This is a genomic window from Francisella-like endosymbiont (genome assembly GCF_003069505.1).
GTDB lineage: Bacteria > Pseudomonadota > Gammaproteobacteria > Francisellales > Francisellaceae > Francisella.
Map to the genome: position 1 here is coordinate 634,386 of NZ_QAPC01000001.1, position 57,671 is coordinate 692,056.

Here is a 57,671-nt window from a genome sequence, read left to right on the forward strand (position 1 = left end):
AAAAGATTGATTATAGTTTTGACACTATCAGTGATATGAAAATAGCTCAAGGCGTTTGGAATCTATATGGTACGAGGGAGATTTATATGGCTGAGAAAGTTGTCCTAGCTACAGATTCTTTAGCAAAATCTTTAAATATCCATAATTTTGAGATTACCAAAGAAATACCTCTTTCCAAGGCTTTAGCATCTTCTAAACTAAAAAATGAGCTTCTCAAAGATGATAATGTTATAGTTTTTGGTTCATCTCATTCAGCAATGATAATTATTAGAAACTTACTTGAACTTGGAATTGAGGATGTCGCAAATTTCTATCGTCAGCCTTTAAGATATACCATGAATATGGGGATTGGATCTTTTATGATAATTCTGGTTTAAAGTGTAAGACAGCTAAATGGGTTAGAGAGAATATTTCTCAAAATCTTGATAGCCGAGTTAAAAGATACCTATCAAGAGATGAAGAGATAAATAAACATCTACACAAGTATAGCAAGTTATCTATGTAGTAGGTTTTGAGCAACTAATGCCTAGTGTTGAGGATATTGATGTGAGAATATATGATCCTACTACTGGGATTATCGCCATGGGGCTTTTTGGCGCAAGTATAGCTTTTCCACGTAGGGTTACTGATTCTAATGGTAATGTTGAGCTAAATGTTGGCTTATTTAAATTTATGAAATATATTAGACATTTTTTACCATTATGGAAGTATGATATCTAACTTATCTTAGTAATCTCTGCGAGTTTATTATTACAATTAGGGTAGTATCCATATCAGCAGCTATCACCATCCATAAAGTAGCTAAATCAAGCATAGCTAAAGATATAAAAATAGCTTTTATGGCTATAGCAAAGCTTAATATTTTGTTTTATTATCATTAATGTTTTCTTTGAATGTTTGATAAGCCAAGCAAGCTTTGAGATGTCATCTGTCATCAAAGCAATAGCTTTAAGTGTAGCTGGTATTTCTATAAATTCACCACCTTTTATCAAAATACCATTTATAGCAGGTTTTGCTAATCTTGAAACTATCGAAATCGGTGTTGATATTACCAATGCGCAAGGGTAAACTATGACAAGTATAACTAATACTTGATATATCCATTTAAGCCAAGCTTGCCCTAGCGATAAAGGTGGTAAGATGGCTATTAGTAAAGCTAACACTATCATTGTAGCTGTATAAATTCGTGCAAACTTATCGACCCATTTTTCAGCTTTAGAGCATTTTGCTTGTGCATGTTCAATAGCTTGGATTATTTTTGCAACTGATGAATTATAGCAGTTTTTGTTGTTCTTATTTTAATTAGTAGAGCTACCGTTTATACTTCCTTGAAAAACCTTATCATTGATTGTTTTCTCCACTAGAATTGGTTCACCAGTGATAGGTGCTTGCTTGATATAACCACTACCTTTGATAATAACTCCATCTAAAGCAATCCTTTGGTCTGGCTTTATCAGAACCCTTTTATTTAAATTTATTTCTGCTATAGGTTTTTCTTCAAATTGTTTATTGTGGCAGCAGTAAACTAAAGCTTTATCTGGAGTTAGTTCATAAGTTTGGTGATTGCTGAATGAGCATTATTAACACTCCATGACTCAAGTAAAAGTGAAAAGGCAAATGAAAAGCTCACTACAGCAGCCTCAAAGAGCTGACCAATAATTATTGCACCAACTTATAGCAATTAGCATGAATAGGTTCATATTGGCCATAAATCTCTTAAATGAGACTAAAGCTTTAGGTACAATAAACCAGCTACCAAATACTATAGCTAGTAAATAAGATATTTGTGATATGAAAGGAGTTAGCTGCGTAGAGCTAAGCAACAAAAGCATCTATAAAACCATTAGCTAAACCATGATAAATATAACCAAAAACAATAAAGATACCACTAATTAACGTTTTAATTAATCTTGAATATTTATTGTAAAAATTAGTATCGTGATTTTTTGAAATATATTCATCTTATGTGTTTTTGATCAGACTGAATAGTCTCGTCATCTGCAAGGATATCTAAAAGCCAGTTTAATTGTTGGTTGTAGGCAGAATTAAAATAGAAATAGTGAAATCTACCTTGTTTACGTTTGTAAATAAAACCATCACGCCTAAGTATATCTAGATGTTTTGATAGAGTTGAGTTAGCAAGTTTAAAAATATGTGCTAAATGACAAAGGCATAACTGATGTTCATAAACAACCACTAGAATTCTAATCCTAGTTTAATCTCCCAAAGCTTTTTGCAAGTCGACAATATTGACTAATTTCTTTTTTTGTAAATGGTGTTAAAATCTCTCAAATTTAATATTAGTGATAGCTTTGTATGTTTAAAAAAATGTTATTGTGGTAATTTTTGTTTTATCTATAAACTTGAGTTATGGCTATCAAAAATATGCAAATAAGACTTATATAGATAATGTTGTAAAAATATTTGGTTTAGCAAGTGATAGCAATTTGAAAATATTAGATATAAAAGGTTATCAGCAATCTACCAGATTACACTTGTGGACTATCTGCTGTTATGAGTCTACTTAACTATTATGGGGCTATTAAAGACTTACAAATGAATCATCAAACTGAGTTAAGATAGCCAAATAAATGGGCATTAATGATGATTATGGTACTACGCAACAAATTGCTAGGTGGCTTGATAAACATAGTTTTGAAGTAAAACACGCTACAGGTGGTGATATTAAGTTAATTTTATCAAAGTATAGATAAAGGGATACCTGTACTAGCAGATTGGATTGATTGGGGGCGGGCATTGGACTTTGGTATATAGTTACCAAAAACTAGGTAAGACTGATGATGATAAGGATATGCTATTTATGATTGATCCAGCAGCACATTTTAATAATGTTAAGAGTGTTTATGGCCTAAGTGCTATTAATCCAGATCGATTCCAGTATATGTGGCAAGACTCTAAAGGAGTAAAAGGCATATATATCATCGCATACCCTAAAATGTCTAGCTTTGTTGCTGGTGAATAACTCCTAAATTTTTTGAAATATCTTGCAATTTATTCAGATTTTACAATCATTCTTAGACTCACAATTTAGTATCTATATATATTTTTTCAGCATTGTTACAAGTATTATTTATTGTACAATCAAAACCATTTTTCAATAAATAGATTTTACCGTTAGAATCTCGATAAATTTGGAAATTATTATAGCTGTCATTTTGTTGTCAATTATTACTATTTTCTTTTTTTATCATTGTTACTGTTATTTTTATTAGCTTCATGTTTAACTAAGACTAATGATGATATGAGGTAACATAATTATAGCTAAAAGTATTTTTGTAAATTTACACATATCAAACTTTTACTTTATTAAATTGTTTAACATCAAAATCATTTATATAAATGTTTTTATTTGTAAAAATAAACAAAACCCCATATTTGGCAATAATTTTCTCTATTTTCAACAGTATGTAATTGGTTTAATACTCTTGCACCTAATGTATATAAATACTGTTAATCTATATCATTAATTATAGGAATGATATAGACCTGATGTTAGTTTTTATGATTAATGGAACTGAATCTGGAATGCTATTTAATATTCCAATAATTTTTAGTTTTTGCCTATTTCTCTCTGTTTCAATATAGTAAAGCATATTTGATTTGAAGATTAATACATATTAGTATTTAAATTAGAATCTAGATCAAGACTTACAATATAAGTGTTTTCTTTTAATTTAAAGAGCTAGAGTTTATTTTGCTTTTTTTACAGTATATATGCTTGGTTTCCTACTCTTGATGCTATTATCTTTATAGTTGATTGAGTATATGCTGAGAGATTCTTTTGTATTAAACAAAAAACTTTCTCTTTTCCCCTTATATAAGATTATTAGTTAAGGATTAATATCTTTAGCAGAATTATACTAAGATACTTGTTAAATATCTTTAAAAGAACGGTTGACTTTTAATATTGTTGCTCAAATCTATAATAGCTTGTGAACTATTGTTTACTAAGTTTGTGAGAGATGTTTTTAAAACAACTATTTTTTTGTCGTATACAGCTATTAGCAATATCCAGTGACCATTTTCTGAATTCCAGCCAAGTTTTAAGGTATATTCTTTATCTAATTTCATAGAAGAAATATTCACTATTTCAGTATTTTCTCCAAATGAAATCCTAAATGATTTATCAACATAGCCTATACATACTCTTTGAGAGTCAGTTATTCTGTCAGTAATTACTTAGATGATAGCTTTTTTGTATAGAGTCCATTCTACCTGTACTAATGTAGGGAACATTTATCGGTATAAGATTATCTTGGTAATAAGCTATCATGAAATGCTTAGGTAGTTTGGTTTAGTACTAAATTACTAGTTTGTTTGACAGTATCTTTATACAGAACTTTGTGAGATATATATAGTGGCTCTGCATGATAGAGCTCGATGTTTGTGTTATTTAAGTAAAAAGATAGAGATTTTTTTATAATTGTGTTTATAGATTTATAATCACGAAATATTTTTTCACCTAAATGATTGAGACCTATTTGAAGTTCTGTTTCAGAACTTAATTGAGATTTACGATCAATAACTAACTGGTTGATTCGATCAATATTGTCTTTTGAAATAAGTTTTTTATAGATGTTAAATTTTTTGTAACGTATGAGATAGCTGATGCAATAACTAAAACAGCAAAACCGAATACTAGTGTTAATGGCAGGGCAGAGCCTTTTACCTTAGGTTTTAATCTCACAGTTCATCCCTTATTTCAGTAAAACAATCTTACTAAAACCTTTGTCATTATATAGTAAAAGAGAACTTCAGTGCATATGTACCCAGTGTGCCAACATCTGTATCACCAGAAATATTATGCCAAATAATTTGGTTATTTTCTATTGTTGTATAGCTAACTTTTAGATTTTCAATTCCACTAACCAGTTCATAATTTTGTCCCATCGAAGAACTATGTTTTATATACAAAAATAATGAATAAATAGTGTTAACGTAATTGTCTACTCTACCGCTACCTCCTATATAAAATAAAAATATTTCAAATTTGCAGACATAATCATCAACGATATATTGACCAGTAGCAGGCTGAGATAATGTTATATCATTCGACTTATCGACATTTGAAACTTTGATTAAATCAATTTGACCACTATTACATAATGCTAAGTAGTCAGCAGCATTAATACCATTAGTAGAGTCAAGATAAAGAGTTGAGTTTGCTAAATTAGTCGATGATGTTTCAGCTTTTATCACAATATAATCAGTATTATTTTGATAACAGGTGACAAAACAGCTAGTACCTAAGTCAATCTTTAGATAGTTTGAAATATTTGGAGATATATTGCCAATCCTTATATTATATGAATCTGTAAGAAATTTATGTTCAGATAAATCATCTCCAGTATTTATTGATATATGTTTGAGTATTTGTATCATATGCACACGATAATCCAGAGTTTACAATACATATCATAGATAGCTTGTTTAATAGTCATCTCTTTAATATAAGTATTTACTCTTTGAGCCGAATCGCTAAAAAAGTTTTAACATTTAAAAAATTGCAATTGCAATAGAAGATGCTATAAGACTTATAGTATTGTTACAAGAAGCTCAACAACACTTAGACCACGGCTATATTTATTGGTGGTATAAAGTAATATTTTGTCTATCATTGTGGTGTATTTAATTTTGTTGGAAAGTAATTTTATCACTAGTGGTTTTTATTTAAAATTGGTGTTAGTCTTGATTAGTTGTGGTCTCTTTTGAAATAGATATATCAAAATCAGTATTGCTTGCTTCAAATCTAATTAAATCTGGGTTTCCATCAACATTACTTTGAAAAAAGCCATACTTCCAGAGGAAGTTGTATCAAACTCCCAAGTATTAAATATTCCTCGATTCTCTGATCTAAAACATCTATAAGTTCAACTTTTTGGTATGCAAGAGTGTTATTAAATAATAGAGGAGAAAATTAAAAGTGAAAAAGCAGTTAATAATAAATAAAATTATAGAGATAGATATGATTGCTTCAATCAGAGATATTCCTTGTAGACACTTATGTTTCTTTATTTGCATACTGAGTTTTGGCTTATAAATTTGAGTCAAATAGTAACATATTTTCTAAGTATATTAGAAAAAATTATGAAGATAAAATTATACCGGTTCTGGAAAAGATTGAGCAGTGAAGCTATTTATCTGATTTAATTTATAACCGTACGATACTGAAATAATGCTAAAAATTGTCATTGCTACTAATATAATTTTTTTTCATTTTGATCTTCTTAACAATGTTTAATAATAATCGCTATAAGTATTGTTTCATTTAAGTTAGCTGAAGTTAAATATATTAATTTTATTTATACGATAAGAAAAAGTTATAAAATAGAAGTGTTTACACTTTAGCAACTATAGAATATATTAGAAGTAAAAGAGTTGACGAATTTAATATATGCAAAATAGTATACTTGTTTTAGGAGCAGGGGCTTGGGGTACAGCATTAGCATTACAGCTTGCTTATAGAGGACATAACGTAAGAATTAACTCATGGAAAGCTGAGCATAACGAGCAAATGCTAAAGGATAATAATAATCATAAATATCTACCAAGTATAGAGAAATTTCCTGCTAGGTTAAAAGCTATTCAAGATTGGCAAGCTAGTATTAGTAAATTTGATAATATATTAATTGCGACTCCAAGCTCTGGTTTTAAGGACACTATTTTAGAGTTAAAAGAGTACATCTTACCACAGCAATATATTATTAGTGCGACAAAAGGTTTTTGCCATGATAGTTGTGCGTTATTAAGTGAAATAGCTGAATATATATTACCAAATACAAAGTTTGCTTTATTAACAGGACCAAGCTTTGCTAAAGAGTTGGCTAATCAGCTCCCAACAGCTGTATTAGTAGCCTCAAAAGATATTAATTATGCGTGCTATGTTCAAGAGCTTTTTAGTAATGAGAATTTTAGATGCTACACAACTACTGATATCATCGGTGCTCAAGTTGGTAGCGCTGTCAAAAATGTCTTAGCAATTACAGCTGGGATTGCTGCAGGTATGAAATTTGGTGTTAATGCTCATGCTGCACTAATTACTCGTGGTCTTGTTGAAATAAAAAAATTAGGACTTAAATTAGGCGCAAACTCAGAAACTTTTATTGGGCTTAGTTGTTTAGGAGATTTATTGTTGACATGTTCGGACAATCAGTCGCGTAATCGTAGGTTTGGACTTTATTTAGGTCAGGGTATGACTATACAGCAAGCGTTAAAAGAGGTAAATAATGTTGTTGAGGGTTATTTTACTGCAAAAGCAGTTTATAACCTTGCTAAAAAACACAATGTTGAGATGCCTTTAGTATTTGCTACTTACAGAGTTTTGTATCAAGCTGCTTATCCTAGAGATATCGTCAAAGAGCTTATGACTCGCCAGCTAAAAAATGAAAATTAATTAACCACCTATACTTGTTTTGGTACATAATTTTTAAGGTTGTTTTGTTGTATTTTGACTTTGGTATTAAAAGCATAATCACCGGCCTTTACAAGCGGTTGAACTAAAGTAGAGTTTTGCCATAATGAATTATCTTTGATAGTATCAAAAGAGTTTAGTGTTGAGCAAACTATAGCAAATATGAAACTAAAGCGCACTAGAGCAATAAAAAAAGCAAATAAGGTATTTGAGAGACTTTCTTTTTCCTTATTATTGCGCAGAAACATTTTCATAGTACCAAAAATTATAAAGTAAGCACACAATAGAACCAAAATAAATGATACTAAATAAGCTGTGCCTGGATCTTCAATTATTGAGCTGGTATATACTTGCTGGATTTTTTGCGCTAAAATTCCAGCCATAATAACAGTAAACACTATAAGTATTAATAATACAATATTTTTAAATAGTCCCTTAATAGCAGCAAATAGGCTTAATATTAAGATGACTATTATTAACAAAATATCTAAAAAATTAAGACTTGCTAAAAATTCCATTTTGTTACCCTGTGATTATATCTTTTATTTGGTTTAAATTGGTTATACCAATAATTTCAATATCTTCAGTTTTAAATGATTTTAAAACATTTGCCTGTGGCACAATAATTTTCTTGAAACCATGCTTTTTGGCTTCATTTATTCTCTCAACACTATACAGGATAGGGCGAATCTCACCAGATAGACCAACTTCTCCCATTATAAGCATGTCATGAGGAATTTCTATTTCTTTGATACTAGAGTATATAATTAATATTAGTGCTAAGTCGATACTAGTTTCATTAATCTTTATACCACCAACTACATTTAGAAAGACATCTTGATCATATAAATCAATATGCATATAGCGTTGTATAATAGCTAATACCATCGCTAAGCGATTACTATCGATACCGACACATAACCTACGTGGTGGTTGATTGATATTTTTATCCACTACAAGTGACTGTGTAGTTCAACTAACAATGGTCTAGTTCCTTCCCACACCGAAACTATCACACTGCCAATCAGATTAGTGCGACCATTATTTAGAAATATTGCAGATGGGTTTTTTACCTCTTTCATACCTTTGTCAGTCATTGCAAACACACCAATCTCATTGACAGCACCGAATCTGTTTTTAAGTGCACGCATCATCCTATATCTACCATTATCCTGCGACTCTATAAATATCAACGCATCGACAATATGCTCTAGCACTCTAGGTCCTGCAACTTCACCTGATTTTGTTACATGACCTACTAAAAATACAGCTATCTCATATTGTTTGGCAATTTGTGTGATATAAGCACTTGATTCTCTTACTTGAGAAACACCACCAACTATTGACTGAATCTCTGGATTATATATTGTTTGGATTGAATCTATTACTACAATTTCTGGTTTATACTCTACCATATATCTAGCTATTTGTTCGATATTAGTTTCACACATTACCAGTAGGTTATCTTTGGCAAGATTTAGTCTCTCAGCGCGAAGTGCTATCTGCTCGAGAGACTCTTCACCACTGATATATAGAACTTTTTTTTGCAAAGATAAAAAAGACATTATTTGCAGTAGTATCGAAGACTTGCCTATACCAGGATCACCACCAACCAAGGTTACTGAACCTTTGACAATCCCACCACCTAACACTTTATCAAATTCACCAATATGTGTAGATACTCGAGAATGTTTTTTACCTTTAATAGCTGATAATGAAGTTGCTTTAGAAATACTCCCAGCAAATCCAGCACGAGAGTTTGGTGTTTTTTTAGGATCTGATTTAAGCTTTTCTATAAAAGTATTCCATTGGTTACAATTATGGCATTGACCTTGCCAGCGTGGAGATGTGACGCCACATTCTTGACATATGAAGACTGTTTTTTGTTTAGTCATAATTTATTTACTTTGGTTTATATCCTAATAAATACTTTGAAAGTACTCTTTCGGTTTCTGGAGCATTAGGGCCGATAAATTGTACAATATGACGGTACTTGTCATTATTTTGTTCAATTGATAAAGTAATACTTTGAGGAAATACCGAGATAACTCTTGCTTCACATCCTACTTGTTCTTTAAGCTCAGTTAAAGTTATAGATATTCTGATAATATCATGTAAATAGAGTGTTTTTGAGCTATCAACTTCCATACCTCCATTTTTGATTAACTTAACATAATGGTTATAGAGCTGTTCACGCTGATCAAAAGAGTACTCAAGCTCAAGTTTTATCTCTTCTTCACTATAGTCAACACTGATATTACCTTCAACAATATCACTAGCTTCGTAATCAACAGAATGGTCATATGGCGATGATTTTTGTTTAGTTTTATCATCCTCACTAATCAAAGTTGGATCTATATTTAATCCTTCACTCTGATCAAGATCAATTTCAATTACGTTGATATTATTCTTGAGATTGTCTATCATCTGTGTCATTATCTATGTGGTAATGTGTGATAAGGAGCATCTTCTAGATCATTCTCAAAATCATCTTTAGCTAGGATGTCATTGTTTAAATCATTCAAGCGTTGTTGAGATTTTTGGGTTTTCTCAGCTAGCATCCCTCCACGAAGATTTCTTTTGTTTGAACTTTGAGGTTTTTGACTCTGTGGAGTTGCTTTTTTTAGCAGATCTAATCTACTCATCTAATACTCCTTTTTGATTGTGATCGTAATATTCTATGGCTAAGATATATAATACTTGAAAGTAAGATAAGTATAAATATTGATAAGTGTTTATTATGTGATATCCAAACGTTGATATTACTATTATCAACAAATTTTAGAATAGTATTACCAAATAGATAGCCTAATGAAATATATATTGTTGACCAGATAAGACTGCTAAGACTGTCTAGACAGATAAACTTAATTTTACTTACTTTACTAAGTCCAACCACAAGTAGAGTTATAGTGCGTAATCCATATAAAAATCTAATACTGAGAATTACTAAAGATTCGTATTTATCTAAAATTTTTAGTGATTTTTGGGCTTTATAGTGCCATGATGCTTTTTTCTCAAAAACTTTCCTCCCCATGAATTTAGAGAATATAAATAAACCGTTATCATGTAAAATCGCAGCAAAGGTTGCAGCTATAACCGCTAGAGTATAGCTAAATAATGCTGCTGCAGTTGCGATGCCTACCATAATCAAGAATATTTCACCTTCGATAAATACCCCTAACATGATAGCTAGATATCCCCAGTCAATTAGTAAGGTCGAAAATTCATTTTCACTCATACTTAATCCCTATAAGATCGCGTAATTAGTAATTCATTTACTAAAACTAATGCCAGCATTGCTTCAGCTATTGGCACGCCTCTAATACCAACGCAGGGGTCATGTCTACCTTTAGCGATAATATTGATATCATTACCTTGTATATCAATACTTTTGCCTGGTTGTAGAATACTTGATGTTGGTTTAAATGCTAATTTAGCGATTATATCTTGGCCTGTTGATATACCACCTAATATCCCACCGGCATGATTTGACAAGAAACCTTGCTCTTGAGTAATTTCATCACGATGTTGGCTACCTTTTTGTGCAACACAGTTAAAGCCATCACCAATGCTAACTGCTTTGACAGCATTTATACTCATCATCGCATAAGCAATACTTGCATCAAGTCGATCAAAAACTGGCCTACCTAACCCTGCTTCTAAACCAGTTGCTACTACAGTGACTCCAGCACCAATAGAATCACCTTGTTTGCGAATGCCATTAATTAAATTTTCACAAGCTGTAACAGCATTTTTGTCTGCAATAAAAAAAGGATTCTGATTTATAAAATCCTTATCAATAAAATCTATTTTAAGACTGCCTATTTGTGAGCAAAACCCGTAGATTTCGATGCCATGATGCTTAAGTATTTTTTTGGCAATTGCACCAGCTGCAACACGCATTGCTGTTTCTCTTGCCGATGATCTACCACCGCCACGATAGTCACGAATACCATATTTTTTGAAGTAGGTATAATCAGCATGCCCAGGGCGAAATTTATCCTTGATTTCACTATAGTCTTTTGATTTTGGGTCTTGATTTTTTATTATTAAACCGATAGGTGTGCCGATAGTTTTACCTTCAAAGACACCAGATATTATCTTAACCTCATCAGGCTCCTTACGCTGAGTGGTGAATTTTGAATGACCTGGTTTGCGTCTATCTAGCTCTATTTGAATATCTGCCTCGCAAAGAGGTATATTACTAGGACAGCCATCAATAATAGCTGCAAGTGAGTAGCCATGGCTCTCGCCACAAGTGATTATGGTGAAAATTTTACCAAAAGTATTTCCTGACATTATTGATAATAATTAAGTAGTTTGCTTCTTTATAGTAACATACTAAGCAATTTTTTGCTATCTGCTGTTGATTTTGTTACAAATAATTAATTTTATATTAAATAATAAAACCTTATTAATGCACAAACATATAACTGTTAAGACTAAGAGATATCTATTTTACCTATAGTAAAATTTTTGAATTACTAAGACTGTTATAATAGGAGACATTATAAGTGCATTTATCTTGAAGATTAAATCCCATGAAAGTAAAAAGCTACTCGTTATGTAAAAACATGTTCCAATGAATGCAATTAATATAAATCCTAAACTAAAACCGTCGAATCTTTTTTGTTTATAGTTTTTAAAGATTTGCGGAACCCAGTAGAGGGTATTAACTACAAAACCAATATAGTCAGCGAACTGATAAACTATATGATAGTTTGAGCCCATTGCTAGCATAGCTATAGCAAATAAGATATAAAACTGATATTTAATACTTCAGGCATTTTTTTGTAAAAGATAGATATTTGTAACTGCTGTATACAAACTCCAAGTAAGTAGATAATAGCAACGACAGCATATTGCCAATCATAGCCAAAGCCGATAGTTTCAACAATATTAGATAAAACTGTAATAAAAATACCGAACTGTGTCAAAATACTAATATTTGACAAGGCTTGTTTATTTTTGAAGTTATGTATAATTTGTGGAACAAACTGAACAGAGTAAAGCACAAAAGAAACATTAAGTACTATTTGTCCAAAAAGTTGAGTATTAATAGTTTAGCTCCAGCTTTGATAAGTTAATTTAATGATACCATGTATTAGTTTTTTGACAACTATTGTCAATTTTTGGCTGAATTTTTCTCACCGAATAAGTATAGATACTCGCCATAGCCATCTTTTTTCATATTTTCTTTAGGGATAAATTTAAGAGCTGTAGAATTCATACAGTATCTCTTACCAGTAGGTTGAGGTCCATCATCGAAAACATGACCTAAATATGAATTGGCGTATCTTGAGAGAACTTTTGTTCGAGTCATAAACCAGCTATTATCAGTTTTTGTTTTTATAAATGAATTATCAATAGGTTTAGTAAAGCTTGGCCAACCTGTTCCAGCATCATATTTATCAGTAGAACTAAAAAGTGGTTCTCCAGAAACAACATCGACATAGATACCTTGTCTATAGTTATCCCAATATTTATTATTGAATGCTCTTTCAGTTCCGCCTTTTTGGGTTACATAACATTGGAGTCTAGTTAGTTTATCTAATGCTTGTGTTTTATCAAAATTTTGCCAGTTTTGATTATCGGCTAATCCGATAGTCGGAATAAATAAAGCTATGAGTATAAGTTTTTTCATAAGATTATAATCTTCAAAACTGAATTATTAATATTTTAGCATGATAGGTTTGATTTACAGATAATAGTTAGCGCTTAATTGCGTTTTAAGTATAGATAATATTTTTAAATATTTGTATGATTAAATTGTATATGAACTAAATTTTTGGAGGTGTAAAATGACTAATTTTTATAAGTTATGTGGTCTAAATATGCTTACATTTATCTTAGCAGACTGTACAATTTTGTCAGCAAATAAATCTTATAATGGCGCTCATGATGGTAAGCTAATTGTACATATGAGAGATGTCAATACTAATAAAGAAGTTGGTACAATTACAATATCACCATATATTCATGATGATAAGCAAGAGGGAATGTTGATTACACCACATTTATATAATTTACCTGCTAGTACTACTCATGGTATGCATATTCATATCAATCCTAGTTGTAAAAATAATGGCATGGCAGCAGGTGGGCATTGGGATCCAGATAATACTCAAAAACACCTTGGCCCATATAATGATAATGGTCATAAGGGAGATTTACCTGTATTAGTTGTCAATACAGATGGTACAGCAACTGAGCCTGTCGTAGCACCAAGATTAGATTCTCTAGAGGAACTAGTTGGTCATAGCTTTATGATTCATATAGGAGGAGATAATTACTCCGATAAGCCACAATCTTTAGGTGGTGGTGGTGCTAGAACGTGGTGTGGAGTTATAGCAGACTAAACTATGAATTATTAGCACGCTTAGGTTTTTTCTTATTGATACTCTTTATAGTATCATTGTGGGAGCTACTTGCGCCAGTGCGTAAGCTAAAAATTTCTAAGCTAACTCGTTTGGTTAATAACTTACTTCTTGTTATTTTAAATAAGCTGTTATAGAGATTGTTATTTCCTACGGCTGCTGTTGGTGTGGCATTACTTTGTCGACACTATAATCTTGGCTTACTAAATATTATAGCTATACCAATGTAGTTAAAAGTGGTGATAGCTTTTTTAGCTTTGAATTTTATAATATACTTTCAGCGTGTATTATCTCACTACTTACCATTGTTATGGCGATTTCATAAGGTGCATCATCTTGATTTGGACTATGATATGATTACTGGATTGTGCTTTCACCATGTAGAAATATTATTATCAATGTTGATAAAATTTGATGCTATTTGTTTTATTCGAGCACCAGCATTAGCAGTGATCATTTTTAAGATTATCCTAAATGGTACTTCTTATATTTAATAATGTTAATATTAGCTTGTCGTCTTGGTTTGATAGAGTTTTAAGACTAATGATAGTTACTCCTGATACGCATAGAGTTCATCATTCAACTATTCCAAAATAGACAAATTCTAATTTTGGTTTTAATTTGATATGGTGGGATAAGCTTATGAGAACTTATCTGGCACAGCCTAAGAAAAGTCATATTCAGATGGATACCGGCTTAATTGAGTATACAAACTCTAAACAGACGCAGAACTTTATCAATATACTTAAAATACCTTTTTCAAGGAAATAGAACCCTCAACTAACTTAGCGTTTTTCTTTTTAGATATGAAAAAATATATACAACAAGGTATAATCATTGCGGGAGCACCAAAATAGAAAGCACCTTTTAGCTCATCATTAAACAATGTTAATACTAAGCATAAAACTTGTATCCATATACCGAATAATGAAATATAAGGAAATAGAGGTGTTTTAAATAGCATCTTGCTAGTAGCATTTTGTTGTATAAGCTGTTTTCTGAAGTTATATTGCGACCAGCATATACAAATCCAACAAATTGTTGCCGTAAATCCTGACATTGCTAGTAGGTTAGTAAAAGCAGCAGAAGCCGATAATTTAAAAGAAAGTATCAAGAATGTCCATACAGCTAGTATACTTATATAAACTGCATAGTGTGGTATAGATGCTGAATTTAGCTTTCTAAATATGCTCGGAGCCATTCTTGCTCTAGACAAGCTATATAATGAGCGAACAGCTGCATAAAAACCACTGTTAGCACAAGAAAACGCAGCTACAAGAACCACAAATGCAAATACTGCGGCAAATTTATCTAAATGATAATATTGCAGTGCTGTGGCAAACACAGAATCACTTAAGTTCATCTGTTGCCATGGAAAGATTGTCTCGAGTAGAAAAACTGGTATTACATACAGGCCAACTATTCTTATTGCGACATACTTGGCGATTCTTGGCATTTGTTTATCAGCGTTATCAGATTCACTTACGGCTAATCCGATAATTTCTGAACCTTGGAAATTTACTAGTAGTATCACCATAGTTGTTATTAATATAAGTTTGCCTTTAGGGAAAAAACTACCTTCTCCAACTATATAAGTGCCTTCTAGTGCGCTACCGGTATTATTTTGGATGATGTCAAAAAATATCAGTATCGCAACTATACTAAATAAGCCAAGTGCTATAATTTTTACTAGTGCCATCCAAAACTCAATCTCGCCAAAAAATTTCACTTTAGTAAGATTTATGATAGTTATAAATAAACCAAACAAAGTAGCCCACATATATGTAGGTACTGCAGGTAAAAATGTATGCATGATTATTCCGCCAGCAATACATTCTGAAGGGATATAAATTATCCAGTTAAGCCAATACGACCAGCCCATGCCACATGCTATATATGGTGATACATATTTAGCAGTATAGTAAATAAATGATCCAGAATTTGGGGAATTGGCTGTTAGCTCGGCTAAGCACAAAGTCACCGCATATACTATAATACCAGCTAGAATATAAGCTAAAATAGCAGCTGGTCCAACTTCCGCTAAGACATAACCTGTACCTAAAAAGAAACAAGAGCCAATGATACCGCCTAAAGCTATTAGCTCTATATGGCGAGGTTTTAGAGTTTTAGCAAGTGCCATAATTTACTCCAAAGCAGCTAAGGTAAGCGAATTATAATCTTGGTTTTAGCTTTGTCAACAAAAAATGCACTTTTTGCCTACTTGAATTTATCAAATATTTATTTGATAATGATATTTAAATCGAATTACACTAACTAAGAAAGGTTGAAATGTCTGAAATAAATCAACTAGGCAAAGTCTATGAGCGCCCATGGGGAACTTATCAAACAATTAATTTTACTGACAAAAGTCAAACAAAAATAATTACTGTAAAACCAAAAGGGCAGCTTTCATTACAAAAGCATTTCAAGAGAGCAGAGCACTGGGTAGTTGTAACTGGTAGGCCAACTATTACAGTAGATGATAATGTACGTGAATATAATGTTGGTGAGCATATATTTATACCTAAAGAGGCTGTACATAGGCTTGTGAATTTCACAGATAATGATATTCAGATTATAGAAGTGCAAGTTGGTGATTATCTTGGTGAAGATGATATTGTGCGTTTAGAAGATATTTATAACCATAATTAATCCTTTCAAGCCGTATAAAAAAATATTCATTGTGTATTCTAACCATCTACAATATTTTTAGTAGAAGTTTTTTCAAAGTATTTAAGGAAATCTTATGACGCTAAAATCCAAAGCTATTATAGCTTATAAAGCAGCTGAGCCGCTTTCTGTAGAGATTGTCAATGTAGCATTACCTAAAGATAATGAAGTCTTAGTTTAGATCAAAGCAACTGGAATCTACCATACTGATACATATACATTATCAGGTAGAGATCCCAAAGGGCTTTTTTATGCTATATTAGATCATGAAGGTGCTGGTGAGGTAGTAGTAGTTGGCAAAAATGTCACCTCTGTAAAACCGGGTGATCGTGTCATAGCATTATATACACCTAAGTGTAGAGAGTGTGAGTATTGACTTAACCATAAATAATCTATGCCAAGCAATTAGACAAACTTAAGGTAGAGGAGTTATGCCAGATGGTAGCTCAAGATGGCAGAGAGATTTATCATTATATAGGTTGCTAGACATTTTCAAACTATACAGTATTACTAGAGATTGCAGTTGCTAAAATTCGTAAAGATGCGCCTTTAGATAAAGTTTGCTATATTAGCTGTGGGGTGTTACTGGTATTGGTGCTATAGTTAAGACAGCTAATGTTGAAGCGGGCTCAAGTGTAGTTGTGTTGGGCTTAGGAGGTATTAGCCTAAATGTAATCCAAGGTGCTAAACTTGTTGGTGCGGGACAAATAGTTGGAGTAGATATCAACAATGATAAAAAGGGATTAGCAGAAAAGTACGGTATGACAGGCTTTGTTAATCCTAATGAAATTGATGAAGACTTAGTCCAACATCTTATCCGCTTGATTGGAGGTGGTGCTGATTATAGCTTTGAGTGTATTGGTAATACAAAAGTAATGCGTCAAGCTCTAGAATGTGCTCATAAAGGTTGGGGATTTAGTGTGATTATTGGAGTTACAGGTGCTGTCGAAGAGATATCTACTCGGCCATTTCAGCTTGTGACAGAGAGGTCGTACATGGAAAGGTTCAGCATTCGGTGGTTATGCGTGGCAGGACAGATGTACCGATGATTGTTAATTGGTATATGGATGGTAAGATTGATATTGATAATCTTATTACAGCAAATATCAAGATTGATGATATTAATAAAGGTTTAGCCGAAATGCACAACAATTATTAGAACTGTTGTTAATTTTTAAATTCTTTTAAGATAACATTAAAAAATGTATAAGAAAGAAATATGAAAAGAGTAATTATTTACTGTTATAAGCTTTGATAGCTTTATCTAAAAGATCTAGAGCTCTTTTTAGTGATTTTTCTTCTAAGATATAAGCGATTCTTATTTCATCTTTACCAAGACCTTTAGTCGCATAAAAGTCAGCAGCAGGAGAAATCATCACAGTTTCGCGATTATCTTCAAAATCTGTTAATAACCATAGTGCAAACTTTTCAGTATCATCGATTGGTAGCTTAGCAATCACATAGAAAGCACCAGTAGGCTTTTCACAAACTACATTATCCATTTTTGAAAGAACTTCAAAGGTGATATCTCTTCTTTTTTGATATTCTTTATTTACTTCTTTTAGGTAGTCTTGTGATACTTCATAAAGAGCAGTAGAGCCAATTTGATCAAGAGTTGACACACATAGTCTAGCTTGACACAGCTTAGTAGCTTCTTTGATAAACTCTTTGTTTTTTGAGCAAAGTGAGCCAATTCTAGCACCACAAGCACTATAGCGCTTAGATACAGAGTCAACAATAATCACACGATCATCGACACCTTTAATATTACCAAAAGATGTACATATAAGCCCATCATAAGTAAACTCTCTATATACTTCATCACTGATGATAAATAGATCTTTTTCTTTAGCTACTTCTGCTAAAATTTCTAGTTCTTGTTTTGTATATACAACACCAGTAGGGTTACCAGGATTAGAGATCATGATAGCGCGTGTTTTATCAGTTACGCATGCTAGGATTTCCTCTTTTGATGGTAGATGGAAACCTTCCTCAGCTTTTGTGGTGATTGGTTTGATAGACACATCAACCGCAGCTGTAAAACCATTATAATTTGTATAGAAAGGTTCAGGTACAAGTATCTCATCACCAGCATTACAAGTAGCAATAGCAGCAAATATTAGTGCTTCAGAACCACCGTTAGTTATTAAGATTTCATTCTCGGCAAAGTCCATATCAAATCTTTTATAGTATTTTGAGATAGCTTTGATTAAGCTTGGCTCACCACTTGCTATAGAGTAGGTGATAGTCTCTTTATCGTAAGCTCTAATAGCATTCATAAATTCACTAGGAGTTTTGATATCAGGCTGACCAATATTAAGGTGATATACCTTTTTACCTTGTTTCTCTGCTTGAATAGAATACGGCACTAACTTACGTACTGGAGAGGCTTGCATTGCCTTTACTCTTCTTGATAATTTCATCTAATAAATCCTTCTATGTTTGATATTAGCCAAATACGCCACAACGGATTATAATATATTTTTTTCAGGTAAAAAATATTTAATTTATTGATATTTACTTTATTGCTATAGTTATTAACTTTTCTAATACTAAATATATCAGTTATATTAAACTTATAATCAAATATTGATATATCTTTTAATCTTAATAAGTATTTATGACTTTTGATGAGAAATTAGAGAAAAAAACTTTAAAAACAAATCTGATAGTTGCTTCTATTTATGCTTTATTTTCTATAATAGTAGTATATTTTGCTCAATCTTTGGCAGTGCTACTAGATACTAGTTACTCTGTTATATCAATATTAATTTATGCCGTATCAATATATGTTTTAAGAAAGATTAACCAACCTGCAAATAAATACTATCACTATGGTTACTATCGATTAGAGCCTATATTTATTATGCTTGAATCTTGGTCTGTATTACTTATCGCTTTTAGTGTTATTCTTATATCGATATTTAATATTTTTACTCATACAATCAAACCAAACTATGCAATAGCATTATTATCAGAAATAGTAGGCACTATTGTATGTATTTTTATGTTCTTATTTGTTAATAAAAGAGCTAAAAAAACAGGTTCAAAGATTTTGTTTTGTGATGCGTTAATGTGGCAAGCTGATGTGTTATTAGGAATTGGAGTAATTTTAAATATATCTATAGGTTTTATTTTAGAAGAATTAGGTTATATCAAGTTAGCTTTATATGTCGACCCTATAGTAGCAATCCTTATAGGTTGTTATATTATGATAAATCCAATAAAACTTACTAAAGAAGCATATTGGCATTTATTAGATGCTGCTCCAGATATTGAATTTAGAAACCAAATTAGGCAAATTGCAAAACAAGTAGCAGAAAGTTATTTTTTATTGATTGATAATATCAAAATCACTCAATCTGGACGTTTTATGTTTATAGATGTGTATTTAGACTTACCTGAACTTATAGAAACTAAAAAAATACTTATTTTTAAGTCACAATTACAGCAGCAGCTCCAAAACTCTTTTCCTCAAAATAAGTTAAAGGTCTATGTTAGTTTTTAAATATAAAATGGTCAGTTTATTACTTGTATAAGTAGACAAGAGCATATATATTAAACTAGTTGTAATATTAATCATCTATAGATCTATGCTACTACATTTATCAATCAAAAATTTTGCGATTATAAAATCTACAGAAATTGATTTTATAAAGTGGATGACAGTCTTAACTGGTGAAACTGGCGCCGGTAAGTCGATTCTACTTGATGCGCTTAGTTTTGTGCTTGGTACAAGGTTAGAAAAGACATTTCTACAAGATGATAAGGTAACAGAAGTTTTCGCTACTTTTTGCATCAAGGATAATCAAAAGGCAAAACACCTTTTAGATGAACTTTTTATTGATTATGAAAATGAGGAGTGTACCTTTTAGGCGTGTGGTTAATAAATCTAAGCAGAGTCGCTTATTTATAAACGGTAGTGTTGTTAATGCTGCAGATGTCAGAAAAGTTTCAGATAAGCTAATAAACATTTATAGTCAAAATTCCCATCAAGATTTACTTGATCCTAAATCACAGTTAAGTATACTTGATAGTTTTGCAAATAATGATGAGCTGCTAAAAAAAGTCACAAACTCATTTTACCAGCTACAAAAAATAAACTCTGAAATAGCTGAATTACAAAAGTATATAGGCACGCAAAATAGTCAGCGAGAACTACTTGAGTATAAGCTAGGTGAGCTAGTTACTCTAGAGCTAGGTGAAAATGAATTTGAGCAGTTAGCGCAATGCCAAAAGAGTTTATCAAGTGTTAATGATATTGGCTATAGTCTTAATCATATTTCAAGTTTAATGTATGATGATGAGATAAATATAATCGCAATGCTGATAGAACTTGAGAAAGAAGTAGTAAAGCTATATGAAGGATCATTTAGAAATCTCCAAGAGCTGATATCCCAAACCAAAGTGTATACCCAAGAAAGCTATGCTGAAGCACAAAACCAACTAGAATCATTAGAGCATGATCCTGAGGAGTTAGCAAAAGTATAGCAACGCATGAGCCAGATATATGATCTTGCGCGCAAGCATAAGATTGAGCCTAACTATATGTATCAGTATATCCAAGAGTTGCAGACTGAGTTAGATAGTTTTAGTCAAGATAGTACCCGACTAACGCAGCTACACGAGCAAAAGCAAAACCTACAACAGCAATATAGCGAATATGCCAACCAGCTTAGTCAAGTACGTAAACAGGTTGCTAAGGAATTCTCAAAGCAAGTTGAGAAAAATATTCGTTCACTTAATATCCCTAAAGATAGTTTTGTAGTGCAGATTTTTCCAGCTCAAGCAAAAACTTCAAAGGGTATAGATGAATGCCAATTCATGATTAACTTTAACCTTGGTGAACAACTAGCTCCTGTCAAAAAAGTAGCATCAGGTGGTGAGCTAAGTAGGATTGGTTTATCAATACAGGCAGTATCTGCAGCGAAAAGATCATATCCAACTCTAGTTTTTGATGAAGTAGATGTTGGTATTTCTGGAGCCACTGCAGAGATAGTTGGTAAGCTTCTTAAGAAATTATCTGAAAAGTTACAAGTCCTATGTATTACACATCAACCTCAAGTTGCTGCTCAAGGACAGACACATCTACATGTATCTAAGAAATATCTCAAAGATACTACAGAATCAAAGATTATAGAGCTAAATCAACAGCAGCGCATCGTAGAGATTGCTAAGATAGTAGGTGGGGTAGATATCTCAGAAAATACTCTATCGCATGCTAGAGAATTGCTAGGTCTGTAAAACAAAATTCTGTTTGTATAGGCAGGATTGGCATTCGTAAGCCTGATGGAGTAGTTTTTTGATCGATTCTGTGATCGAGTTGTAGAATGACAGATTTTTATCTATAGAGATAATTGGATTAAAATATATTTTGAGTATATTATCTTAAAGTGTGTACGTAATAAAAGAGAGGGATTAAAATGTTAACAAAACTTTTTAGAAATAGTAATAGCCAAGCTGTCAGAATACCTAAAGAAATGCAGTTTAAGGTAAAAGAAGTAGAGATAAATCATATCGGTAATTCAATAATTACAGAGCCACCAAAAAAACTGGCAACAGATCTTTGCTGGATTAGAAGATTTTAGCGATGATGTCTTTGAAGATGGTAGGGAGCAACCAAAGTTAGAATCTAAGAGAGGCTTTTAAATGAAAGTAATGCCTAGATACTAATGTATGTATACATAATTAATGAAAAACCCAAATCTTTATTAGAACATTTCCTTAAATATGAAATTGGCGATATTGGTATATCATCGATTAGTATATGCAGAATTGCTAAATGGTTCTATAAAAGTAGCAAGATCAACCAAAATTTACAGCACTTCGTAATTTCATATCAGTATTAGAAATAGCTAATTTTGATCGAAACGCAGTAATATATTATGGTTTAATAAGGTCTGAGCTTAAGAAAGGTGGTAAAATAATAGGTGCCAATGACTTAAATAGTAGCTCACGTAACATCGTTAAATGTTCCATTAGTTACAAATAATCCGAAAGAGTTTGCTAGAGTTGATCATTTGATTTTATATAAAAAATACTATTCACTTAGCGTTGCAGATGCTAATATTTCAAGAATTTGCAGTGAAATTGTATAGTTATAGTAATTATAAATCAACTGAATTATAGAAAGAAAGTCAAAAGATTCCTAATCATAGTAAAATAAAAGATGATAAATGTGATGGCCGCGATAATGACTAGCTTACCAGTCTAAGATTATCTAAATATTATGGTATTGCCAAGAATTATACTTGTCATTAATTTGACTGAAAGCGCCTGTGTTATAATCTTCAGCTTGCCTTGTTTCAATTCTTTGAGTATCTACGGAATTAATTAATACTAGATTGCAACCTGGTCCATTGCGTTATTATATTGTTCATAAGCGTTATTGTAGTCAGCATCAAAGCCTTGCTTTCATTACCATTAATCGAACTGGCAGCATTTCTTTGCTGATCTTGTAGTGCACTATATCTTGTGTTGGTACTTTTTCTATTTTGATTATAGATATTTTTTTGCTCATTGAAGAAGGCGAGCTGCTTCTTGGGTGTTGCTAATCAGTACCAGCTTGGCTAGATAGTGAAGATTGGACACTATCTATTAGGCCTTGATAATAATCAATAGTTTTCTAATTGCTCTTGGGTTGATACACCATGTGAAATAATAATAAGATTGAACATCTTTTTTATAGCCATCTAAAAGTATCAGTGTTCTGGTGACATAATTTGAATACGGCTGGGATAACCATTATCGACAAAACACTTATAATAGTTATAACTATAAGTAATTCGGTAAGTGAAAAGCTTTTTTGTATTTTACAATATCATATGCTGACATTTGATAAAAACTAATCTAATTATATAAGAAAATAGCAAATTCAATTAATGATTTTTATTATCAATTAAGTAGTTTTAATGAGGATTTTAGCTATTTTTGATAAAAAATCAGCTATAGCCAGATTGATAATATTATCTAGTCATATTATAATAAATAGAAAAGTAGGGTTTTGCGATCTGTATTCTATGACACCAGGAGTCTGTTGGTTTGTGGTTTATGCAGTAGGGCTCGAATTTATTTTGGCTCTTTAATATAGGGCAAGTTCTATATCTGCCCTATGCAATTTATATAAGAAATTTTGAATTGAATTTAGCTAATTCACTATAAAAGTGATACAACCAGCTCCAAACAGTCATTCTCAACTCGTTTGACGAATCTCAATATACTCAATACTTAGTGTGATGCTGAAATAAATTTCGCATGACTGCCTACTCTTAGGTTAGAGAGAAGACTAGAAGAAGTATAAAAATCTAAGCGCTAAAAGTACTTGCACAAATGTGTGAATTACTAGCTGTTAATGTTGATGTATTTACATTGTGAGAGCAAGTTCATTGGAAAATGTTACCACTAACTACACCACTTAGTCTTATAATATCCTTATTTTTAGTAAAATATTGTGGTGAATTTTGACTTAGGTTTATATCAATAGTAGTACCTGATGAGCTATTTATTACACTAATTCCAGTAGGTGTGTCATAAAGTTTGCTGTGATATATTTCTATTATTTTTAATGTCATCTTCTATATTAGCTTTTACATTACCAATAATATTTATAGATTCAATAATTGCGGCATGTTCTTTGTAGTTTGAGTAGGTTGGTATTGCCACCGCTGCTAAGATCGCAATTATCGCGATAACTACCATTAGCTAAACTAGTGAGAAACCTATTTGCTTTTGTCTTTGTATAGTTTTTAATAAATCTAAAAAATACACTTAAATTGGATTATGTGTAAAAAGATCAAAATAGAAATTAGGATAAGATTTTAGATATAAAAAAGCCACATAGGTAGCTAGGGTTCTACACTAAACGTTATTTTTAGTTTGTAGTACAGTTAGATGGTGCTTGAGATGAAGTAACTCCTGAGATATTACAAGCCCAAGTAATTGCGCCGCTGTCAACAGTAGGTGTTAATATCATTGATGAGCCCGATACTATATCAGAAGTAACTTGTGTTATCACTCCATCAGCTACACTTACACCTGAAGGAAGATTTTCTGCAGTTACTCCAGTTGCTGAGCCATTGTTATTTGCAATACCCTCAGCAACTTCTGCTTTAACTCCACCAAGCTGTGCCATTCTTGTACCAAGTTGAGCACGTGTAGTGTAGTTAAAGTACATTGGGATAGCTACAGCTGCTAGGATAGCGATAATCGCGATCACTACCATTAACTCAACTAGTGAGAAACCTTTTTGCATTTTCTTTTTCATAGTTTGTTTTCCTTATTTTATTAGGTTGTTTACATTGTAATAATACGATAAAGACGCTTTTACCATATGCCTTTCATTATATTCTTTAAAATATATCATGCAAGTGATTTATTTAAAATTTGACTATATTTTTATGATAATTTTATACATATAGACGTTACTGATTTGGTATATTTAGAGTTATAAAGTATAGTAAAATATTTTAAAATAAATTAATTAATAATAAAATATAGCTGTAATTAATATTATTGAACTATGATTAAAATTTACTTTTATATTTACAAGAAGAGATGATCACAACGCTGATTAGGTGTTTCTTAATAATTATATAATGATAATTTTTTGTAGGAGTATGCTTTAGGGATATTTTTAAAGACAAAGTTTAGGGAATTGATACAAAGACAACCACTAGTGATTGCCTTTAACATAAAAAACATCATTGATGACATAATCATAACCTTCGCGTATTAGCTATAACTAGAATTTGATATAGTAGTTAATCAAGCATACAAAAGTCCTGCTGAATTTATTTCAGTATTTCACGATAACTATTGATTTTATTGAGTATTTTTATTTTGATTATGCTGAATAATTGAGTTTACGGTAATTAATTATAAGTAAATTTTTATACTACTATTATGATGGATTAGCTATAGATTAGTGAAATAATATTATTTTGTTATACTAAGCTTGTAACTATCTATTAACTGGAAGCTTTTATATATGCTCAGACAAAGATTACAAGCAAATTTTCAAGGCTTCAAAGATATTTTTAGAAAACCAAAGCTACACAATGATAAATTGCCTACATATCTACAGTTAAAGTATACATTTATACCATTATTAATTTTGGTAATCTTTACGTACTATAATTTAGATACACCGGTTGAGAACTGTATCAAGTATTCTATGCCAAGTATTGTTGGTGTGATCTTTGGTAAAATTACTGATGTTGGTAAGGCAGAGTATATCTTGATAATTTGTGGCGTGATAGTGTTAGCACGTTTGTTTAGCGATAGTGAAAAATTATCTGCTAGTGCTATAACTTTGTTTAACAAGGTATCGGCCTATGCTGGCTTTATCTTGGTGACTGTAGCTATTAGTGGTATTTTGGGACAGATACTTAAGATGATAGTAGGGCGAGCACGTCCTAAATTTTTCTTGGAGTATGGCTCACATTACTTTCAACATTTTTATGCACCAGGTTATGATTTTGCAAGTATGCCATCAGGACACTCAATCACAGTTGGGGCAATGTTTATAGCATTTTTTTATATCTTCCCTAAGCTAAGGTATCTTTGGTATGTGCTAATTGTTATATTTGCTGGTAGTAGAATCATAGTTGGTTCACATTACCCTAGCGATGTAATCTTTGGGGTTGCTTTTGGTTGCTACTGTACAGCATATATATACTATTGGATGAAAAATAGAGAGATTATTTAGATTTCTAACTCAAACCTATGCTAATAGCTTATTTTATTAAAAATATTAAAGATATTTTGTAAAAAAATACTCTCAAAAATTCCTAAAGATAGCCTAAAATTTGTTATCATATTAACTATCATTTTTAGTTATACAGATAAGCTACCAAATAATGATTTTAATAGATGGTAAGTCTCTCTCAAATGACCTCAAAGAGAGATTAGCAAATAAAGTCCAAGAATATAAGCATAATACAGCAATAACTCCAAAACTTATCGCAATAATTGTTGGTAATGACCTGGCGAGTAAGACATATGTGGCCTCGAAAGAAAAAGCTTGTGCCCAAGTTGGTATAGATTCCCAAGTGATTACACTACCAGAGCATACGACAGAGTCAGAGCTTTTGGAGCTGATTAATCAGCTAAATAATGACTGTAGTGTTAATGCGATTTTAGTGCAGTTACCACTACCAGCACATATCAACAAAAACAGTGTAATATATAGTATAAAACCAGAAAAAGATGTTGATGGTTTTCATCCTACAAATGTTGGTAGACTACAGCTTAGAGATAAAAAATGCCTAGAACCTTGCACACCTAAAGGTATCATGACTATGCTAAGAGAGTATGGTATAAAAACAGAAAGGGCCTATGTGGTAGTTGTTGGTGCAAGTAATGTTGTAGGTAAACCAGTATTACAACTACTACTAAATGCTAAAGCTACTGTGACAACTTGTCATAGATTTACAACTGATCTTAAATCACATACTACAAAAGCAGATATCCTAATTGTTGCAGTTGGCAAGCCTAACTTTATCACAGCTGATATGGTCAAAGAGGGTGCTGTAGTTATCGATGTTGGTATTAACCACGTTGATGGTAAGATAGTTGGTGATGTTGATTTTGCCGCTGTCAAAGATAAGGTCACAGCGATTACTCCAGTACCTGGAGGGGTTGGGCCAATGACAATTACTGAACTTTTATATAATACTTTTCAATGTTGCAAAGAGCAAAATGAGGAATCAAACTAATGGCAGGCCTAAAATATGAAGATGCTGGTGTAAGTATCGAAGCTGTCAATCAAGCTGTAGAAAGAATGAAGGATCATGTCAAAAAGACTTTTACCCAAGATGTTTTGATAGGTTTAGGTAGTTTTGGTTCTTTATATTCACTAAAAAATATCATCAACAATTATCAAGATCCTGTACTAGTACAGTCTATAGATGGGGTTGGTACTAAGACAAAAATTGCGGTAATGTGCGGCAAGTTTGAGAATCTTGGTTATGATCTTTTCTCAGCAGCAACAAATGATATCGTTGTAATGGGCGCTAAGCCAATTACATTTCTAGATTATGTCGCGCATGATAAGCTTGACCCTGCGATTATGGAAAAACTTGTTAATGGGATGTCAAAAGCTTGTGCTGAGTGTGGTGTCTCGTTAGTAGGTGGTGAGACCGCTGAGATGCCTGGAGTATATCAAGCTGGTGAGATTGATATGGTTGGTGTTATCACGGGTATAGTTGATAGAAATAGGATTATTAATGGTGAGAATATCAAAGAGGGTGATATCATCTTTGGTCTTAGCTCATCAGGATTGCATACAAATGGTTATTCTTTTGCGCGTAAGCTATTTTTTGATGTAGCAGCTAACAAACATACTGATACCTATCCAGAGTTAGAGGGTAGAACTATTGGTGATGTGCTACTTGAGCCACATATTAACTACACTAATATTATTAATGATTTCTTGGATAATGATGTTGGTATCAAAGGTATGGCACATATCACTGGTGGTGGGTTTATTGAGAATATTCCACGCGTATTACCACAAGGATTAGGTGCTGAAATTGTCAAAGATAGTTTTGAAACGCCAGCTATTTTTAAGCTAATGCAGAGAATAGGTGATATTAGCGAGTTTGAAATGTATCGTTCATTTAATATGGGTATTGGTATAGCCATAATTGCTAGCCAAGATCAGTTTGACAAGATGCAAGATTTAGCTAAAAAGCATACTAATACAAAACTATATCAAATTGGTAAAATCACAAACTCAGGGAAGGTAGAAATTATCTAATGCTTGATAAACAAATCATTGCTAATAATATAAAAAATGTTCTCAAATCAACAAACCTTGATATTAAAAATAAATATATAGGTAAAGTAAGAGATATGTACTTTACTGATGACAAGAGTATTTTGATATCTACAGATAGGCAATCTGCTTTTGATAGACCTTTAGGTTTTATTCCATTTAAGGGACAAATTCTTGCTCAATCATCAGTGTGGTGGTTCAAAGAAACTGCGCATATTGTCAAAAACCACTTTATAACCTCTCCAGATCCAAATGTTGTCATCGCGAGAAAAGCAAAAATACTACCGATCGAGTTTGTAGTTAGAGGTTATATAACTGGTTCGACTTCGACATCTTTATGGACACATTATCAAAATGGTAGTCGTGACTATTGTGGAAATATCCTACCAGAAGGTTTAAAGAAGAATCAAAAGTTATCGCATAATATTCTAACCCCGACAACAAAAGAGCAAAATCATGATCGCCCAATTTCAGCAACGGATATAGTCAAAGAGGGTTGGTTAACTCAACAGCAGTGGGATTTTGCTTCACAAAAAGCTCTAGAACTTTTTAAGTTCGGGCAAAAAAAAGCCTTAGAACATGGTTTAATCTTGGCAGATACTAAGTATGAGTTTGGCATTGATGAGAAAACTGGGGAGATTATTTTAATCGATGAGATTCACACCCCAGATAGCTCAAGATTTTGGTTAAAAGATAGTTATGCCGAGAAGTTTGCCAAAGGTCAAGAACCTGAAAATATCGATAAGGAATTTTTTAGACTATGGTTTACAAAAAACTGTGATCCATATAATGATGAGGTTTTACCACAAGCACCACAAGAGCTAGTTGTAGAGTTATCACAAAAATATATAACTCTTTTTGAAATGATAACAGGGCAAAAGTTTGAAGTACCTAGAGATTTAGAAAATATAAATCAGCGTATTGTTAAAAATGTTACAGATTATTTGAATATGGAGAAGACAGTGAATATTCTTCTAGTAGGATCAGGAAGTAGAGAGCACGCGATAGCAGAAGCTGTAAACAAAAGCACTATTGAAAATAAGCTTTTTTGTATAAGCACAGCGATTAATCCTGGGATAGAAAAGTTAGCGCAAGGCTATCTCGATGATATTTGTAATTGTAATCAAGTGCTTGAGTATGCAAAATCACAGCATATTGATATTGCAATTATCGGTCCTGAGGCACCACTTGAAGTAGGTCTAGCAGATGTACTTAAAGCAGAGGGGATTGGTGTAGTTGGACCAACCAAAAAATTAGCGCAAATTGAAACTTCGAAAGGTTTTACTAGAGATTTGATTCGTGACTATGGTATTGGCGCTAATCCATTCTTTAAAAAGTTCTCGACAATGGATGGAGTCGAAGAGACTCTAAGAGAGTATCAAAATCAATTTGTCATAAAAGCTGATGGTTTGTGTGGTGGTAAGGGCGTACTGGTCTGGGGTGATCATTTGCATAGCCTTGATGAGGCGATTAGACATTGTCAGTCATTAGTAGATGTAGGCAAAGAGTTTGTTATCGAGGAGAAACTTATTGGTCAGGAGTTCTCGCTAATATCATTTACTGATGGTAAAAATTTTATCCATATGCCAGCAGTGCAAGATCATAAGCGTGCACATGAAGGTGACAAAGGCCCAAATACTGGCGGTATGGGTACTTATTCTGATGCTAATCACAGTTTACCTTTTTTATCTGATTCTGATATCGAAACAGCAAAACAAATCAATGAAAAAATTATCAAAGCTTTAGCCGATAAGTTTGGTGAACCATACCAAGGTATCCTCTATGGCGGCTTTATGGCAACTAAGGATGCTACTAAAGTGATTGAGTATAATGCGCGTTTTGGTGATCCTGAAGCTATGAATTTACTTAGCTTACTAGAGACAGATTTTGTTGAGATTGCTAAAGCTATTACACAAGGTACACTCGATACAGTCAAGGCTAAGTTTAAAAATCAAGCAAGCGTATGTAAGTATCTAGTACCTCTTGGTTACCCAAATCAATCAGTTAAGAACTTTAAGATAGATATTTCGCAATGCCCTGATAATGTTGAGCTTTTCTTGGGTGCTGTTGATTATAAAGATGGCAAGCTAATTGGTACAGGCTCTAGAGCTATAGCTGTACTTGGCTTAGGTGATACTATTGCTGAAGCGGAACAAAAAGCAGAAAATGCTGTCAAAAATATTTATGGTAAACTATTTCATCGTCCAGATATTGGTACCAAAGAGCTTATCAATAAGCGTATCAAACACATGAATTTGCTGCGTGGTAATAAATATCAGGAGCTTAAATAAATAATGTCTAAGCTAAATCTTGTTATATTAGGCTCTACACGTGGGACTAATATGCAAGCTATAATAGATGCGATAGCAAATAAGCAACTAAATGCTCAGATAAGCCTAGTAATCTCAAATAAACAAAATGCTTATATATTACAAAGAGCAATGCAGCATAATATCGTAACTAAGCTTATCGCAGCTAAAGGCGTATCTAGAGAGCAGTCTGATGAACTGCTTGTAAGAGAAATTAATAAGTACAATCCTGACTTGATTTTACTGATAGGTTTTATGCGTATTCTAAGCCCTGTATTTGTCAAAGCTTTTAAAGGTAAAATTTTAAATATTCATCCATCATTGTTATCAAAACATGCTGGATTAATGGATTTGGCAGTACATCAAGCGGTAATAGCTGCTGGTGATAGTGTTTCTGGGTGTACTATTCACCAAGTAACTGAAGAGGTTGATGGTGGCGATATTGTTCTACAGCTTAAGTGTGATGTTACTAAAGATGATACTGCCGAGAGCTTAAAGACTAAGGTGCAAGCTTTGGAGAATGAGGCTTGGGTTGAAGTTATTAGAAACTGGCATTTAAAAGAATGAATTTAAATGTTTATATACTATTTCGTCACTTAGTGCGTAAGTTTTGATGACATGCTTTTAAATTGTAAAAAAAGTATACAAAAATACTAGCACATGCTATCACTAAATTATCAAATATTGGTAGTTACAAAGCTCGACAAGCTCAAACAACCGTTAATTGATAATAGCTTTAATCACAAATGTGTTTTGAGTATTAATGATTAGTTGGTATTCTAGGAAAATAGAGGATAACATATTTTTTAGCCTAAGAGGAGATAAGAAATGAGTGTAGATGTGGGTGTAATAATGGGCTCTAAATCTGATTGGAGCACAATGAAAGAGTGTTGTGCTATCTTAGATAGTTTGGGCATTAGCTATGAGTGTGAAGTAGTATCTGCGCATCGAACTCCAGATAAGATGTTTACTTATGCTGAAACTGCTAAAGATAGAGGTCTTAAAGTTATAATAGCAGGAGCTGGCGGTGCCGCGCATTTACCTGGAATGGTTGCTGCAAAAACTGCCTTACCAGTATTAGGGGTACCAGTTAAATCAAGTACACTTAATGGACAAGATAGTTTATTATCAATAGTGCAGATGCCAGCAGGTATTCCAGTAGCTACTTTTGCAATTGGTATGGCAGGAGCAAAAAATGCAGCACTTTTTGCTGCTAGTATCTTGCAACATACAGATGCAAATATTGCAAAAGCGTTAGCTGAGTTTAGAGCTGAGCAAACTCAATTTGTTTTGGATAATCCTAATCCTAGGGAGCATCAATAATGAAAATAGGTATTATCGGATCTGGGCAACTTGCAAGGATGTTAAGTCTAGCAGGTACGTCTTTAGGTTTAGAGTTTCATTGCCTTGGTAAGGCAGGAGACTGTGCCGAAGAAGTAGTCAAAACTGTCACGGATATTGAGCTAACAAAGGTAAATGATGTTGTAGCTTGGGTAAAGCAGTTTGATGTGATAACTTTTGAAAATGAAAATATATCTCATGAACTTATCAAAGCGATAAATCATGAGGTAAATGTGTATCCATCAGCTAAGGCTATAGCTATTTCTCAGGATCGTTTACTTGAGAAATCTTTTATGCAGGATCATAAGATTGCTACAGCAAAGTTTATAAATATCGATAGTTTGACAATACTTGAAAGCACTATTAGTGAATATGGTCTACCAGCTATACTTAAAACACGCCGATTTGGCTATGATGGCAAAGGTCAGTTTATAATTAAATCGCAAGAGGATATCACTAAAGCATGGGATGCACTCAAGGATGCGCCAGGTGGACTTATTTATGAAGCTTTTGTTGATTTTGATTATGAAGTTTCACAAATATGTACAGCTGATCTTAAGGGTAATATTGCCTTTTATCCATTAGCTAAAAATACTCATAAACTGGGTATTATTGTTGAATCTGAAGCTCCTTTTGAAAATAGTGTACTTGCCGAAAAAGCACAACAAATTGCTAAAATTCTAGTCAAGGAATTTGCTTATGTTGGTACATTAGCGATTGAGTTTTTTGTCAAGAGTGATGAGCTAATTGTCAATGAAATAGCGCCGCGTGTGCATAATAGCGGTCACTGGAGTATTGATGGGGCAGTTACATCACAATTTGAGAATCATGTGCGTGCTATTACTGGATTGATTTTAGGTGATACAACTAGCCGTAAAACAGTTATGCTAAACTGTATTGGTGCAATGCCAGCGACAAAGGATCTAGCTGCTTTAGATAGAGTTAAAATTCATAGCTATAATAAAGCATCTCGCAAAGGGCGTAAAGTAGGTCATTTAAATCTTAATTTAAATGATGAAACTGATGAATATCAGCTACTGCAAGCTAAAAAGTTAATTGCGTTATCTGAGAATCTATAAAAGGAATTTTTAATCATGATGAATGAGAATTACCTATTAGATAATTATGAAAGACCAGTTCTTGAAACTCCTGATAAAAGTAAGAAAGTATTATTACACTCTTGTTGTGCACCTTGTGCTGGTGAAGTGATGGAAGCGATGGCTGCTTCTAGTTTAGAGGTTACAATATATTTTTATAACCCTAATATACATCCAAAAGAAGAGTATATGATCAGAAAAGAAGAAAATAAAAGATTTGCTGAGAAACTTGGTATGCCTTTTGTTGATGCTGATTATGATAAAGATAGGTGGTTTAAGCTAGCTAAAGGTATGGAGAGTGAGCCAGAAAAAGGTATTCGCTGTACAATGTGTTTTGATATGAGGTTTGTTAAAACAGCTGAATATGCTAGTAGAAATGGTTTTTCTGTAATATCTAGTACATTAGGGATCTCTAAGTGGAAAGATATGGATCAGATAAATAAATCTGGTAAAAAAGTAGCGGATCTTTTTAGTAATATGTATTATTGGGACTTTAACTGGCGTAAACAGGGAGGCTCATACAGAATGCTAGAGATCTCTAAAAAAGAACAGTTTTATCAGCAAGAATATTGTGGTTGTGCATATAGCTTGAGAGATACTAATAATTGGCGTCAACAAAATGGTAAAGAGAAAATTAAAAGAGGTGTGAAATACTACTCAAAGTAATTATATTTGATTGATTTTTTGAAATTTTTAGACTGGCAGTTTTTCAGTTTAGAGATGTTTTCAATAATGTTTGATAACTGATATATATCTGGCACTACATTTGCACCAGCATTTTAGGTTGATAATTAATATCAAAAGCATCCTTTATCCAATTAATACCATTTTCATTTATTGATTAAACCAAAACGACATTGGTAATCTTGAAATTACTGATTCTTTTATAAGAAGATATTTGCACTGTTTATAAGTTTGCTGCTTGCTATAGGTAAGCATTTCTTCAGCTTGAGCAAACTTAGTTTTGCTACGATATTTTACTTCAGCAAATACTAGTTTATCTTTATCTAAAGCAATTATATTTATTTCACCATACGGTAAAGTTTTGAGCTAGAATTTGTAGTGTTTGAGTTTGCAGAAATTTACACGCTTTTAATTCTGCTTGTTACCAATTTTGTTGTTTGCATAATTTAATTAAGTTTTGTAGTGACAGAATGTTTCTGTCTTTAAAATAAAAATTTGATCAGTTAACTGTATTGTGAGATCCTAAAATAAGTTCAGGATGGTACAAAATTATAAATTAACTAATACCATTATGTCTAAGTAGTGCTTCTTCGTTTGGTTTTCTACCCATAAATGCGACAAAGTTATCCATAGCATCACGCGATGATCCCTTAGAAATAATATTTTCTAATAAATCATTGTCAACTTTGTTGCTAAGTATTCTCTCTTGCTCAAAGCGCGAGAATACATCGGAAGATAAGATCTTTGCCCATTTATAGCTATAGTAGCCCGCAGCATAGCCACCAGCAAAATATGTGAAAAGCCATTTTGGAATCTATTGTAATTAGGTACCCGTAGTAGATTTATTTTTGCTCTGATATTATCTAGCTCTTTTTGTACTTCAGCTGCGGTTGTTAGTTTTTTATGGTGAATATTCATATCAAATATACCAAATTCAAGTTGTCTAACCATCGTCAACGCTGAATGAAAGTGCCTAGTACCTACAAGTTTATCTATCTGTTTGTTACTTAGTGTTTTACATTTCGTGATCCTGATATAAGTGTTAATCCCTCTTCACACCAGCAGAAATTCTCCATAAATTGGCTTGGTAACTCAATAACATCCCACTCTACACCATTTGTGCCAGATATGGAAGGGATAGTTACTTGTGATAATATATGATGTAAAGCATGACCAAATTCATGAAAGAGTGTAATAACATCATTGTGAGTTAGATTTGCACCATCTTTTGATGTTGGCAGGAAATTACAGTTAACATAAGCAACTGGATTTTGTTTTGAACCACTAGAGTTAATAAAGGCAGTACGAGAACCATCCATCCATGCTCCACCGCGTTTGTTATCGCGCGCAAAGAAATCACAAATTATGCTACCAATGTATACATCATTTTTATAGAAATCAAAAGTTTGTTGCTCAGCTATATATTTTGTATATTGAGTATTTTCTTTTATCTCTAAAGCATAGATGTGCTTAAGTATTTTAAATAATCTTTCTAGTACTTTTTCTAGAGGGAAGTATTCTCTTAACTCTTCTTCTGTAAAGTCGAATTTAGCTTTTTTGAGTTTTTCAGAATAGTATGCTGTATCCCAAGGTTGCAGTGCATCAATAAGTCCAGCATCTTCAGCAAATATACGCAATTCATTGAGATTTTTTTTGCTTGAGGTAGAGATTTTTCTAGAAGCTTATTTAATAGCTCTAAGATTTGCTCAGGAGTTTCAGCCATTTTTGTAAAAAGCGAATTCTCAGCATAACTGTCAAAGCCAAGTATTTCCGATTTCTCGATACGTAATTTTAGGATTTTTTCAATAATTTCATCATTGCCAAAGCTTTTATTATCAGCTTCTTTTGAAGCTTTTGTGCAATATGCTTTGTAGAATTTACGAAGTTTTCGATTATCTGCTTGTTGCATTACAGCCAAGTATGTTGGGATGTCTATACCTAAAGCATATTTTTCAGCGATATTTTTTTGCTTAGCCTTAGCTTTTGCTGATTCTATAGTATTTTCTGATAGGCCTTTAAGTTCTTTTTCATCATTAGTAGTATAGAGCCAATCCATAGTCGCATCTAGAACATTATTTTCAAATTTGGTGCTTAGTTGAGCGAGTTCTTGAGAGATTTGTTGTAATCTTTTTCTCTTATCTTGATCAAGATTCACACCTGATTGTTCAAATCCGATAATAGCTTTACGCACTGCTTGAGCTTGTTCACTAGATAAATTATCTTTTTGGATTTGTTTGTAGATAAATCCTTGTTTTGTCCTAACTTGGTATAATAATCTGTAAGCTTAGCTATAGCATATTCATAACTTTCACGCAGCTCTTTGGAATTACAAACAGCATTCATGTGTGAGATCGTTGAAAATGCTTGGCTTATTTTTTCATCATCTTCTTCTAGTTTTAGTAATGTCTGCCAACTAGGATTTTGAGTTTGTAGTGCTTTTTCAAAGTTAGTTTTTGCTTGGCTAAAGAGATAGTCTATTGCAGGCTTTACTTCATCTACTTTAAATTCAGCAAGTTTAGGTAAGTTAGAGTCTTCAATTATCGAATTCATAGTCGCCTCAAAATATTGTTTAGATATACTATTGATAAGTTATAATCTTATATATGTTAACTACATTGTTATAATCAAGGTTTTTTTGCTATGATGACTTTACAAGAAGAAAAAATACAAGCACCAGTTTTTTTTAAAGAATATATCAAAGGTAGGTTTATACTTAATATAGGTGAATATAATCATCCGTTGATTCTATCAGCTACACAAGTGCTAGCGTATCAAGATAGAATTGATGATATCCAAAGTATCAAAAAAAGTCATCTTGATATTATTTTAGCGACTAATCCCGAAATAATATTGATAGGTACCGGTGAAAAACAACTTTTACTTCCTATTGAAATAATTAATCAAATCGCAAAAGCAGGTAAAAGTGTTGATTTTATGGCTAGTGATACTGCTTGTAAGACATATAACTTACTTGTCAATGAAAATCGTAATGTTAGCTGTATAATCATTTAATAAACAGTTATTTATTTTATTGTAATTAATGTTATAATCAAGTTTGAGTATATGTGAATATGTATAAAGTAGAGGAGTGTCTATATGAAAAAAATAATCAAGCTTAGTCTTTTATCTTTGTCAATCGCAGGTTTAGCTAGTTGTTCTACTTTAGGTTTATGTCGTTCTGATGATTCAAAAGCACCAGCTAAAGATACTGCTGAACAAGCAGCTACATCAACAGCCGTAGCTAAACCAACTGCAAAAATAAATTTAAAAAAACTTGGTCAGGTTAAAATAAAAGCAACTGTATATACAACATATAACAATAACCCGCAAGGAAGTGTAAGATTACAATGGCAAGCTCCTGAAGGCTCTAAGTGTCATGATACTAGCTTCTCAATCACTAAGTATGCTGAGAAGAATGATAAGACTTGGGCAACTGTGACAGTTAAGCAAGGCAACAACTACTGTGCTGGTAAATGGACAGCTAATGTAGTTTATGATAAAGAAGTAATAGCTTCTGACTCAATAAATGTTTAATTTCTTAAAATATCTATAATTTTTCTTTTTCTCAAATAAATAACATTATAATTAGGTTCTGTGAACAAAATTTACCTAAGTTGAATAAATTCTACTAGCATGAGCTATAACCCCTAAGAAAGCACTGTAAGGCTTATCAAATTTAGAGAATACTCATCTAAAGTACTTAATTTAGAAAAGAAGTTATTAGGTAAGGCAGTATAATACTATAGTCTTTAGTATAGTTATTTCTGCAAGGTATGATTGGCATTGCCATTAATTCTTAACCACTAATACAAGCGTTATTTTACGCTCAATGACGATTGCATACCAGTTTTAAGTACGTAATATACAGCCTCACAAATGTCCTAAGCTTTTGTAAGTTACTTGTATATAAACATTTTTGAACTTATAAAAATAAGTAATATAGGTGAGCAATTAGATTTAGGAATATGGTATTTTATTTGTGCTTGATTTATTTAGCTTCTAAAATTATGTCTAACTATATTAGCCACTAATTACAAATTTTTATTCATAGAACCTAATTTTACTTAGTTATAATTTTGGCTTTTTTCTAAATAGGTTTGTTATACTTGTACGCTTAATGAAAAATATTATATTCTTAGTAGTGACATTATCTATGCTAATTGGACTTAGTTCATGTGCACCAAACACAACTAAGCAGATACAGCACTACGGCAGACACAAAATAGTTTAAATAATAAAGCATCAGAAAAACTCGCAAAGATAAATAGTCTACGTATAAAAATTGCCAAATATTGACTCGAAGCGGATCAACTACAAAAATAGTCTAATAGCTTAGCAGATGATATCGCAAATATTAATAAGGCTTATAGTAACTTTAAAGATCCTAATAGTGATAGTGCTATAGCTGTCAGTAAAGAGTTAATTCAAAGAACCCTGCAAAAGGTCAATATTAATAAAAAATAAGCCAATATAGAACATTAGCAAATGATTATCAGGCACAGATATTATGCTTTAAAAGCAATTTCACAAACACAAGCTAATCAAGCAGTAAAAAGTATTGCAGCAAATTAGTGAGTTAAAATTACAAGTTAAATAGATAAAATTATTTTTATTATTGTAATACTAATCTTCTTTACTTAAACACTCTAGCTGTTAAAATATAAGATTATCTATTGTATAGTTTCATTTTATGAAAAAGAATATTTTCACTTATTTGTTAATCATAGTTGCTCTTATTAGCTTTATGTTAGCTGGTTGTATATCAAAAAGTGAAAAGCTAAGTGAGTTAGAAAAAAATCAAAAGCAGATGCAAAAAGAGATGACTACTATTGAACAAGAAGCAAAAGAAGCTAAGCAAAGAGCAGAAAAGTATGAAAAACTTATTGATAAATATAAAAACCTTTTAGAACAGAAAGAACAAGAACTTAATCAGCTTCAAGCTACATATGTAAAACTAAATAATAAAGATGAAGCTTTGCAAGCTAAAAAAGTTATTCAAGAAAAGTTTATAAAGAGTGCTCAAGATTCGGTACATTTACAAAAAAAGATTAAAACGCTATACTAAGAAGGCAAATATCTATAAAGAGAAATCTCAGCAACTAGATGAGAAAGCAAAGCAAACTCAAGAAAGAGTTGAGAAAACAACTCAATAAATTGAAGAAATAAAAAAAGAGATTGGTGCTTAGCAAGAACAAACTCAATAAAACAAATATAATAGGGTAATACTAATGAAAAAAATTTTACTTTTTACTTTAATGACAGCAACTTTAGCAGGTTGTAGTAAATTTAATGCTTTTATTGATAAGTTTTATGATTCTGATAATTCCATAAAGGTTAATCCTGATGATAATCTTGATAATCCAGATCAAGATAGTGAAGTTGTTGCTGAAGATAAGCCAACATCTACACTAAAATTAAAATATAAAGCTGCAACACATGAAATTGATGCTAGGATAATAACAAATTGGAATGGCGCACCACAGGGAACGATATATCTAACATGGATAGCACCTAAAGATACTAGTTGTTATAGCACATCATTTCCTATTACTAAATTTAATGAAACCCAGGATTACACTGTTGATAGTCAAAGTGTTCTTAGTGATTATAAAGTCTGTGATGGTACATGGACAGCTATAGTAGTCAATAAGTCAGATAATTCAGAGCTTGCTAAGGCTTCTTTCGAAGTCAAATAATTTTTTATAAGAATTAAGTTGATATTTTTGCTAAACTATCTCAATTAAGTTTCAACCTTGTGTGATAATTAGTGAGAGATTACCTAAAAAAATATCTTACGCTGATTGTATTTTCTATTTTTTAACTCTAGTAATTTTCTTTGTTTTTTTAATGCCTTTTATGCATTATACTGTATTGAATTTAGTTAAAATATCATCAGGTGGTACTGTTTATTTTAACGATATATTAACAGCTAATATTTACTTATTTATATATAGATATTATATTTTTTATATAGCACTTTGTGTCGCTAGTGTAACTGTTTTTATACATAAAAAAATATTTTCTGAGGTGATCGAGTTATTTGGTAGTTTTAGTCGTGTGCTTAGATATGCAATAGCTTTATTCTTCATATTTGGGATTATATCATCGGCTTTTGCGATATCACCTTCTATAGCTTTAAAGGGTGTAAGTGTAACATTTTTACAATTTTTTTGTGTATTATTTATAGCTGTTTATATTAGGGATAATTCTAAAGCAGTAAGATTTTTTTATACAATTATTTTACTATCTTTAATATTCTTTGGTGGATCTTTATTTTTACAATTATCTTGAGCTAATTACTCTGTATATGGATCATATATTGCTGGTAATATTCAAAAAGTTTTATTGTATATGTATAACTGCTTAAATCCTCGCTTTTTAGATAATTATTTTAGCTGGTTTATGCCATTGCTACTTTTACCTTGGTTTATTGATTTAAGACCTATATATAAACTTAGTTCGTTTATAGCTTTGACTTTAGCATGATTTATCTTAATAAATCATGCTTTTAGAACAATATTTGCGAGTATGTGGTTATATTGCCATTGTTTTATATTTTTGCGCGAAGCTATTTTAAAATAGCATTTATAATGCTTGTTCTAACTTTAGTTTGTGGTGGTTTGCTAGAGTTATTCTATAATTATTTTATAGCTGTTGCAGATATTTCAAATGTTAAATCCTCAGCAGATCTTATAAAAGGAGGCTTTAGTGGTAGAATTCCTCTGTGGAAAGAAGTTTTTTGGGTAGGAGTTGAGCATCCTTTAACTGGAGTAGGACAGTGGAATTATCTAGCAATCACTAAACGCCCGGATGGTTATCCACATAATCTGTTATTAGAAATATGGTCACAGTGGGGTATTCCCGCATTTATATCTGCTGCTGTAGTTATTATTACATCTGTTAAAAACTTACGCAAAAAATGTTTAGAGAAATGCTTGAATCCTTATCAATGTATATTTGTGATGATGTTAACAGCTGGAATGATTGATGGGATGCTAAATGCAATGTTTAAAACATCTTTAGGCTTATTTGGTTGTGTCTTTGTGTTTGGCTTTTGTTTATCTATTTTTGTAAAGCAGCCTCGACAAGATATAGGTGTAGCAGTTACAAGCTATATAGTAGTTGGATTATCAATATTTGCTAGTATATTTTGTATTGCAATTTTACCACTTATATTTCCACCTTTGTGGATATGATGAGTTATTTTAATGTACGGGATATCGATAGAATCTAAGCTCGAAAGTATATATTTTTATTTAGTTTCAAATGGTACAGCGTAGTCACACTCGCTATTAGGGCAAGCTTTCTGTTCACCATCTTTTTTGGTTGTTTTGTGTAACAGTATTGGTGAGTGGCATTTAGGGCACTCTTCTTTTGTTGGTGGATACCAATAAGCATTTTTACACTTAGGGAATCCTGCACAAGCATAGAAAACTTTACCTTTACGAGACTTTTTCTCAACAATATGATTTTTATTACACTTAGGGCAAACCACACCAGTATCTTTAGATTTTTCAAGAGGTTCCATATGTTTGCACTCAGGGTAGTTTGAGCAACCAATAAACTTACCATAGCGACCTTGTTTGATATGCAAATCAGAGCTACACTTAGGGCATTTTCTATCCTCTACAACTATAAGCTCCTCTTTCTCAACTTCTTTATTATCACTATCTACAGGGCGAGTATATTTACAAGTCGGATAGTTTGTACAGCCAATAAATTTGCCATTTTTTCCAAGCCTAAGTGATAACTTACTACCACATTCAGGACAGTCTTCATTAAGCTCTTCTTGCACAACATCTTTACGTGATACATCTTCATAAATTTTATTAATTCTCTGAATGAAAGGGTGCCAGAAGTTATTTAGCACACTTAGATAATCATTTTTGTGATGAGCAATATCATCAAGCTCTTTTTCTAAGCCTGTAGTGTAAGAGTATTCAACGTATTTTTTGAAATATTCAGTTAGGAACTTATTTACGATACGACCTCTATCTGTAGGGATAAAACGGCGTTTTTCTACTTCAACATATTCTCTTTGTTGTAAAGTTGAGATGATTGTTGCATAGGTTGAAGGTCTACCAATACTATATTTCTCTAATGCTTTAACTAAAGATGCTTCTGTATAGCGAGGTGGTGGCTCTGTTGAGTGAGCTTTTGTAATCACATCATTTAGTGTTATTTTTTCACCTTTTCCAAATTTTGGTAGAGTTATTTCCTCATTATCATCTTTGTCATCTTCATCTTTCTCAACATTGTAGATTTTCAAAAATCCTGCATCGACAATAACTGTACCAGTAACTCTAAACTTATGTTGAGCATTTTTGGTAATTAAATCTACTAATGTACTATTTAAAGTTGCGTGCTTCATTTGGCATGCAATAGTTCGATTATAAATTAGACTGTAGAGCTTAAACTCATCAGCAGTTAAAAACTGCTTTATTGACTCTGGAGTTTTATTTGCAGCTGTGACACGGATAGCCTCATGTGCCTCTTGAGCATTATGTGATTTTTTCTCAAAAACTCGTGGTTTAGCTGGTAACATATCCTTGCCATACTTTGCTTGAATAAAGTTTCTGATATCATCAACAGCATCGTTAGAAAGGTTTGTTGAGTCTGTTCTCATGTACGAGATAAGACCAACAAATTCACCATTGCGTATATCTATACCTTCATATAACTTTTGTGCTGTAGACATTGTTCTTTTAGCAGTAAAACCAAGTTTTTTTGAAGCCTCTTGTTGTAATGTTGATGTTATAAAAGGAGGATATGGGTTTCTGCGCGTTTTTTTCTCAGTAATACCATCAACTATCAAAAAGCCATCAGCATCTTTTAAAATACAAGCTTTGGCATTATCAGCAGCTTCTGCAGTTGTAAAAGTGAATTGTTCAACTTTGTTATTGTTAAATTCAATTAGATTTGCAAATATTTGCTTTTGTTTTAAAGTATCTGCCGTTAGACTCCAATAGCCTTGTTTGACAAAGTTTTCACGCTCTATTTCACGCTCAACAATCATTCTTAGTGCTGGACTTTGTACTCTCCCTGCCGATAGACTACTTGCGATTTTACGCCATAACAATGGAGAGAGATTAAAACCAACAAGAAAATCTAGTGCTTGACGAGCTTTTTGAGCATCAACTAAATCCATAGATAACTCTTTTGGATTTGCTATAGCATTTGTCACAGCTGATTTTGTGATTTCGTTAAACGTGACACGATAAACATTTTTGTCCTTAAGTAAGCGTGCATTTTTTAATACTTCTTGTACATGCCATGATATAGCTTCACCTTCTCTATCTGGGTCAGTAGAAAGATAAATATTTTGCGCATCTTTTACCGCCTTTTTAATTGCATCTAAATATTTTTTGCTTTTTTCACTAGTTGTGAATTTAATTTTAAAATTATCATTTACATCGATAGAGGTATCTTTGGATGGTATTTCGCGTACATGTCCAAATGATGCTAATATTTCAAATTCATTACCAAGATATTTTTTTATAGTTTTTGTTTTGGCTGGAGACTCTACAATTACTAAATTTTTTGCCATTTTAAACCTTTGAGATAATTTTTTTATAAAAAGAGTATTTGTGTTAATACTCAACAGTGAATTAATAAAATATAAGAAAACAACCAGCTTATCAATAGTTAATGTACAAAAGTTGGTTTTATAGCAGACAAATATAGACTATAATTTGCTAAGTATTTTATATAATAAAATAATTTGTATATTTTAAGGTATCTAAAAAATGAAGCAAAAAAATGCAAAAGTAGTTTCTTTGCTACAGCAAAAGGGTGGCTCAGGAAAAACTACAACAGCAATTAATATCGCCTGTGGTTTAAAAGAACTTGGCTATAAAGTTGCCGTAATTGATATGGATAAGGATAAGCCTGATGCTTACATGTGGCTGGCTAAAAATAATCAACCAAGTAATTTTGTCTATAGTCTTGATGAGAAAAATGTGCGAGAAAAAGTTATTGAGTTTAAGCAAGGCTTAGATTTTATTGTAATTGATACACCACCTAATTTCCAAACTGCCGCATTAAAATCAGCATTATTATCTGATCTGGTAGTTATACCATGTTCACCTAGCGGTATGGACTTATCAGGTCTTATAGAGGCAAAAGACTTGGCTCTAATTGCTGAAAAACCTTATAAATTCTTTGCTAACAGAGTATAAATCCAATCAAATATGGCAAAAAGCTTATTGGAGTTTTTTGAACGAGATGGTAATTTCTTTGAGGCTTATGTTTCTCAAAGTATTAAGTTTATTGAAGCTGAAGCTGAAGGTGTTTATGTCGGTGACTATGCTAAGCAGAGCAAAGTTCATATACAGATTAAAAAACTTGCAAGAGAAATAGTTGAGTTCTTTGGAGAGGATAATGGCTAAAAAAGTTTCTTTAATGAACCGTAAAATTAATCAAAAGATTCATGATACTATCTCTCAAGAGAAAAAAGATATCCTCAGAGTAATGCAGTTACAAGACTTAAATGAGCAGGCAAGTAAGGTTGGTCAGCTTTTTGAGTTACCTTTGACTATCGTAAAACCAGATGCTAACCAACCACGCAAAACATTCAAAAATATTGATTCTCTAGCAGGTAGTATCAAAGAAAATGGTGTAATTCAGCCAATCATCGTTACAGCGAAAAAAGCTGACGGGATTCATTATATAATAGTTGGTGAACGAAGATATTTGGCAGCTAAGCAAGCTGGTTTGACAATGATACCATGCATAGTTAGACAAGAAGAGTCTGATGCAAATATTGTGCTGTTACAGCTTTTAGAAAATGATCAAAGAGAAAATGTTTCCCCATTTGAAGAGGCTGATGCTTTAAGAGATTTGATAGAGAATAAAAATGTCAAAAAATCTGATATAGCTAAGGTGTTAGGTAGAGATAACAGCTGGATATCTATGCGCCTAAAGATAGCTGAAGCTGATGAGAATATTCGTGAGCTGTCAAATAGAGGTATTATTCAAGATGTTAGAACTTTGTATGAGCTTAAGAAGTTTGCTGAAGAGATACCACAGGGGGCCCAAGAGTTTGTCAAAAAAGCTCTAGAGAATAAGATATCAGGTTCATATCGTAGTGCAATTACTCGTTATAGAGATAATTGGAAGCGCAAAGCTGAAATTTAGATAGTACAAAAATCGATGTCATAACTATTAAAGATATCACTAAAGATGGTAATCTTTTAAAAATAAAAGGTTCACGTTGCGGAACGAAAAGTTATACATATACTTTTGAAATAACACCAGAGTTCAAAAAATACTGTTTGATACATTAATAAATTAATAATAAAAAAATCATATGAAAATAGCAATTTTACAAACAGACCATATCCTAAAACATCGTCGTGGAATTGCCGGTGGTAATTATCTAGAAATGTTTACCAATCTTTTTTTAAGTTGTCTGTAGTGGTTGATTTTGATATTTTTGATGTAACTATACATAGGAGTATCCACAAGACTATAATATAATATGGTGGTTTTATAATAACTGAAAGTAAATCTATAGCTTTTGATAATCTTGCTTGGATTGTCAAGTTAAAAAGCAGAAATAGTTAAACTTCATGATAGTTACAAGAAGATTATAGGTATTTGTTTTGGACATCAAATTAGCTCAAGCCCTAGGTGGTAGAGTTGAACGAGGATCTAAGGGATTTGCAGTTGGTGTGCGTAATTGAGATTTTGACTAGAAAGTCATGGATGGAGCCCTTTCATAGTTATTTAAGTTTGTTGTTTTACCATCAAAATATGGTTGTTGAATTACCGCAGGGAGCTGAACTTATAAGTACGAGCTATTACTGTAAAGTTCAAATGTTTTATATAAATAATCATATTCTAGGCATACAGGCTCATACAGAAATGCTTAAGGTTCAAAACCGTGCCCTTATCAAAGAATATCAAAATGATATAAAAAATGAGTTTCATCATGCTTTAGAAAGCTTAAGGATTAGAGATAATAGTTTAATAATATCCAATTGGATGGTTAATTTTTTCGAGTAAGGATTGAAATATGCGACAAATAAATAGGCTAGTAGTTTTTGGAGATAGTCTTTTAGATAATGGTAATATCATGAAAACACTAGATATACCAGTTAAGCCATACTATGATGGCAGATTTTCAAATGGGCTAGTCTCAACAGAGATTTTAGCTCAAATGCTTGCCAAAGATCAGAAGCTATCAGAGATAAAACATAAAAATTATGCGATAGGAGGTGCTTTGACACATGGTACGAATCCATCATCATTACTAAGATATCATTCTTTTGCTGTATCTGAGCAAATTGTCAGGTTTGAAAATGAAGAAGGGAGGTTTGCTGATGATGATCTTGTCGTTATAAACGGTGGGGCGAATAACTTTATGTTTATGCTTTACAATGAAATCCCGTATATAAACCTAGTACCAAAATTTAGAGTAGCTCGAGATCTTAGTAAGATTGTCAGAAAAGCTATAAAAATGGGAGCTAAGAATATAATATTGTGGAATATCCCAGATGTTACTAAGGCACCAGCATATAAAGACTATCTATCTAACTGGGTGGGTAAATTTTTTAGATCATACATGCAAATAAATGTTAATCTACAGAATGGTTTATTAAGGAATCGTGTTGCAGAATTACAAGCAATTTTTCCAAATATAAATCTTAAGCTTTTTGATTTTTATAGCTTATTAAATGATTGTGTTGAGAACCCAGCTAAATATGGATTTGAAAATGTTACTGGTGCCTGTGTCGATAGCTATGGTGGTGCGGATTCATTAGGTAATATTCAATATGATATAGAGATAATGGGTGATCCAGAGAGGTATTTATGTTGGGACTATTGCCATCCAACAGCAAAAGCCAATAGGTTGGTTGCAAGTAAAATGTTTGATTTATGGAAACATGATATATGAGTCAAGATTTAATAGCTCAGCTTGAGTTTATTAGTGAACTTGAAAAATTAAAAAAAGTTTATCACCAAACTTGGTTGCCATGTGATAGTAATCGTCATGAAAATAGTGTTGAACATAGTTGGTAAGTTGCCCTGTCTGCTAAGATTTTGATGTAGTATGCTAATGTCAGCTTAGGTATTGCTAAAGTTACCAAGATGCTTTTGATTCTGATATAGTTGAGATGTTATAGTGGTGATACTTTTGCGTTTGCTGATAGTCAAACTCTACACTCACAGAGACAAAATGAACTTGCTGCAATTAAAAATAGCTAAAATTTTACCTAAATCTCAAGGACAACAGCTAGAGCAGCTATGGCTGGAGTTTGATAGCGTGCAGACAAATGAAGCAAAATTTATAATGCTATAGATAGGTTAGTACCAGCAATACAAAACTTTAATAATAATAATGGAGGTACATGGAAAAAAGTATAGTATTTTTAAGGATAAAATCTTAGAAAGAAGTAAACACTTAAATGAAATAGCACTAAAATCATATGATTATCTACTTGACAAGTTTGAAGAAAACTTTGTAGGCGATTTTTTTAAAATAAGCTATTAAAATAAACCAATCTTAAAACTCTATCTTAAATCATATGTTTTAAAGATAAATTAATCCTTAAATTCAGTTGCAACTATATAGAACTCTCGTGATTTTGCTCTTGAAGATTTTGGTTTAAACTGAATAACTTTATTGAAAGACTCTCTTACTAGCTTGAGATACTCATCACTACCTTGACCTTGAAAAACTTTTGCAACGAAACAGCCATTTTTATTAAGGCTCATATTGGCAAAATCCAGAGCTAACTCAAGCAGATATATCGATTTTGCTTGATCTGAAGTTTTATTACCACTTAGATTTGGTGCCATATCAGAGATAACACAATCAATTTTTTGATTATTGACAAGAATATTGAGTTTTTGATAAGTTTCATAACTAGAAAAGTCGCCTTGAATAAATTCTACTCCAGCTATTGGAGCCATCTCTAATAGATCTAGAGCAATAAGCTTACCATTTTTACCTATGTATTTTATAACTTGCTCAGACCAGCCACCTGGAGCTGTACCAAGATCGACGACAAACATGTTTGGTTTAAATAATTGATACTTATTTTGTATTTCAATGATTTTGAAACTTGCTCTACTACGGTAACCAAGCTTATTTGCTTGGATGACATAGTAGTCTGAAGTATGCTCATGTAACCATCTTTTAGTACTAGAACCTTTTGACATTTATTTAGCTAATTATTTTTTTGTATATTGTATGAATATTTTTATAATAAATAAAGATTTGTAGTGTTGTTAAATTTGTATATTTGAAAAGCTTATAAAATAGCTACTTTGTAGTTATACTTACAGTATTGAATATTTTAGGTTATTAGGTCTAAATATGCCCAAGAAAATTTTACCCCTTTGTTTGGTGAGTTTGGTAATGGCTTCATGTACTATAAAAAGTGATTTAGAGGATAATATTACCCATTATGAGAAACTAACAAGATATAGTATGGTTAAACAAGTTGATTTTAGTAAGCATACAAATGATATTGATGGAGCAAGATTCTTAGTAGCAAATTATCCAGATCAAATTATTCGTCTTGATGGTGTTGATTTTGATAATAGATATAATAAGTTAGTAAGCTATTTAAAAACTAATGGCTATACAATTATGGTAAATGAAAAATTACCTTTGACAGCTACAATTATTACTGAGGTTAATAAGCCTCTTCCTAATGTAAAATATATTGGTATTATTATGGAACAGGATTCAAAAATTGGTCAAACAATCTACAATATATCTTATGGCGGCAATGAATTCAAAGCGCGCCAATTATATACTGACTATAAAAAGTCATTATGATTTCTTATTTAGTAAACAAAGATACCATTATCAAGAGTATAACTCCACATGTAATAGCTGAGTCAGCTATATTAAAAGATGGCCAGTGATAGTTGTTGATATGAAAATCTAAGAAATCAATTACATAGCCTTGAAAAGCACGATTGTAAAAGTTGCCTAGGGCACCACCTAGAATAAGTGTAAAAGAAAATAGATTAAGTTTCTCAGTAGCTGGTTGCTTGACAATTAGGTAAATAAGAACAATTGCTGCAAACAGTGAAATGATTGAAAACATTATCATCTGCCATGATGTTTGATCATTACTTAGAAGACTAAACACTGCACCATGATTGTATAACAACGTAAGATTAAAAAAACTAGTTATTTTTACAGATTTAGCAAACTCTAGATATGTATTTGCTAAATACTTAGTATATAAGTCAGATAAAATAATCAAAATTGCTAAGATAAAATATTTCAATTTTGGTTTAAGCAAATTCACGTGACTCTCCAGTTGCTGTAGTTATATTTTCGACACAACGAATACAGATATCTTTGTACTGTTGATTCCCTCCAACTGTTGAGCTGCGATGCCAGCATCTTTCACACTTAGGTTCTTTAATTTTAGTTATTTCAATAAATAAGCCAGGAATATTAGCAGCAATTGACTTACATGACTTTTCTTCAATTACTTTTAGGTTTGCTTTTGAAGATATTAGTAAGAATCTAAGTTCATTACCAAGTTTTTCTAGTAGCTTATAATTATCCTTATCAGCATAAATTGTAATTTCAGCTTCTAGAGAGGCTTTGACAACATCTTCATTTCTTTTAATCTCAAGTACTCTATTTACTTCAGAGCGTATTTCTTGGATTTTTGCCCAGTATTCTAGATCTAGTTCAGCATCTGTGTCAAAAGATTTAAGTTCTGTATACCACTCACAAAGCTGGATTGGCAGGTCAGTAGTCTTTGGTGCAGCTTCCCAGATTTCATCAGCAGTGAATGAAAGTATAGGTGCCATCCATCTTACAAGAGCATGGACAATATGATAAATAGCTGTTTGGGCAGACTTGCGTGGATGTCCATCAGTTTTTGCAGTATACTGTCTATCTTTGATGATATCTAGGTAAAAACTTCCCATTTCAATAGAGCAGAAATGATGTATTAGCTGCGCGACTGTATGAATTTGATATTTATCATAAGCATCAATGATTTTATCCTGAAACTCTTTGGTTTTAGCTATTGCCCATTGATCTAGCTTAACTAATTTATCAAATTCAATAATATCAGTAGCTGGGTTAAACCCATCTAAGTTTGAAAGTAAGAATCTAGCAGTATTACGCAATCTACGATAAGTATCTGCAGTTCTTTTTAAGATTTGATCAGATACTGCCATTTCACTTTTATAGTCAGTTGAAGCTGTCCAGAGACGTAAGATATCAGCACCAAGAGTGTTATAGATATCTTGAGGAGATGTTACATTCCCAAGAGATTTAGACATCTTGCGACCATGCTCATCTACTACAAAGCCATGAGTGAAAACTTCTTTATATGGTTGGCTACCTTTAGCAGACATTGCTACTAAAAGCGATGTTTGAAACCAGCCACGATGTTGGTCAGATCCTTCTAAATATAAATCAGCTGGATAGTTTAGGCGTTTGTCTATGTCTAGTATACACATACTAGATGAGCCAGAATCAAACCAAACATCTAAGATATCTTTGACAGGCTTATACTGATCAGTTTCTACGATGAATTCACTGTCATCAGCATTAAACCATACTTCGATATCCCCTTTTTCAATTTTCTCAGCGACTTTGTTTAGTATTTCAATAGTGTTTGGATGTAGTTCTTCAGTTTCCTTATGGATAAATAAAGGTAATGGGACTCCCCAAGTTCTTTGGCGTGATATACACCAGTCAGGTCTATCTTTAACCATGCCCTCTATACGTGTTTGCCCCCAGCTAGGCGTCCAGCTAGTTTCTTTGATAGCTTGTAGTGCTTTATCACGCAATCCTTGTTTTTCCATGCTTATGAACCATTGTGGTGTTGCTCTAAATATAAGAGGAGTTTTGTGCCGCCAGCAGTGAGGATAGCTATGCTTGATCTTATCAGAATTCATTAGGCGTTTTTTCTCACCAAGAAGTTCGATAATTCTATTATTAGCTTTAAATATAAATTCTCCAGCAAATAGTTTGGTATTTTCGCTATAGCAACCATTACCTTTGACAAAAATTTCCATAGATAAGTTATGCTCTTTTCCTAGGTTGAAATCCTCAACACCATGAGTAGGAGCTGTATGTACCATACCTGTACCAGAACCATCAGTGACATGATCACCATGTAAAATTGGTACATGACGACTGTAGAAAGGGTGCTCAGCTATAATTCCAGTTAGTTTATCACCAGTTGTTGTAGCAATTATTTGAGCATTTTCTATGGCATATCTTTTAAATGTTTGCTCAACTAGATTTTTAGCCAAGATAATATAAAAATCTCCAATTTTAATTAAGCTGTAGTTTAGTTGGTTGTTTACTGCAATTGCTTGGTTAGCAGGAAGTGTCCAAGGAGTAGTTGTCCAAATAATTGCAAAAGCATCATGATTTAGCGAATCTAAACCAAAAGCTTGTGCAAGTTTGTTTTTATCTTTGATTTTAAATTTGACATCGATAACAGGAGAAATCTTATCGGCATATTCAACCTCAGCCTCAGCAAGTGCTGAACTACAGTCAGTGCACCAATGCACAGGTTTAAATCCTTTGCTTAGATGACCATTATCAATAATCTTAGCTAATGTTCTAATCATATTAGCTTCATAATCAAAATTCATAGTTAGATATGGCTGTTCCCAGTCACCTAGAACACCAAGTCTCTTGAAATCTTTTTTTTGGATTTCTACTTGTTTTTTAGCATATTTGCGACATTTTTTTCTAAAAGCGTCCTCAGATATACCTTGACCAGCTTTTCCATGTTTTTTCTCAACTTGTAACTCAATTGGTAAGCCATGACAATCCCAAGTAGGAATATAAGGAGCATCATAACCACTTAGGGTCTTTGACTTGATAATTATATCTTTAAGGATTTTATTTACTGCATGGCCAACATGAATATTACCATTAGCATATGGGGGACCATCATGAAGAACAAATTTCTCACGTCCAGCAAAATGTTCTCTAATTTTTTTATAAATACCTTGCTTTTCCCATTTGTTAAAAATGATTGGTTCTTTATTAGCTAGGTTACCTTTCATCGAAAAAGATGTTTTTGGTAGATTTAAGGTGTCTTTATAGTCACTCATATGGGTTTATTCCTTAGATATTAAATAATAAGTTTATATTGAGAAATTTAAAATTACTTAAGGTCAAATTATAAAGTACAAAGTTGATTATGTTAATAGCCTATAATGTAGTTATTAATTTTTTTGCAGTTTGAATATCTTTGAATATTTGTGATTTTAATTCTTCAAAAGAATTAAACTTTATTTCTGTCCTGATAAAACTGACTATTTCTGTGGTTATATGTTTACCATAAATATCCCTATTAAAGTTAAAGATATGAGTCTCAAGAAGGTTATTCTTACCATCGATAGTTGGCCTAGTACCAGCATTAGTTACTCCATAGAAAATCTCATCATCGATAAAAATCCTAGTTAGATAAACTCCCTTGAGAGCCGAATTTTTAGGTAATTTCTGATTGGCGGTATTAAAGCCAATTTTTCTACCATTTTTTTTGCCATGTATGACACGTGAGTTAATTTTTAGTGATTCACCTAAGAGCTTGTTGGCTTCTGCCAAATCATGATTTGTAATAGCTTGGCGAATATCACTGCTACTGATACGGTGATTATCTAGATTTAAGGTAAAAACCTTATCAACACTAAAATCATGGGTTTGTGAGTATTGGTTTAGAAGTTCATAATCACCGCCACGGTTTTTGCCAAATTTAAAGTCATCACCAACAATTATATGTTTGGTATTTAGCTTCTTGACAAGAAATTCTTCGATAAATTCTTTTGCAGTAATATTTGCAAATTTTGTATTAAATTTTTGACAAATTATATACTCTACACCAAGTTTATGTAAGTTGATTACTTTGTTTCTAAAATCATATATTCTTAACGGAGCTCTTTCTTTTGAGAAAAACTCTTTAGGTAAAGGTTCAAAGAATAAAATGTAGGGTACTAGATTATTCTCTTTAGCTATAGTTAAGAGTTTTTTTACGATTGCTTGATGACCTAGATGGATGCCATCAAAAGAGCCAATAGCTATTGCTTTAGGTAAAGGATCTTTGGTTTTATTTAAGTTTGTAATAATTTTCATTATAATAAAGAAGGTTTAAAGCAAACTCATTTGAAAAGTAATAATAGCGTATAGTATTCATTTTTTATTGAAAAAAAGCAACTACTGATAGATACTTATTTGTTAGATGTTTTGTTATAGTGTAACGTAAAATTTTATAAGTGGTTTTGGTCATGGAAAGACGTGAAAAAAGAATAAGAAAGTTAAGAAATAAAAGCGGTAAAGTTTTTGCAATAGAAACCAATCTTACAGGTAGACAGCTCTTAAATAATAGAGTTTTAAATAAGGATGTTGCTTTTAGTCAAGAAGAAAGAATTGCTTTTGATCTTATAGGCTACCTACCAGAAAAAGTCGAAAGTCTCGAAGAGCAGGCTATTAGAGTAAGAAGACAGCTTGATTTGAAACCTAATTCTCTTGAAAAATATGTATTCTTAAATAGGCTTCATGACTTAAATACTACGCTATTTTACCACTTTGTGCGTGAGAATTTAGAAGAAATAATGCCGATTATATATACACCAACAGTAGGTGAGGCAGTTGAAAAGTATAGTAGCCAATTTAGAAAACAAAGTGGTTTATTTATCTCTATAAGTCATAAAAAACATATTGCTAGAATACTAGAGCGATATGAGTATAATAGTATTGACCTAGTACTTGTTACAGATGGTGAGGCAATTCTTGGGATTGGTGATCAAGGCATTGGTGGTATGAATATTAGTGTTGGTAAGATTATGGTCTACGTTGCTGCGAGTGGTATAGATCCAGCAAGGGTTTTACCCATACAGCTTGATATGGGTACAAATAACAATGTTTTATTAAGTGCCTCAGATTACTTAGGTATACGTTTACCAAGAGTCTCTGGTGAAACTTATGATGAGTTTATTGAAGAGTTTGTTACTCAAATTAAAGCTAGATTTCCAAATGTGTTTTTACACTGGGAGGATTTAGGTCGTGATAATGCTACGCGTATTCTAGAAAAATATAAAGATAAGCTATGTACATTTAATGATGATATTGAAGGTACAGGTATTGTTGCGGCAGCTAACTGTATAGCTGCTGTCAAAACAGCAAGCACCATAAGAATAAATGCAGGTGAAATAACCACTGAAGAAGCATTAAGCGGTATATGTGATATTAAAGTAGTTATTTTTGGTGCTGGTAGTGCCGGTTGTGGGATAGCTAGGCAGCTTGCTGATGTAATCGCTGACAGAGCTGGAGTGTCTATTGAGAAAGCTAGAAACAGTATTTATTTAGTAGATAGATATGGTCTAGTTTGTAATAGACTAAGAGCAAAAAAAATTACACCAGAGCAGAAGCTTTTTGTTAAAACTAGTGAAGAAATTGATAAGTGGAAAGTTGAAGGCTTTAATTATATTACGCTTGAAGAAACAGTTAAAAATACAAAATGTGCCATTTTAATTGGAACTTCTGGTCAGCCTGGGTCATTTACTAAAGAAATTATTAAAACTATGGCAAAAAATAATAATTACCCTATTATTATGCCTTTATCTAACCCTACATCTCTTTGTGAAGCATTACCTGAAGATATTATTAAATGGACAAATGGCAATGCACTAATTGCAGCGGGTAGCCCATTCCCTGATGTGACATATAATGGTCGTGAGTATCGTATTTCTCAAGGAAACAATGCCTTTATATTCCCAGGTTTAGGCTTGGGTTCTGTAGCTGTACATGCCCGAGTTCTTACAAAAGGTATGATTAGAGCAGCTTGCTATAGATTAAGTGATTTATCACTAATGGTAATCCATGAGGATATTACTCAACCATTACTAGCTAGGATAACAGATTTAGTTGACGTTACTAAAGAGATTACAAAAGCAGTAGCTAAGCAGGCGATTTTAGAAGGTGTACATGGCGTTGATATAGATCTAGAAGATCTAACCGGGATTGAGCTTGATGAAGAGATTGAGAGATTAATTAATTTATCATCATGGACACCAATATATGCACCATATATGCCAATCTAAATCAGTTTGTGCTTCTGAGACTTAGAAACAGTTTACACATATAGAATATTTAGTTATTATTTATCTTTTTAAAGGTGCAAAATTTATTGAACCCAAGCATATAATTGTGCTAAACTCGACGGGATTTTCTTCGATTTGCTGGTTTATTGTTATAGGGAAGTTTTACTATGGTGCGTAAATTAAAAAAAACCTGTTTGTTGGTTAGTAGCTTATTAGCTTGTAGTGGTTTAGCTTCTTCTGAAAATTCTCCTCAAGTTGTTTCACAAGGAGGTCCTCTTGGCGCTACCAGTATTGGTGATCAAACACTAGGTCAGCCAGATCCAAATGCTAGTGCAGTACCTTCAACAGCACAAGCTACAGGATCAAATCTAAATGATAGAGAACTTTTATTAAAGTTACAGCAACAAGTACAGCAACTTCAAGGACAGTTGCAGCATCTTAAAGCCCAGGGCAATATTGGTGGTGGATTAGAAAATACATCTAATGGTAGTTCACAGTTTACCACTTATAGTTCAAGGGTTGATGGTAATAAAAACCCTCGTACGCTTAGCGGAAATGGTGAAAGTAGAGATTTAAGTCAGGCTTTAATTGGTGGTGAGACTTCATCAGATATTATGGAGAATGTCAATGTGAGTAATTCAATCATCAATCTAGGTGATCAGGCATTAGGAGGTGTATTTAACCAAAAAGGTGGTATTGACGTAGGTGGAGCTCCGGCAATTACAACCCAAGGTCAGGTTACTTACTTAAGTTCATACTCTGGTAACAACAGTATCCCAATCGGGCAGATTTCTTCTAACCTTTTTGCTTCAACATTATTAGGTCAAAGAGAGAAATTTGATGATTATTCAGTATTCTTTGGTGGTTTTATTGAAGCAGATGCACAAGCATGGTTTGGTAGTAGCATAACTAGATCTGGAGCAAATTCTCATCCTGGTAATGGTCAAAATATATATTTGACTAGTGCTAACCTTTATTTCTTATCAAATTTAGGTCACTACGTAACAGCACAATTTGACTTTGACACTAACGAGTCAGGGCAGTTTAGTTTGGGTAACGCCTTTGTGATTTTTGGTAACTTAGATACTTCCCCATTCTTCGTAACTGCTGGTAGAAATAAACTTTCAGTCGGTACATATGGTGGTGGTGGTACCTGGACAAGTGGTATCACAAAATTCTTATCACCAGGTAACGTTACCAACTTATCTGTTGATTATAAAGACCAAGTTTGGAACGCCAATATTGCAGTATTTGGTTCAGATGACAAGCATGCAAATGTCTCAACTGGTTTATTCTATGCCGATAGTTGGACATCAAATTTGGCAGTTGGTTTTAACATTGGTTATGTCTTTAATATTGCAGGAGCTGATAATTTTTCGATAGCAAGCTCATTGAAAAATTTAAATCGTAGTGGTGATAATGTTGGTGCTTTAAACGTCGATGGTAACTTAACTTATGCAATTTGGGATGGGTTCTTAAACTTAGGTGCTGGTTGGGCAAGTACAACAAATAAAGAAGATTTTAATGGTAACGGAGGCAATGTATTAGCTGGTGCATGGTATGGAGCGGCCAACTATTCATTAGTGCTTGGTGGTAGAAATACTAACTTTAACGTTACGTATGGCCAATCATATAATGCTGCAGCCATTCCAATGGCGACAGCAAATGCCTCGCCAAATTTCGGTCAAACAGCAGCAGGTATTAAACAACAGCTTATTTTTTCGGCTCAACGTGCTTACTTTGATGATAATGTTTTGTTTGGCCCTGAATATGCGTATCAAAGACTGTATACTGGTGAGCATATGAATACAATTACGCTGGATATGTCTGTATACGTATAAAAAATATATCGTATGAATGTTTAAAAAAAGCTTTTAGTTGTTATTACATTATTATTTTTTTTAGACATTAATTATGCAACAACTAATCAAGCTAATGACTCTTCAAAATTAAATGCTACCGAAATTACTAAACTTGCTAATAAAATTAGGCTCTTACAAGCTCATATCGCTAAACTTGATAATCAAAGAATAACTGATGATACTGTTGTGGGACTGACTGGGTTCACAGCAAAAAGTCTCTAGTGATCAGTTTAATGATTTCGACAAAAGCACGAAAGTTAGATAATAATATTTACAGCAACAAGTAACTTTAAGCTCGCCTGATAGTGATAGAGAGGTCGATGTTGGTAATCAAGTTAAGATTACCACCCAAGGTGAGGTCTCATATGTTGGTTCATTCTCGAGTAATAATACGGTACTATTAAGCAGTTACCAAGTAACCTTTTTGCCTCAAGTATCCTAAGGCAGATAGCTTTCTTTGATAATTACTCAATTTTCTTAGGTGGATTTATTCAAGCTGATGTACAAATCTGGAACGGTACTGATATTACAACTATAAGTGGTGGAAATTTTCCAGGTACTGGCCTTAACTAGTGCAACGCTATACTTTTTGGCGAATCTTGGTCATTATGTCACAGCGAATTTGGATTTTGTTGCTAACCAGAATAATAATTATGATCTGCAGGATGAATTTGTAATTTTTTGGTAATCTTGATACAATACCAGTATTTGTATCTGTTGATAAATATAGTCCTTCAGTGAGCTCGTTTGGAGGTGGTGGCCCTTAGACAAGTGGTATCACTGCGAATATATTTAGACCACTTAAAGGGGGTTTACCAATGTAGTAATAAACTATCGTGGTGATACCTCAAATGCTAACTTTACTGTTTTTGATGCAAAAAAACATGTGACTTTCTCTGTAACGTATTTTGATGCTGTGAGTATTCGAAATATAGCCAAAGTAGATTTTAATTTGGGTTATATGCATGATATTCATGGTGCTAATAATGATTTAACTTTGTTGATAAGCATTTCAGAGAGTTTAATATCAATATAGCTATAAACTTTGAGAGTATTCCTTTCCTAC

37 protein-coding genes and 22 pseudogenes (1 of these 59 only partly in view) are annotated in these 57,671 nt (G+C 32.4%); 34 read left to right on the forward strand and 25 right to left on the reverse strand.

Going from position 1 to position 57,671, the window contains the following annotated elements:
• Positions 1–720: pseudogene (locus C9379_RS08730) on the forward strand (FAD-dependent oxidoreductase) (it extends 332 nt beyond the left edge of the window).
• Between the two features lie 86 nt (positions 721–806).
• On the opposite strand, the gene C9379_RS08995 reads toward C9379_RS08730, so the two are convergent.
• The 3 genes and pseudogenes from C9379_RS08995 to C9379_RS03660 form a co-directional block, all read right to left on the reverse strand.
• The gene (locus C9379_RS08995; protein WP_486187557.1) at positions 807–1,169 is read right to left on the reverse strand and encodes a hypothetical protein; all 363 of its coding nucleotides are present in this window, start codon (positions 1,167–1,169) and stop codon (positions 807–809) included.
• Between the two features lie 129 nt (positions 1,170–1,298).
• Positions 1,299–1,490 (reverse strand): annotated as a pseudogene (locus C9379_RS09000) (P-type ATPase actuator domain-containing protein); the annotation flags it as partial.
• Between the two features lie 467 nt (positions 1,491–1,957).
• Positions 1,958–2,209 (reverse strand): ArsR/SmtB family transcription factor, encoded by a 252-nt coding sequence (locus tag C9379_RS03660; protein ID WP_425536918.1) that lies wholly within the window; start codon positions 2,207–2,209, stop codon positions 1,958–1,960.
• A 124-nt stretch (positions 2,210–2,333) separates the two neighbouring features.
• Between C9379_RS03660 and C9379_RS03665 the strand changes: the two are divergent.
• A pseudogene (locus C9379_RS03665) lies at positions 2,334–2,983 on the forward strand (C39 family peptidase).
• A 920-nt stretch (positions 2,984–3,903) separates the two neighbouring features.
• Here C9379_RS03665 and C9379_RS03670 read toward each other — a convergent pair.
• Both C9379_RS03670 and C9379_RS03675 read right to left on the reverse strand, forming a co-directional pair.
• Positions 3,904–4,092: a hypothetical protein gene (locus tag C9379_RS03670; protein WP_143384943.1), complete on the reverse strand. Its 189-nt coding sequence runs from the start codon at positions 4,090–4,092 to the stop codon at positions 3,904–3,906.
• Between the two features lie 663 nt (positions 4,093–4,755).
• The gene (locus tag C9379_RS03675) at positions 4,756–5,403 is read right to left on the reverse strand and encodes a hypothetical protein (RefSeq protein ID WP_343377517.1); all 648 of its coding nucleotides are present in this window, start codon (positions 5,401–5,403) and stop codon (positions 4,756–4,758) included.
• A 1,012-nt stretch (positions 5,404–6,415) separates the two neighbouring features.
• Between C9379_RS03675 and C9379_RS03680 the strand changes: the two genes are divergently transcribed.
• On the forward strand, positions 6,416–7,414 hold the full coding sequence (locus tag C9379_RS03680) for an NAD(P)H-dependent glycerol-3-phosphate dehydrogenase (protein WP_143384945.1): 999 nt from the start codon (positions 6,416–6,418) through the stop codon (positions 7,412–7,414).
• A gap of 8 nt (positions 7,415–7,422) precedes the next feature.
• Here C9379_RS03680 and C9379_RS03685 read toward each other — a convergent pair whose 3' ends face one another.
• From C9379_RS03685 to msrB, 7 genes and pseudogenes are all read right to left on the reverse strand, one after another.
• Entirely contained in the window at positions 7,423–7,950 is a 528-nt protein-coding gene (locus tag C9379_RS03685) for a CvpA family protein (protein ID WP_143384946.1), read from the reverse strand.
• A 4-nt stretch (positions 7,951–7,954) separates the two neighbouring features.
• A pseudogene (gene radA / locus C9379_RS03690) lies at positions 7,955–9,327 on the reverse strand (DNA repair protein RadA).
• A 7-nt stretch (positions 9,328–9,334) separates the two neighbouring features.
• Positions 9,335–10,077: pseudogene (locus C9379_RS03695) on the reverse strand (PilZ domain-containing protein).
• Entirely contained in the window at positions 10,074–10,673 is a 600-nt protein-coding gene (locus C9379_RS03700) for a DedA family protein (RefSeq protein ID WP_143384947.1), read from the reverse strand. Before C9379_RS03700 ends, C9379_RS03695 begins: the two are co-directional and overlap by 4 nt.
• Positions 10,674–10,675: 2 nt before the next feature.
• Positions 10,676–11,734: a chorismate synthase gene (gene aroC / locus C9379_RS03705; RefSeq protein ID WP_143384948.1), complete on the reverse strand. Its 1,059-nt coding sequence runs from the start codon at positions 11,732–11,734 to the stop codon at positions 10,676–10,678.
• A 159-nt stretch (positions 11,735–11,893) separates the two neighbouring features.
• Positions 11,894–12,495 (reverse strand): annotated as a pseudogene (locus C9379_RS03710) (PQ-loop repeat-containing protein).
• Positions 12,496–12,560: 65 nt separating this feature from the next.
• Positions 12,561–13,079: a peptide-methionine (R)-S-oxide reductase MsrB gene (gene msrB / locus C9379_RS03715; protein ID WP_143384949.1), complete on the reverse strand. Its 519-nt coding sequence runs from the start codon at positions 13,077–13,079 to the stop codon at positions 12,561–12,563.
• A gap of 157 nt (positions 13,080–13,236) precedes the next feature.
• Between msrB and C9379_RS03720 the strand changes: the two genes are divergently transcribed.
• Both C9379_RS03720 and C9379_RS03725 read left to right on the forward strand, forming a co-directional pair.
• Positions 13,237–13,794: a superoxide dismutase family protein gene (locus tag C9379_RS03720; protein WP_143384950.1), complete on the forward strand. Its 558-nt coding sequence runs from the start codon at positions 13,237–13,239 to the stop codon at positions 13,792–13,794.
• Positions 13,773–14,583 (forward strand): annotated as a pseudogene (locus tag C9379_RS03725) (sterol desaturase family protein). The gene C9379_RS03720 and the pseudogene C9379_RS03725 overlap by 22 nt, the downstream one beginning before the upstream one ends.
• Here C9379_RS03725 and C9379_RS03730 read toward each other — a convergent pair.
• Complete coding sequence (locus C9379_RS03730) at positions 14,558–15,952, reverse strand: amino acid permease (RefSeq protein WP_143384951.1); 1,395 nt, start codon at positions 15,950–15,952, stop codon at positions 14,558–14,560. The pseudogene C9379_RS03725 and the gene C9379_RS03730 overlap by 26 nt on opposite strands.
• A 149-nt stretch (positions 15,953–16,101) precedes the next feature.
• Here C9379_RS03730 and C9379_RS03735 point away from each other — a divergent pair, with 149 nt between their 5' ends.
• Positions 16,102–16,464 carry a phosphomannose isomerase type II C-terminal cupin domain gene (locus C9379_RS03735; protein WP_143384952.1) on the forward strand — a complete coding sequence of 121 codons (363 nt, stop codon included), beginning with the start codon at positions 16,102–16,104 and terminating at the stop codon, positions 16,462–16,464.
• 94 nt (positions 16,465–16,558) lie between these two features.
• A pseudogene (locus tag C9379_RS03740) lies at positions 16,559–17,660 on the forward strand (zinc-binding dehydrogenase).
• A gap of 54 nt (positions 17,661–17,714) precedes the next feature.
• On the opposite strand, the gene C9379_RS03745 reads toward C9379_RS03740, so the two are convergent.
• Positions 17,715–18,905 carry a pyridoxal phosphate-dependent aminotransferase gene (locus tag C9379_RS03745; RefSeq protein ID WP_143384953.1) on the reverse strand — a complete coding sequence of 397 codons (1,191 nt, stop codon included), beginning with the start codon at positions 18,903–18,905 and terminating at the stop codon, positions 17,715–17,717.
• 197 nt (positions 18,906–19,102) lie between these two features.
• Between C9379_RS03745 and C9379_RS03750 the strand changes: the two genes are divergently transcribed.
• The 3 genes and pseudogenes from C9379_RS03750 to C9379_RS03760 all read left to right on the forward strand — a co-directional run bounded on the left by C9379_RS03750 (position 19,103) and on the right by C9379_RS03760 (position 22,070).
• Entirely contained in the window at positions 19,103–19,990 is an 888-nt protein-coding gene (locus C9379_RS03750; RefSeq protein ID WP_143384954.1) for a cation diffusion facilitator family transporter, read from the forward strand.
• A gap of 85 nt (positions 19,991–20,075) precedes the next feature.
• Positions 20,076–21,726, forward strand: a pseudogene (gene recN, locus C9379_RS03755) (DNA repair protein RecN).
• Positions 21,727–21,905: 179 nt separating this feature from the next.
• Positions 21,906–22,070, forward strand: coding sequence for an antitoxin (locus C9379_RS03760; protein ID WP_318263342.1), 165 nt, complete (start codon positions 21,906–21,908; stop codon positions 22,068–22,070).
• Positions 22,071–22,702: 632 nt separating this feature from the next.
• Here the strand turns inward: C9379_RS03760 and C9379_RS08740 are convergent.
• From C9379_RS08740 to C9379_RS03775, 4 genes and pseudogenes are all read right to left on the reverse strand, one after another.
• Positions 22,703–23,101: pseudogene (locus C9379_RS08740) on the reverse strand (pilin); the annotation flags it as partial.
• 63 nt (positions 23,102–23,164) lie between these two features.
• A complete protein-coding gene (locus C9379_RS03765) occupies positions 23,165–23,293 on the reverse strand; it encodes a type II secretion system protein (RefSeq protein ID WP_318263356.1) in 129 nt (42 codons plus the stop codon).
• Positions 23,294–23,786: 493 nt separating this feature from the next.
• Positions 23,787–24,180, reverse strand: a pseudogene (locus C9379_RS03770) (prepilin-type N-terminal cleavage/methylation domain-containing protein).
• Between the two features lie 172 nt (positions 24,181–24,352).
• Positions 24,353–24,745, reverse strand: coding sequence for a pilin (locus C9379_RS03775; protein ID WP_143384955.1), 393 nt, complete (start codon positions 24,743–24,745; stop codon positions 24,353–24,355).
• A gap of 723 nt (positions 24,746–25,468) precedes the next feature.
• On the opposite strand from C9379_RS03775, the gene lpxE reads away from it, so the two are divergent.
• The 8 genes from lpxE to C9379_RS03815 all read left to right on the forward strand — a co-directional run bounded on the left by lpxE (position 25,469) and on the right by C9379_RS03815 (position 33,671).
• Positions 25,469–26,188 (forward strand): lipid A 1-phosphatase LpxE, encoded by a 720-nt coding sequence (gene lpxE, locus C9379_RS03780; protein WP_143384956.1) that lies wholly within the window; start codon positions 25,469–25,471, stop codon positions 26,186–26,188.
• A 151-nt stretch (positions 26,189–26,339) separates the two neighbouring features.
• Positions 26,340–27,197: a bifunctional methylenetetrahydrofolate dehydrogenase/methenyltetrahydrofolate cyclohydrolase FolD gene (gene folD / locus C9379_RS03785; protein WP_143384957.1), complete on the forward strand. Its 858-nt coding sequence runs from the start codon at positions 26,340–26,342 to the stop codon at positions 27,195–27,197.
• The gene (gene purM / locus C9379_RS03790) at positions 27,197–28,240 is read left to right on the forward strand and encodes a phosphoribosylformylglycinamidine cyclo-ligase (RefSeq protein ID WP_143384958.1); all 1,044 of its coding nucleotides are present in this window, start codon (positions 27,197–27,199) and stop codon (positions 28,238–28,240) included. The genes folD and purM overlap by 1 nt, the downstream gene beginning before the upstream one ends.
• Positions 28,240–30,549, forward strand: coding sequence for a phosphoribosylaminoimidazolesuccinocarboxamide synthase (locus C9379_RS03795; RefSeq protein WP_143384959.1), 2,310 nt, complete (start codon positions 28,240–28,242; stop codon positions 30,547–30,549). Before purM ends, C9379_RS03795 begins: the two co-directional genes overlap by 1 nt.
• A 3-nt stretch (positions 30,550–30,552) precedes the next feature.
• On the forward strand, positions 30,553–31,134 hold the full coding sequence (gene purN / locus C9379_RS03800) for a phosphoribosylglycinamide formyltransferase (protein WP_143384960.1): 582 nt from the start codon (positions 30,553–30,555) through the stop codon (positions 31,132–31,134).
• Between the two features lie 261 nt (positions 31,135–31,395).
• Positions 31,396–31,890 (forward strand): 5-(carboxyamino)imidazole ribonucleotide mutase, encoded by a 495-nt coding sequence (gene purE / locus C9379_RS03805; protein ID WP_143384961.1) that lies wholly within the window; start codon positions 31,396–31,398, stop codon positions 31,888–31,890.
• A complete protein-coding gene (locus tag C9379_RS03810; protein WP_143384962.1) occupies positions 31,890–32,987 on the forward strand; it encodes a 5-(carboxyamino)imidazole ribonucleotide synthase in 1,098 nt (365 codons plus the stop codon). The genes purE and C9379_RS03810 overlap by 1 nt, the downstream gene beginning before the upstream one ends.
• 18 nt (positions 32,988–33,005) lie before the next feature.
• Entirely contained in the window at positions 33,006–33,671 is a 666-nt protein-coding gene (locus C9379_RS03815) for an epoxyqueuosine reductase QueH (RefSeq protein WP_143384963.1), read from the forward strand.
• Between the two features lie 94 nt (positions 33,672–33,765).
• Here the strand turns inward: C9379_RS03815 and C9379_RS03820 are convergent.
• A pseudogene (locus C9379_RS03820) lies at positions 33,766–34,083 on the reverse strand (YraN family protein).
• 162 nt (positions 34,084–34,245) lie between these two features.
• Positions 34,246–36,239: pseudogene (locus tag C9379_RS03825) on the reverse strand (M3 family metallopeptidase).
• A gap of 90 nt (positions 36,240–36,329) precedes the next feature.
• Here C9379_RS03825 and C9379_RS03830 point away from each other — a divergent pair.
• The 6 genes and pseudogenes from C9379_RS03830 to C9379_RS03855 all read left to right on the forward strand — a co-directional run bounded on the left by C9379_RS03830 (position 36,330) and on the right by C9379_RS03855 (position 40,885).
• Complete coding sequence (locus tag C9379_RS03830; protein WP_070084268.1) at positions 36,330–36,701, forward strand: Mth938-like domain-containing protein; 372 nt, start codon at positions 36,330–36,332, stop codon at positions 36,699–36,701.
• Positions 36,702–36,785: 84 nt separating this feature from the next.
• Positions 36,786–37,223, forward strand: coding sequence for an outer member lipoprotein TUL4/LpnA (gene lpnA, locus C9379_RS03835; RefSeq protein WP_143384964.1), 438 nt, complete (start codon positions 36,786–36,788; stop codon positions 37,221–37,223).
• Between the two features lie 619 nt (positions 37,224–37,842).
• Positions 37,843–38,286: pseudogene (locus C9379_RS03840) on the forward strand (hypothetical protein).
• A 93-nt stretch (positions 38,287–38,379) separates the two neighbouring features.
• Positions 38,380–38,842, forward strand: a pseudogene (locus tag C9379_RS03845) (hypothetical protein).
• 75 nt (positions 38,843–38,917) lie between these two features.
• Complete coding sequence (lpnB, locus tag C9379_RS03850) at positions 38,918–39,385, forward strand: TUL4 family outer member lipoprotein LpnB (RefSeq protein WP_143384965.1); 468 nt, start codon at positions 38,918–38,920, stop codon at positions 39,383–39,385.
• Positions 39,386–39,536: 151 nt separating this feature from the next.
• Positions 39,537–40,885, forward strand: a pseudogene (locus tag C9379_RS03855) (O-antigen ligase family protein).
• Positions 40,886–40,941: 56 nt separating this feature from the next.
• Here the strand turns inward: C9379_RS03855 and topA are convergent.
• Positions 40,942–43,236 (reverse strand): type I DNA topoisomerase, encoded by a 2,295-nt coding sequence (topA, locus tag C9379_RS03860; RefSeq protein ID WP_143384966.1) that lies wholly within the window; start codon positions 43,234–43,236, stop codon positions 40,942–40,944.
• A gap of 199 nt (positions 43,237–43,435) precedes the next feature.
• On the opposite strand from topA, the pseudogene C9379_RS03865 reads away from it, so the two are divergent.
• The 5 genes and pseudogenes from C9379_RS03865 to C9379_RS03885 all read left to right on the forward strand — a co-directional run bounded on the left by C9379_RS03865 (position 43,436) and on the right by C9379_RS03885 (position 47,184).
• Positions 43,436–44,077 (forward strand): annotated as a pseudogene (locus tag C9379_RS03865) (ParA family protein).
• Positions 44,070–44,982 (forward strand): annotated as a pseudogene (locus C9379_RS03870) (ParB/RepB/Spo0J family partition protein). The pseudogenes C9379_RS03865 and C9379_RS03870 overlap by 8 nt, the downstream one beginning before the upstream one ends.
• Positions 44,983–44,997: 15 nt before the next feature.
• Positions 44,998–45,695, forward strand: a pseudogene (locus tag C9379_RS03875) (glutamine amidotransferase-related protein).
• Between the two features lie 10 nt (positions 45,696–45,705).
• Positions 45,706–46,587 carry an SGNH/GDSL hydrolase family protein gene (locus C9379_RS03880; RefSeq protein WP_143384967.1) on the forward strand — a complete coding sequence of 294 codons (882 nt, stop codon included), beginning with the start codon at positions 45,706–45,708 and terminating at the stop codon, positions 46,585–46,587.
• Positions 46,584–47,184: pseudogene (locus C9379_RS03885) on the forward strand (HD domain-containing protein). Before C9379_RS03880 ends, C9379_RS03885 begins: the two are co-directional and overlap by 4 nt.
• A 50-nt stretch (positions 47,185–47,234) precedes the next feature.
• Here C9379_RS03885 and C9379_RS03890 read toward each other — a convergent pair.
• Positions 47,235–47,855: an RlmE family RNA methyltransferase gene (locus C9379_RS03890; RefSeq protein ID WP_143384968.1), complete on the reverse strand. Its 621-nt coding sequence runs from the start codon at positions 47,853–47,855 to the stop codon at positions 47,235–47,237.
• 157 nt (positions 47,856–48,012) lie between these two features.
• Here C9379_RS03890 and C9379_RS03895 point away from each other — a divergent pair, with 157 nt between their 5' ends.
• Positions 48,013–48,480, forward strand: a complete 468-nt coding sequence (locus C9379_RS03895) for a hypothetical protein (protein WP_143384969.1) — start codon at positions 48,013–48,015, stop codon at positions 48,478–48,480.
• A 4-nt stretch (positions 48,481–48,484) separates the two neighbouring features.
• Here the strand turns inward: C9379_RS03895 and lspA are convergent, their stop codons facing one another.
• From lspA to ribF, 3 genes are all read right to left on the reverse strand, one after another.
• Positions 48,485–48,961, reverse strand: coding sequence for a signal peptidase II (gene lspA, locus C9379_RS03900; RefSeq protein ID WP_143384970.1), 477 nt, complete (start codon positions 48,959–48,961; stop codon positions 48,485–48,487).
• A complete protein-coding gene (gene ileS, locus C9379_RS03905) occupies positions 48,948–51,755 on the reverse strand; it encodes an isoleucine--tRNA ligase (RefSeq protein ID WP_143384971.1) in 2,808 nt (935 codons plus the stop codon). Before ileS ends, lspA begins: the two co-directional genes overlap by 14 nt.
• Before the next feature lie 100 nt (positions 51,756–51,855).
• Positions 51,856–52,776 (reverse strand): bifunctional riboflavin kinase/FAD synthetase, encoded by a 921-nt coding sequence (gene ribF, locus C9379_RS03910; protein WP_143384972.1) that lies wholly within the window; start codon positions 52,774–52,776, stop codon positions 51,856–51,858.
• A 152-nt stretch (positions 52,777–52,928) separates the two neighbouring features.
• On the opposite strand from ribF, the gene C9379_RS03915 reads away from it, so the two are divergent.
• The 4 genes and pseudogenes from C9379_RS03915 (at position 52,929) to C9379_RS08750 (ending at position 57,641) form a co-directional block, all read left to right on the forward strand.
• Entirely contained in the window at positions 52,929–54,743 is a 1,815-nt protein-coding gene (locus C9379_RS03915; RefSeq protein WP_143384973.1) for an NAD-dependent malic enzyme, read from the forward strand.
• 167 nt (positions 54,744–54,910) lie between these two features.
• Complete coding sequence (locus C9379_RS03920) at positions 54,911–56,584, forward strand: DUF3573 domain-containing protein (RefSeq protein WP_143384974.1); 1,674 nt, start codon at positions 54,911–54,913, stop codon at positions 56,582–56,584.
• 361 nt (positions 56,585–56,945) lie between these two features.
• A pseudogene (locus C9379_RS08745) lies at positions 56,946–57,178 on the forward strand (DUF3573 domain-containing protein).
• Positions 57,147–57,641, forward strand: a pseudogene (locus tag C9379_RS08750) (DUF3573 domain-containing protein). The pseudogenes C9379_RS08745 and C9379_RS08750 overlap by 32 nt, the downstream one beginning before the upstream one ends.
• Positions 57,642–57,671: the final 30 nt, after the last annotated feature.

Bases quoted from the DNA above. Each gene is read 5' to 3' on its own strand.
- lpnB (WP_143384965.1), top strand. From the start codon at position 38,918: ATGAAAAAAATTTTACTTTTTACTTTAATGACAGCAACTTTAGCAGGT.
- C9379_RS03775 (WP_143384955.1), bottom strand. From the start codon at position 24,745: ATGAAAAAGAAAATGCAAAAAGGTTTCTCACTAGTTGAGTTAATGGTA.
- C9379_RS03880 (WP_143384967.1), top strand. From the start codon at position 45,706: ATGCGACAAATAAATAGGCTAGTAGTTTTTGGAGATAGTCTTTTAGAT.
- C9379_RS03750 (WP_143384954.1), top strand. From the start codon at position 19,103: ATGACTTTTGATGAGAAATTAGAGAAAAAAACTTTAAAAACAAATCTG.
- purM (WP_143384958.1), top strand. From the start codon at position 27,197: ATGGCAGGCCTAAAATATGAAGATGCTGGTGTAAGTATCGAAGCTGTC.
- C9379_RS08995 (WP_486187557.1), bottom strand. From the start codon at position 1,169: ATGATAGTGTTAGCTTTACTAATAGCCATCTTACCACCTTTATCGCTA.
- purN (WP_143384960.1), top strand. From the start codon at position 30,553: ATGTCTAAGCTAAATCTTGTTATATTAGGCTCTACACGTGGGACTAAT.
- C9379_RS03920 (WP_143384974.1), top strand. From the start codon at position 54,911: ATGGTGCGTAAATTAAAAAAAACCTGTTTGTTGGTTAGTAGCTTATTA.
- lpnA (WP_143384964.1), top strand. From the start codon at position 36,786: ATGAAAAAAATAATCAAGCTTAGTCTTTTATCTTTGTCAATCGCAGGT.
- purE (WP_143384961.1), top strand. From the start codon at position 31,396: ATGAGTGTAGATGTGGGTGTAATAATGGGCTCTAAATCTGATTGGAGC.
- C9379_RS03915 (WP_143384973.1), top strand. From the start codon at position 52,929: ATGGAAAGACGTGAAAAAAGAATAAGAAAGTTAAGAAATAAAAGCGGT.
- C9379_RS03890 (WP_143384968.1), bottom strand. From the start codon at position 47,855: ATGTCAAAAGGTTCTAGTACTAAAAGATGGTTACATGAGCATACTTCA.
- C9379_RS03675 (WP_343377517.1), bottom strand. From the start codon at position 5,403: ATGATACAAATACTCAAACATATATCAATAAATACTGGAGATGATTTA.
- msrB (WP_143384949.1), bottom strand. From the start codon at position 13,079: ATGAAAAAACTTATACTCATAGCTTTATTTATTCCGACTATCGGATTA.
- C9379_RS03735 (WP_143384952.1), top strand. From the start codon at position 16,102: ATGTCTGAAATAAATCAACTAGGCAAAGTCTATGAGCGCCCATGGGGA.
- C9379_RS03895 (WP_143384969.1), top strand. From the start codon at position 48,013: ATGCCCAAGAAAATTTTACCCCTTTGTTTGGTGAGTTTGGTAATGGCT.
- folD (WP_143384957.1), top strand. From the start codon at position 26,340: ATGATTTTAATAGATGGTAAGTCTCTCTCAAATGACCTCAAAGAGAGA.
- ribF (WP_143384972.1), bottom strand. From the start codon at position 52,776: ATGAAAATTATTACAAACTTAAATAAAACCAAAGATCCTTTACCTAAA.
- C9379_RS03730 (WP_143384951.1), bottom strand. From the start codon at position 15,952: ATGGCACTTGCTAAAACTCTAAAACCTCGCCATATAGAGCTAATAGCT.
- C9379_RS03810 (WP_143384962.1), top strand. From the start codon at position 31,890: ATGAAAATAGGTATTATCGGATCTGGGCAACTTGCAAGGATGTTAAGT.
- C9379_RS03670 (WP_143384943.1), bottom strand. From the start codon at position 4,092: ATGAAATTAGATAAAGAATATACCTTAAAACTTGGCTGGAATTCAGAA.
- aroC (WP_143384948.1), bottom strand. From the start codon at position 11,734: ATGTCAGGAAATACTTTTGGTAAAATTTTCACCATAATCACTTGTGGC.
- ileS (WP_143384971.1), bottom strand. From the start codon at position 51,755: ATGAGTGACTATAAAGACACCTTAAATCTACCAAAAACATCTTTTTCG.
- C9379_RS03830 (WP_070084268.1), top strand. From the start codon at position 36,330: ATGATGACTTTACAAGAAGAAAAAATACAAGCACCAGTTTTTTTTAAA.
- C9379_RS03720 (WP_143384950.1), top strand. From the start codon at position 13,237: ATGACTAATTTTTATAAGTTATGTGGTCTAAATATGCTTACATTTATC.
- C9379_RS03745 (WP_143384953.1), bottom strand. From the start codon at position 18,905: ATGAAATTATCAAGAAGAGTAAAGGCAATGCAAGCCTCTCCAGTACGT.
- C9379_RS03680 (WP_143384945.1), top strand. From the start codon at position 6,416: ATGCAAAATAGTATACTTGTTTTAGGAGCAGGGGCTTGGGGTACAGCA.
- C9379_RS03700 (WP_143384947.1), bottom strand. From the start codon at position 10,673: ATGAGTGAAAATGAATTTTCGACCTTACTAATTGACTGGGGATATCTA.
- C9379_RS03795 (WP_143384959.1), top strand. From the start codon at position 28,240: ATGCTTGATAAACAAATCATTGCTAATAATATAAAAAATGTTCTCAAA.
- topA (WP_143384966.1), bottom strand. From the start codon at position 43,236: ATGGCAAAAAATTTAGTAATTGTAGAGTCTCCAGCCAAAACAAAAACT.
- C9379_RS03815 (WP_143384963.1), top strand. From the start codon at position 33,006: ATGAATGAGAATTACCTATTAGATAATTATGAAAGACCAGTTCTTGAA.
- lpxE (WP_143384956.1), top strand. From the start codon at position 25,469: ATGCTCAGACAAAGATTACAAGCAAATTTTCAAGGCTTCAAAGATATT.
- C9379_RS03685 (WP_143384946.1), bottom strand. From the start codon at position 7,950: ATGGAATTTTTAGCAAGTCTTAATTTTTTAGATATTTTGTTAATAATA.
- C9379_RS03760 (WP_318263342.1), top strand. From the start codon at position 21,906: ATGTTAACAAAACTTTTTAGAAATAGTAATAGCCAAGCTGTCAGAATA.